At 71.9% G+C, this 44,228-nt stretch carries 38 protein-coding genes (1 of these 38 cut by a window edge); 20 read left to right on the top strand and 18 right to left on the bottom strand.

What is annotated here, in order from left to right:
* Positions 1–348: 348 nt before the first annotated feature.
* Positions 349–819: a DNA starvation/stationary phase protection protein gene (locus ACFWVV_RS01310; RefSeq protein ID WP_384357819.1), complete on the top strand. Its 471-nt coding sequence runs from the start codon at positions 349–351 to the stop codon at positions 817–819.
* Positions 820–1,013: 194 nt separating this feature from the next.
* Here the strand turns inward: ACFWVV_RS01310 and ACFWVV_RS01305 are convergent, their stop codons facing one another.
* From ACFWVV_RS01305 to ACFWVV_RS01290, 4 genes are all read right to left on the bottom strand, one after another.
* Complete coding sequence (locus ACFWVV_RS01305; RefSeq protein WP_384357821.1) at positions 1,014–1,658, bottom strand: hypothetical protein; 645 nt, start codon at positions 1,656–1,658, stop codon at positions 1,014–1,016.
* Positions 1,659–2,571: 913 nt separating this feature from the next.
* A complete protein-coding gene (locus tag ACFWVV_RS01300) occupies positions 2,572–3,471 on the bottom strand; it encodes an SDR family NAD(P)-dependent oxidoreductase (protein ID WP_384357823.1) in 900 nt (299 codons plus the stop codon).
* Between the two features lie 32 nt (positions 3,472–3,503).
* On the bottom strand, positions 3,504–4,343 hold the full coding sequence (locus ACFWVV_RS01295) for an Fpg/Nei family DNA glycosylase (protein ID WP_384357825.1): 840 nt from the start codon (positions 4,341–4,343) through the stop codon (positions 3,504–3,506).
* A gap of 532 nt (positions 4,344–4,875) precedes the next feature.
* Positions 4,876–9,588, bottom strand: a complete 4,713-nt coding sequence (locus ACFWVV_RS01290) for a DEAD/DEAH box helicase (RefSeq protein ID WP_384357827.1) — start codon at positions 9,586–9,588, stop codon at positions 4,876–4,878.
* A gap of 102 nt (positions 9,589–9,690) precedes the next feature.
* On the opposite strand from ACFWVV_RS01290, the gene ACFWVV_RS01285 reads away from it, so the two are divergent.
* The 3 genes from ACFWVV_RS01285 to ACFWVV_RS01275 are packed head-to-tail and all read left to right on the top strand — an operon-like array spanning position 9,691 to position 11,784.
* Entirely contained in the window at positions 9,691–10,566 is an 876-nt protein-coding gene (locus ACFWVV_RS01285) for an AraC family ligand binding domain-containing protein (protein ID WP_384357829.1), read from the top strand.
* A 10-nt stretch (positions 10,567–10,576) separates the two neighbouring features.
* Positions 10,577–11,479, top strand: a complete 903-nt coding sequence (locus ACFWVV_RS01280; RefSeq protein ID WP_384357831.1) for an AzlC family ABC transporter permease — start codon at positions 10,577–10,579, stop codon at positions 11,477–11,479.
* Positions 11,476–11,784, top strand: coding sequence for an AzlD domain-containing protein (locus tag ACFWVV_RS01275; RefSeq protein WP_384357833.1), 309 nt, complete (start codon positions 11,476–11,478; stop codon positions 11,782–11,784). Before ACFWVV_RS01280 ends, ACFWVV_RS01275 begins: the two co-directional genes overlap by 4 nt.
* A gap of 97 nt (positions 11,785–11,881) precedes the next feature.
* Here ACFWVV_RS01275 and ACFWVV_RS01270 read toward each other — a convergent pair whose 3' ends face one another.
* Positions 11,882–12,796, bottom strand: a complete 915-nt coding sequence (locus ACFWVV_RS01270; protein ID WP_384357835.1) for a hypothetical protein — start codon at positions 12,794–12,796, stop codon at positions 11,882–11,884.
* 79 nt (positions 12,797–12,875) lie between these two features.
* Between ACFWVV_RS01270 and ACFWVV_RS01265 the strand changes: the two genes are divergently transcribed.
* The 4 genes from ACFWVV_RS01265 to recX all read left to right on the top strand — a co-directional run bounded on the left by ACFWVV_RS01265 (position 12,876) and on the right by recX (position 16,602).
* Positions 12,876–13,070 carry a DUF3046 domain-containing protein gene (locus ACFWVV_RS01265; RefSeq protein WP_384357837.1) on the top strand — a complete coding sequence of 65 codons (195 nt, stop codon included), beginning with the start codon at positions 12,876–12,878 and terminating at the stop codon, positions 13,068–13,070.
* A 108-nt stretch (positions 13,071–13,178) separates the two neighbouring features.
* Positions 13,179–14,474, top strand: a complete 1,296-nt coding sequence (locus tag ACFWVV_RS01260) for an AI-2E family transporter (protein WP_384357839.1) — start codon at positions 13,179–13,181, stop codon at positions 14,472–14,474.
* A gap of 208 nt (positions 14,475–14,682) precedes the next feature.
* Positions 14,683–15,813 (top strand): recombinase RecA, encoded by a 1,131-nt coding sequence (gene recA, locus ACFWVV_RS01255; protein ID WP_384357841.1) that lies wholly within the window; start codon positions 14,683–14,685, stop codon positions 15,811–15,813.
* Positions 15,814–15,816: 3 nt separating this feature from the next.
* Positions 15,817–16,602, top strand: a complete 786-nt coding sequence (gene recX / locus ACFWVV_RS01250) for a recombination regulator RecX (RefSeq protein ID WP_384357843.1) — start codon at positions 15,817–15,819, stop codon at positions 16,600–16,602.
* Between the two features lie 205 nt (positions 16,603–16,807).
* Here the strand turns inward: recX and ACFWVV_RS01245 are convergent, their stop codons facing one another.
* The 8 genes from ACFWVV_RS01245 to ACFWVV_RS01210 form a co-directional block, all read right to left on the bottom strand.
* A complete protein-coding gene (locus ACFWVV_RS01245; RefSeq protein WP_384357845.1) occupies positions 16,808–17,200 on the bottom strand; it encodes a rhodanese-like domain-containing protein in 393 nt (130 codons plus the stop codon).
* Positions 17,197–17,736: a cysteine dioxygenase gene (locus ACFWVV_RS01240; protein WP_384357847.1), complete on the bottom strand. Its 540-nt coding sequence runs from the start codon at positions 17,734–17,736 to the stop codon at positions 17,197–17,199. Before ACFWVV_RS01240 ends, ACFWVV_RS01245 begins: the two co-directional genes overlap by 4 nt.
* Before the next feature lie 113 nt (positions 17,737–17,849).
* Positions 17,850–17,921 (bottom strand): putative leader peptide, encoded by a 72-nt coding sequence (locus tag ACFWVV_RS01235; RefSeq protein ID WP_384422583.1) that lies wholly within the window; start codon positions 17,919–17,921, stop codon positions 17,850–17,852.
* Positions 17,922–17,968: 47 nt separating this feature from the next.
* On the bottom strand, positions 17,969–19,609 hold the full coding sequence (locus ACFWVV_RS01230; RefSeq protein WP_384357849.1) for an FAD-dependent monooxygenase: 1,641 nt from the start codon (positions 19,607–19,609) through the stop codon (positions 17,969–17,971).
* Between the two features lie 198 nt (positions 19,610–19,807).
* Positions 19,808–20,665 (bottom strand): amino acid ABC transporter permease, encoded by an 858-nt coding sequence (locus ACFWVV_RS01225; RefSeq protein WP_384357851.1) that lies wholly within the window; start codon positions 20,663–20,665, stop codon positions 19,808–19,810.
* On the bottom strand, positions 20,662–21,309 hold the full coding sequence (locus tag ACFWVV_RS01220) for an amino acid ABC transporter permease (protein ID WP_384357853.1): 648 nt from the start codon (positions 21,307–21,309) through the stop codon (positions 20,662–20,664). The genes ACFWVV_RS01225 and ACFWVV_RS01220 overlap by 4 nt, the downstream gene beginning before the upstream one ends.
* Before the next feature lie 151 nt (positions 21,310–21,460).
* The gene (locus ACFWVV_RS01215) at positions 21,461–22,381 is read right to left on the bottom strand and encodes a glutamate ABC transporter substrate-binding protein (RefSeq protein WP_384357855.1); all 921 of its coding nucleotides are present in this window, start codon (positions 22,379–22,381) and stop codon (positions 21,461–21,463) included.
* 78 nt (positions 22,382–22,459) lie between these two features.
* Positions 22,460–23,245 carry an amino acid ABC transporter ATP-binding protein gene (locus ACFWVV_RS01210; protein WP_384357857.1) on the bottom strand — a complete coding sequence of 262 codons (786 nt, stop codon included), beginning with the start codon at positions 23,243–23,245 and terminating at the stop codon, positions 22,460–22,462.
* 280 nt (positions 23,246–23,525) lie between these two features.
* Here ACFWVV_RS01210 and ACFWVV_RS01205 point away from each other — a divergent pair, with 280 nt between their 5' ends.
* A complete protein-coding gene (locus ACFWVV_RS01205; protein WP_384357859.1) occupies positions 23,526–24,263 on the top strand; it encodes a response regulator transcription factor in 738 nt (245 codons plus the stop codon).
* 6 nt (positions 24,264–24,269) lie between these two features.
* Positions 24,270–25,661, top strand: a complete 1,392-nt coding sequence (locus ACFWVV_RS01200) for a sensor histidine kinase (protein WP_384357861.1) — start codon at positions 24,270–24,272, stop codon at positions 25,659–25,661.
* A gap of 117 nt (positions 25,662–25,778) precedes the next feature.
* On the opposite strand, the gene ACFWVV_RS01195 is transcribed toward ACFWVV_RS01200, so the two are convergent.
* Positions 25,779–26,777 carry a TAXI family TRAP transporter solute-binding subunit gene (locus ACFWVV_RS01195; protein WP_384357863.1) on the bottom strand — a complete coding sequence of 333 codons (999 nt, stop codon included), beginning with the start codon at positions 26,775–26,777 and terminating at the stop codon, positions 25,779–25,781.
* Positions 26,778–26,869: 92 nt separating this feature from the next.
* On the opposite strand from ACFWVV_RS01195, the gene miaB reads away from it, so the two are divergent.
* On the top strand, positions 26,870–28,354 hold the full coding sequence (gene miaB, locus ACFWVV_RS01190) for a tRNA (N6-isopentenyl adenosine(37)-C2)-methylthiotransferase MiaB (RefSeq protein ID WP_384357865.1): 1,485 nt from the start codon (positions 26,870–26,872) through the stop codon (positions 28,352–28,354).
* A 184-nt stretch (positions 28,355–28,538) separates the two neighbouring features.
* Positions 28,539–29,255 carry a class III extradiol dioxygenase subunit B-like domain-containing protein gene (locus ACFWVV_RS01185; protein WP_384357867.1) on the top strand — a complete coding sequence of 239 codons (717 nt, stop codon included), beginning with the start codon at positions 28,539–28,541 and terminating at the stop codon, positions 29,253–29,255.
* Positions 29,256–29,354: 99 nt separating this feature from the next.
* Here the strand turns inward: ACFWVV_RS01185 and ACFWVV_RS01180 are convergent, their stop codons facing one another.
* Positions 29,355–29,603, bottom strand: coding sequence for an antitoxin (locus ACFWVV_RS01180; protein WP_384343637.1), 249 nt, complete (start codon positions 29,601–29,603; stop codon positions 29,355–29,357).
* Between the two features lie 54 nt (positions 29,604–29,657).
* Positions 29,658–29,984, bottom strand: coding sequence for a hypothetical protein (locus tag ACFWVV_RS01175; protein WP_384343640.1), 327 nt, complete (start codon positions 29,982–29,984; stop codon positions 29,658–29,660).
* A gap of 182 nt (positions 29,985–30,166) precedes the next feature.
* On the opposite strand from ACFWVV_RS01175, the gene miaA reads away from it, so the two are divergent.
* The 6 genes from miaA to hflX all read left to right on the top strand — a co-directional run bounded on the left by miaA (position 30,167) and on the right by hflX (position 38,382).
* Positions 30,167–31,105 (top strand): tRNA (adenosine(37)-N6)-dimethylallyltransferase MiaA, encoded by a 939-nt coding sequence (miaA, locus tag ACFWVV_RS01170; protein WP_384343643.1) that lies wholly within the window; start codon positions 30,167–30,169, stop codon positions 31,103–31,105.
* Positions 31,106–31,212: 107 nt separating this feature from the next.
* Positions 31,213–31,698 carry a hypothetical protein gene (locus ACFWVV_RS01165; protein WP_384344116.1) on the top strand — a complete coding sequence of 162 codons (486 nt, stop codon included), beginning with the start codon at positions 31,213–31,215 and terminating at the stop codon, positions 31,696–31,698.
* A gap of 155 nt (positions 31,699–31,853) precedes the next feature.
* Positions 31,854–32,750 carry a diaminopimelate epimerase gene (gene dapF / locus ACFWVV_RS01160; RefSeq protein WP_384343645.1) on the top strand — a complete coding sequence of 299 codons (897 nt, stop codon included), beginning with the start codon at positions 31,854–31,856 and terminating at the stop codon, positions 32,748–32,750.
* A 161-nt stretch (positions 32,751–32,911) separates the two neighbouring features.
* Positions 32,912–35,134, top strand: a complete 2,223-nt coding sequence (locus ACFWVV_RS01155; RefSeq protein WP_384343648.1) for a RelA/SpoT family protein — start codon at positions 32,912–32,914, stop codon at positions 35,132–35,134.
* Between the two features lie 80 nt (positions 35,135–35,214).
* On the top strand, positions 35,215–36,696 hold the full coding sequence (locus ACFWVV_RS01150) for a M1 family metallopeptidase (RefSeq protein ID WP_384343651.1): 1,482 nt from the start codon (positions 35,215–35,217) through the stop codon (positions 36,694–36,696).
* A gap of 207 nt (positions 36,697–36,903) precedes the next feature.
* Positions 36,904–38,382 carry a GTPase HflX gene (hflX, locus tag ACFWVV_RS01145; protein WP_384343654.1) on the top strand — a complete coding sequence of 493 codons (1,479 nt, stop codon included), beginning with the start codon at positions 36,904–36,906 and terminating at the stop codon, positions 38,380–38,382.
* Positions 38,383–38,485: 103 nt separating this feature from the next.
* On the opposite strand, the gene ACFWVV_RS01140 is transcribed toward hflX, so the two are convergent.
* Complete coding sequence (locus tag ACFWVV_RS01140) at positions 38,486–39,679, bottom strand: trypsin-like serine peptidase (RefSeq protein ID WP_384343657.1); 1,194 nt, start codon at positions 39,677–39,679, stop codon at positions 38,486–38,488.
* A 177-nt stretch (positions 39,680–39,856) separates the two neighbouring features.
* Entirely contained in the window at positions 39,857–41,080 is a 1,224-nt protein-coding gene (locus tag ACFWVV_RS01135; RefSeq protein ID WP_384343660.1) for a trypsin-like serine peptidase, read from the bottom strand.
* Between the two features lie 288 nt (positions 41,081–41,368).
* Between ACFWVV_RS01135 and ACFWVV_RS01130 the strand changes: the two genes are divergently transcribed.
* Both ACFWVV_RS01130 and ACFWVV_RS01125 read left to right on the top strand, forming a co-directional pair.
* The gene (locus ACFWVV_RS01130) at positions 41,369–42,856 is read left to right on the top strand and encodes a diaminobutyrate--2-oxoglutarate transaminase family protein (RefSeq protein ID WP_384343663.1); all 1,488 of its coding nucleotides are present in this window, start codon (positions 41,369–41,371) and stop codon (positions 42,854–42,856) included.
* Between the two features lie 391 nt (positions 42,857–43,247).
* Positions 43,248–44,228 carry the 5' portion of an IucA/IucC family protein gene (locus ACFWVV_RS01125; RefSeq protein WP_384344119.1) on the top strand. 897 nt of this gene lie beyond the right edge of the window, so only the first 981 of its 1,878 coding nucleotides appear in the window; the start codon lies at positions 43,248–43,250; its stop codon lies beyond the right edge, outside the window.

The raw sequence follows: 44,228 nt of genomic DNA, 5'->3' as shown, positions 1-44,228 counted from the left end.
GCCTCTTGGAGGCCGCCCGGGGCTCGGGCCATTTTCTGTGCTGGTCGGCATGAGGTGTGAGGCATGTGGCGTCAGGTATGGGTCTTGAGACATGCCGCTTGAGGCTCGGGGTTCGGTCGGGGTTCGCTTGAGACGTGCGGTCTAGACCTGTGGTCGAGGCGTGTGGTCGAGACGTCCGTTGAGGGCATGGGCTCCGGATGTGCCCTCGGGACATGCGCTCGGCACGTACGGTTGCGGCTTTCGGTTCGTGGTCTGCGCGAGTGGTGACCCCGGATGACCGAATTGGATCGGTTGTGGCAGGGTTGGGGGTGCTGATTCGGTTTGCTCTGATTTCTGAGGAGGATGCGGATGTCTGCCGTGAAGAGCACGTTGCCCCAGGCCGATCTCAAGGTGGTCGGGGAGGCACTCCAGGGAGCTCTCGTCGATCTGCTGGACCTGTCGCTGGTGGCCAAGCAGGTGCACTGGAATGTGGTGGGGCCGCGGTTCCGGTCCGTACACCTTCAGCTGGACGAGGTCGTGGACACGGCGCGGCAGCACTCCGACACGGTCGCCGAGCGGGCGTCCACCCTCGGGGTCAACCCCGACGGGCGGGCGGCGACGGTGGCGTCGTCGAGCGCCGTCGCTGAGGTGCCGACCGGGTGGATCAAGGACTCCGACGCGGTGCGGATCCTGGTCGACGCTCTCGGTGCGGTGCTGGTGCGCATGCGCGAACGCATCGAGGCGACTGGCGACCCGGACCCGGTCAGCCAGGACCTCATCATCGGGCTGACGGCGGATCTTGAAAAGCACGCGTGGATGTTCCAGGCGGAGACCGCCTGACCCGTACGGCGCGAGCTGTAGGGGGAGCCGTAGAGGGAAGCCCGTTTGCGGAGGCTCACGTCTCCTCCGACCACGGGAACGGCCCCCGGCTTGCCCCCGCTGTCCGTCGCAGAAGGACCTGAGGCCCGGAACGCGTTCGCGCGCGTTCCGGGCCGGTCCGCTGTGCGGGCGGCGTGCGGGTCATCCCGAGTGGGTCAGCAGCTTTCCCCGAACTTCACGGCGCTGAAGGTAACCGGCCGACCGTCGAGAGACGATCCCGCGGAGGGGCTGACCGCGCAGACCTGCCAGTTCGTCTCCACGAGGACCATGCGGTCCTGGCCGGAGCTGTCGCGGACGGTCAGCGAGGTGTGGGAGGGCAGGGCGGCACGGGCAACCTTGACGCTCTTGCCGATGAGGTCCGGCATGGTCTGCCCGGCCTTCGCCGGCTCGCCCGCGTCCGACGCGGGGCAGGACTCCTCGAGCTTCACCGTGCCGAAGTCGATGGTGGTCGAGGCCGCGTGGGTGCCGGGCTTGGGGGCCTGGCTGCACACCTTCCAGCTGCGGTCGAGGATCTGTTGCCGGCCTCGGCCGAGAGCGTCGTGGCTTTTCAGTACGTAGAATCCCGCGGCCTGCGCGCCGTCCTGGGCGGACTGGAGCCCCTGGCCCACGAAGTTCGGCAAAGAGGCAGGGCTCTTGGCGGCGGTCGGCGGCTCCGCCGGCTGCTTGGGTTGCGTGGGCGCCGTGGGGGTGCTGGAGACGGTGCCGGGCCGGGAGGGGTCGGCGGTGGTGACGTCTTGGCAAGCGGTGAGGGCGAGCAGGGCCGTGGAGGTCAGCGCGAGTGCGGTACAGCGGTGGTGCATGGGTCCCCCTGGAGCGGTTGCTGCTGTGAGGGGTCATCATGCGACGCGTGTGCGTGGCGTGAGGTCGTGTGGCCGATCTGTTACAGGCGGGTGCTTTGCGGGACAATTGTTCCTTTGAGGGCGTCGGATCTTCCTTGGGTACGTCGGATCGGCGTTGCTGTGTGGTGCTTCATCGCCGGACTGGTGGCCATGGGTGCCATCTCTGCGGGCCGGACCGTGGGGAGTGTTCTGGATGCGGTGAGGGCCGAGCCGGGTGAGACTGGCGGCTGTCGGGATTCCTCTGCCGCGAGCGGAAGGATTCCGGAATCCAGAACCGGAAACGCGGCGTCCTGCCGCTTTCCTGCTGCTTCCCCGCAGCTTCCCCGCTCGAAGGGGCTCACCGGGTACATCCTCCGGACGTCTGCGGACGTACCCGGTGGCGGTCGCCCGAAGTCTTCGGGTGTGAGGCGTACGGGGCTGGGTTTGCGCCGGTTGTGCCCTGAGCGCTCCGGGTGCATCCGATGCGCCCTCCCGTAGGGGAGGGGCCGCGTCTAGCGTCGGGCGGAGGAGGCAGCCATGGTGCGGTACGACTGCGGGATACGCGGGCGCCGGGTGCTGCTGGGGTCTCTGGCTCTGGTGCTCGGCGTGCTGTGGTGGTGGGCGGCGCTGCGGGTGGTGCTGGTGCCTGAGGGGGCGGGCGTGCTGGAGGGGTCGATCGTCGCCGGGGGGTGGGGGCTGAGCCTGCTGCCGGTGCATGTGTCGGCTCGGGGCCCGGTGAAACGGGGGCGGGCAGCCGTGCGGGGCGTGGCTCGGGGAGCGGGTGGTGCTCCTGCGGGTGGCGGGGGCCGGGGGGTTCCGGTGGGTGGCGGGGGCCGGGAGGTTCCGGTGGGTGGTGGGCCGGGGCGGGCTTCGGCCGGTGGGCGGCGCGGGTTGTTCACCAGGGCATCGAAACGCCGCCGTTCGGGCGGAGGATCTGGCCCGTCGTGAAGGCGGCGGCGTCCGACGCCAGGTAGAGGATCGCGTGGGCGACTTCTTCGGCTTCACCCACGCGGCCCAGCGGAGTGATGCGGCTCATGGTCGCTTCGGCGCGGTGCTGCTGCATGGCGTCGTGCCTGGCGGTCATGGGGGTGCGGATCCAGCCGGGGGCCACGGAGTTGACGCGGATGCCGTGCGGGCCGAGTTCGGTGGCCAGGGTCTTGGTGAGCTGCACGACTGCGGCTTTCGTCGCGCTGTAGCAGAACAGGCCCGCCTGGGAAGCGTCGACTGCGCCGGAGGCGAGTGTGACGATGCTGGCGGGGGTGGGGCGAGTGGCGGGGACGGCTGTGGTGCTTGGGCCGGCTGGGGCGTCAGGGGTGGCTGTGGCGTCTGGGCCGACTGGGGTGCCAGGGGCGGCTGGCGTGCCCGTGCTGTTCGCGGTGGGGAGCATCAGGCGGGCTGCTTCCTGGCAGGCGTACAGGACGCCCTTGAAATTGACTGCCAGGAGGCGGTCGAGGTCGTCGTCCGTGGTCTCCAGGACCGTACTGGAGTGCATGATTCCGGCGGCGGTGACGAGGATGTCGAGGCGGTCGGCCGATTCCATCGCCGTTCTGAGCCGGGTGCGGGACGTCACGTCGAGGGTGTGGGTGACTGCCGTGCCGCCGGCCTTGGCGACCTGAAGGGCCGTCTCGGCCAGGCCCACCGTGTCGCGGTCCGCGCAGTGCACGACGGCGCCCGCTTCGGCGAGGAGCAGTGCGGTGGCGCGGCCGATGCCGCTGGCCGCGCCGGTGACGAAGGCGGTGCGGCCGGTGAGGTCGTATGCCGTGAGCCGTTCGGGGCGTCGTACGGGGAGAGGCATGGGGCGACCGTACGACCGAAACTGACGGGTCGTCAATTAGTGGGACCCTGCTGGCAGTTCGGGCACCAGTAGGTAGGGCGTTCGCGGGTTCCGTCGCCCTGGTCGGCCTTGCGGACGCGGGTGGTGCAGCGGAGGCAGGGGCGGCCTTCGCGGCCGTAGACGTAGAGGCGGTCGGGAGTGCGGTTGCGGCCCTGGGGTCGCGAGGTGCGGGGGATCGTGGTGGTGCGGTCGGTGCGGTCCTTGTTGACCTCGAGGAGGCGGTGTGCGGTGGCGACCAGGCGGGCCGGGACGTCGGGGGCGAGCGCGCCGACCGGCAGCCAGGGAGTGACGCGGGCGAGGAAGCACAGTTCGGACTTGTAGACGTTGCCGATGCCCGCGAGATTGCGCTGGTCGAGGAGGGCCTCGCCGACGGCGCGGTCGGGGGCGGCCAGCAGGTTGTGCACCGCTCGCTCCGCCAGGGAGGGGTCCTCCTGCCAGTCGGGATCGAGGAGGTCGGGGCCGAGGTGACCGATCGCGGTGTGCTCGTCGGCGGTGCGGAGGAGTTCGAGGACCGGGAGGCGGTAGCCGACGGCGGTGGCCTCGGAGTTCTGCAGCACGGCGCGGATCTGATGGGAGGGACCGCCTCGCCAGGACTCGCCCGGTGCGTAGATGCGCCATGCCCCGTCCATCCGGAGGTGGGAGTGCAGGGTGAGTCCGCCCTCGATGCGGGTGAGGAGGTGCTTGCCGTACGAGGTGACGTCGAGGACTTCGCGGCCGGTCAGGTCGGAGGTGGCGAAGCGGGGGACACGGAGGTCGGCGTGGGTGAGGGTGCGGTGGGCCAGGGCGGCATGGAGGCGGTGGGCGGCCAGCCAGATGGTGTCTCCTTCGGGCATGCATCCATGATGCGGGAAGTGGCGGGGGTGGGAGGGGAGGTGCGGTGGGGGTGCGGGGTGAGTGGCTTTGAAGGGCTGGGTGGAGTGGTCCGTGGGGGCACTGTCACGAGAGGCGCGCGGGCGTGGGGGGCATGGGGGTGTTCTTCCGAGGCGCTCGACGACGTGACATCAGAGGGCGCCGCGTGGCTCAGGGGGGCCCTGGGCGTGCTCTCCCGAGTGGCTCAGGGGGCGGGTGGTCCGGAGGCGTGACCCATGAGGGGAGCTCCGAGTGGTGCGGTGGGGGCTCACGGGTGTTTTCTCCCGAGCGACTCGGGGGTATGGCTGGCCCGGAGGCGTGACCCCTGGAGGAGCTCCGAGTGGCTGGGCGGGGGCCCTGGGTGTGTGCTCCCGAGTGGCTCAGGGGGCATGGGTGGCCCAGGGGCGTGACCTTCGGGTCTGCCGAGTGGGCTCGGTGGGGATCGAGGGGTCGGCTGCCGGGGCCCCGAGCGCGACCCAGGGGGCTCAGAGTGGCTCGGTGGGATTCAGGGGCGGTTCAGGGGCGGATGCGGAGGCCCTTCGGGGTGGCGTGGAAGCCTGCTGTCTCCAGGGCGCGGCCCACGGGTGAGGTGAGGGCGGGGTTGTTGTTGATGCGCTCGACGGTGAGGGTGCCGAGAGAGCCTGCGCGGGCTGTGGCGGAGAGGGCTTGGGATGCCGCGTGGAGGCGGGGGTCGGCATCCTCCGTGGAGGCCGAGGCGGTGGGCGGCTCCGGGGCCGTCGGGGCTGATGGGTCGGTGGTGGGCCAGGCGAGGAGGGTTTTGCCGCCGCGCTCCATGTAGAGCGTCAGCTCACCGTCGACCAGGACGACCAGGGAGCCCGCTTTGCGGCCAGGCTTGTGGGTGACCCCGGCGGGCGGTTCGGGCCAGGGCAGGGCGGCGCCGTACGCGTTGGCCGGGTCTGCGGCGGCCAGGACCACGGCGCGGTTCGGGGCGTCGCCCTCGCTGCGGTCGCGGGCCGTTGCCGCCGCGCGGAGCCGGTCGACCGCCCCGTCCATCGCGAACTGCGCGGCCCCCAGGCCCTCGACGACGTACCCCCTGCGCGCCTGCCCGCTGTCCTCGAACGCGGCCAGAATGCGGTAGACGGCGGAGAATCCGCCCTCGGCGCCCTCGGCGGCGACCGCACCCCTGGTCACCACCCCGTGCCGGTCCAGGAACGTACGGGCGAGGGCGTGCGCACGGTGGGTCGGGTCGGGCTCCAGGGCGGGGAGCAGCGACCAGCGGCCCGCGACGGTGGGCGGCCCGGTGCGGGAGACGGGGCGGGCCCCGCCGGTGAGCGAGCCGTAACGGCCGCGCGGCACCGAGCGTTTGGCGCGATGCGCGGTGGCCCCCGCCGTGCGGCCCGAGCCGAGCAGGGCGCGCAGCGGTGCCAGGGTGTCGTTGGTCAGACGGCCGGACCAGGCCAGGTCCCAGAGGGCGTCGGCCAGTTGCGGATCGGTGGCGTCCGGGTGGGTGGTGGCGCGCACCTGATCCGCGATCTGCCGGAAGAACAGGCCGTACCCACCGGTGAGCGCGGTCAGGACGGACTCGTGCAGCGCGGACAGTTCGAGGGGGTGCGGCGGCGGGAGGAGGAGCGGCGCGTTGTCGGCGAGGTAGAGGGCGACCCAGCCGTCCTTGCCGGGAAGGGCGCCCGCCCCGGCCCACAGCACCTCGCCGGTGGTGGTCAGTTCGTCGAGGAGCGCGGGGGTGTATCCGGCGACCCGGGAAGGCAGGACGAGCTTCTCCAGGGCGGAGGCCGGCACCGCGGCACCCTGCAACTGCTCCACCGCGCGGACCAGGCCGTCGATGCCGCGCAGCCCGCCTCCCCCGTAGTGCTGCCACTGCGGCAGGAAGGTGGCCAGCGCGGCGGGGGCGACCGGTTCGAGCTCCTGGCGCAGGGCCGCCAGGGAGCGGCGGCGCAGTCGGCGCAGGACCGTGGCGTCGCACCATTCCTGGCCGATGCCCGCCGGGTGGAACTCGCCCTGCACGACACGGCCTGTCGCGGCGAGCCGGTGCAGGGTGCCTTCCGTGACTGCGGTGCCGAGGCCGAAGCGGGCAGCCGCCGTGGTGGAGGTGAAGGGGCCGTGGGTGCGCGCGAACCGGGCGAGGAGGTCGCCGAGGGGGTCCTTGACCGGTTCGGTGAAGGCCTCGGGGACGCCGACGGGGAGCGCGGTGCCGAGGGCGTCGCGCAGTCGGCCCGCGTCCTCGACCGCCGCCCAGTGGTCCTTGCCCGCGATGCGCACCTGGATGACGCGTCGGGCGTCGGCCAGTTCCGCGGCCCATTCCGGAGCCGCGCCCCGCTCCCGCAACTCCGCCCCGGTGAGCGGGCCGAGCACCCGCAGCAGGTCGGCGACGCCCTCCGCGTCCTTGATGCGCCGCTCCTCGGTGAGCCACTGCAGCTCCTGCTCCAGCTGCGTCAGTACCTCCGCGTCGAGCAGTTCGCGCAGTTCCGCCTGGCCCAGCAGCTCGGCCAGCAGACGGGAGTCCAGGGAGAGCGCAGCCGCCCGCCGCTCCGCGAGCGGCGAGTCGCCCTCGTACAGGAACTGCGCCACGTAGCCGAAGAGCAGCGAGCGGGCGAACGGGGAGGGCTCGGGGGTGGTGACCTCGACGAGGCGGACCCGGCGGGCCTCGATGTCGCCCATCAGCTCGGTCAGCCCGGGGACGTCGAAGACGTCCTGGAGGCACTCGCGGACCGCTTCCAGCACGATCGGGAACGAGCCGAACTCGCTCGCCACCTGCAGGAGCTGGGAGGCCCGCTGGCGCTGCTGCCACAGTGGGGTGCGCTTGCCGGGACTGCGCCGGGGAAGCAGCAGCGCACGCGCCGCGCACTCCCGGAAACGGGCGGCGAACAGGGCCGAACCACCGACCTGGTCCGTGACGATCTGCGCCACCTCACCCTTGTCGAAGAGGGTGTCGGCGGCACCGATCGGAGCCTGCTCGCTGTCGTACTCCGCCCCCAGGGGCCTGTCGGGGAGGGCGGACCCGCCGGGCGGGGGCGCGTCGAGCGGGTCGAGACCCATGAGGTCAAGGCCCATCAGGTCCGCGTCCGGCAGGCGCAGCACGATGCCGTCGTCGGCGTGCATCACCTGTGCGTCCATGCCGTACTTCTCGGACAGCCGGGCCCCCAGGGCCAGGGCCCACGGCGCGTGCACCTGCGCGCCGAACGGGGAGTGGACCACCACCCGCCAGTCGCCGAGCTCGTCGCGGAACCGCTCCACGACGATCGTCCGGTCGTCCGGGATGTGGCCCGCCGCCCTGCGCTGCTCGTCGAGGTACGACAGGACGTTGTCGGCGGCCCAGTCGTCCAGGCCCGCCGCGCCGAGGCGGGCCCGCGCGTCCTGTGCGCCCATCCCGCCGATCTCGCGCAGGAACGCACCGAGCGCACGGCCCAGTTCCAGGGGGCGGCCCAGCTGGTCGCCCTTCCAGAAGGGGAGCCTGCCGGGCACCCCGGGGGCGGGGGAGACCAGGACGCGGTCGCGGGTGATGTCCTCGATGCGCCAGGACGTCGTACCGAGGGTGAAGACGTCGCCCGCACGGGACTCGTAGACCATCTCCTCGTCGAGCTCACCGACCCGGCCGCCGCCCTTCTTCGGGTCGGACCCGGCGAGGAACACTCCGAACAGGCCCCGGTCGGGGATCGTCCCGCCGGAGGTGACCGCGAGCCGTTGCGCTCCCGGGCGGCCGGTGACCGTCCCCGCGACGCGGTCCCAGACGACGCGCGGCCGCAGCTCGGCGAAGGCGTCGGAGGGATAGCGCCCGGCGAGCATGTCGAGGACCGCCGTGAACGCCGACTCCGGCAGCGAAGCGAAGGGAGCCGCCCGCCGGGCCAGCGCGAGCAGGTCGTCGGCCTGCCAGGAATCCAGCGCCACCATCGCGACGAGTTGCTGGGCCAGCACGTCCAGGGGGTTGGCGGGGATGCGCAGGGACTCGATGGAGCCGCTGCGCATCCGCTCGGTGACCACTGCCGCCTGCACCAGGTCACCTCGGTACTTCGGGAAGACGACGCCCGTGGAGACCGCCCCCACCTGGTGCCCGGCCCGGCCCACGCGCTGCAGACCGGAGGCGACCGAGGGCGGCGACTCGACCTGGATGACCAGGTCCACCGCTCCCATGTCGATGCCCAGTTCCAGACTGGAGGTGGCGACCACGGCGGGCAGCCGGCCCGCTTTCAGGTCCTCCTCCACCAGGGTGCGCTGCTCCTTGGAGACCGACCCGTGATGCGCGCGGGCGAGCAGCGGCGGAGCGCCCTGGGCGGCGCCGGCCTGCCCCATCAGCTCGGCGGGGGAGCCCCCCTCGGGAAGGGCCTCGCCGGTGGCCCTCTCGTACGCGATCTCGTTGAGCCGGTTGCACAGGCGCTCGGCCAGTCGGCGGGAGTTGACGAAGACGATCGTCGAGCGGTGGGCCTGGACGAGGTCGGCGATCCGCTCCTCCACCTGCGGCCAGATGGATGGCTTGTCGCCCTGGTCGTCATCCTTGGCGGGGGAGCCGCCCAGCTCGCCCATGTCCTCGACGGGCACCACCACCGACAGGTCGAAGACCTTCGTCGAGGGCGGCTGGACGATCTCCACCTTGCGCTGTGGCGACAGGAAGCGGGCCACCTCGTCGACCGGCCGGACCGTCGCGGAGAGGCCGATCCGGCGGGCGGGCCTGGGCAGCAGCTCGTCGAGCCGCTCCAGCGACACGGCGAGGTGGGCGCCGCGCTTGGTGCCGGCGACGGCGTGCACCTCGTCCAGGATCACCGTCTCGACGCCCTCCAGGGCGCTGCGGGCCGAGGAGGTGAGCATCAGGAACAGCGACTCGGGGGTGGTGATGAGGATGTCCGGCGGCTTGGTCGCCATCGCGCGCCGCTCGCCCGCCGGGGTGTCGCCCGAGCGGATGCCGACCCGGATGTCGGGCTCCGGCAGCCCGAGCCGCACCGACTCCTGGCGGATTCCCGTCAGCGGACTGCGCAGGTTGCGCTCCACGTCCACCGCGAGGGCCTTGAGCGGCGAGATGTAGAGCACCCGGCAGCGCTTCGTGGCGTCGGCCGGCGGGGGCGTCGACGCCAGCCGGTCGAGCGAGGCGAGGAACGCCGCCAGCGTCTTCCCGGACCCGGTCGGGGCCACGACCAGGACGTCCGAGCCCTCGCCGATGGCCCGCCAGGCCCCGTCCTGCGCCGGGGTCGGCGTCACGAAGGCTCCCGTGAACCAGCTCCTGGTCGCGGGGGAGAACGAATCGAGCGCTTTCCTCACCATGGACCCCATCGTGCACCCCACCACTGACAATGCCCCGGCAATCCCGGTCCACCGCGTGGACGCCCAGGTCGGGGCGCGGGTCCGGGAGCGCACAATGGCCGGATGGAGAAGGGCGCGACGGCCACCCGGCGGCACGGGGAGTGGGCCAGACACTGGCAGTGCCCGGGCGTGCCGGGACTCGACCTGCTGCGGGCCCGCTACGTCCGGCACGCCTTCCCGCGGCACAGCCACGAAGGGTTCGTGCTCGGCGCGGTCCGTGGCGGCATCGAGGACGTGCACCTGCCGGAAGGCACGATCAGCGCGGTGCCCGGCAGCGTCGTCATGATCAACCCCGAGGTGCCGCACTCCGCCAGGGCCGGAACCCCGGAAGGCTGGTCGTACGCCACCCTGTACCCCTCGCGGGACCTCGTGGCCGAGGTGGCGGCCGAGGTCACCACCCTGCGCGGCACCCCGGGATTCGCCGAGACCTTCGTCGACGACCCCGACACCGCGCGTCTCGTCACCGAGGTGCACCGGGCCGCAGAGGAGAGCAACGCGCTCGCCGCCGACAGCATGTTCCGCATCGTGATCGCCCGCTTGCTGCGCCGGTACGGCAGTGAACTGCCCGCCCGCAGCCCGGCCGCCGCGGCGTCCCGTACCGCGGCGCTCGCCCAGGACATCCTGCGGGACCGGATGGCCGCCCCGCCCTCCCTGGAAGCCCTCGCGCACGAGGTGGGCACCAGCCCCTTCGCGCTGCTGCGCGCCTTCAAGGCCGCGTACGGGATGCCTCCGCACACCTGGCTCACCGGCGCGCGCGTGAACCGGGCGCGGGTCCTCCTGGACGCGGGCACACCGCCCGCCGACGCCGCCCTCGCCGTGGGCTTCACCGACCAGCCGCACCTCAACCGGCACTTCACCAGGATCGTCGGGGTGCCGCCCGGCGCGTACCGCCGCGAGCGCGCAAGAACGTACAAGACCGGGGGCGGCCGGCCCTCGTAGCGTCCGGGGCGTGGCAGATCAGACAGCACCAGCAGAACATTCCGGCATACGGACGACCCAGCCCCCAGAGGGCGCGGCCGGGACCGGCATGCGCAGGACAGCGCCCGGAGAGAGCGCGGCCGGGACCGGTACACGTACGGCAGGACCCGAGGAGGCCCCGGCCGAGCCGAAGGCCGACTCCGCCGTGGTACGGGACGCGCTCGGTGTGGGCGTCGCCGTCGGCCTCTCCGGCTTCGCCTTCGGGGTGACCTCGGCGGGCGCCGGGCTCACCCTCCTGCAAACCTGCGCGCTCAGCCTCCTGGTGTTCACCGGAGGCTCGCAGTTCGCCCTCGTCGGAGCGCTCGCCGCCGGCGGCAACCCGCTCACCGCGGCCGCCGGAGCCTTCTTCCTGGGCGTACGCAACACCTTCTACGGGCTGCGGCTCTCGCAACTGCTCGCCCTGCCCCGCCTCGTCCGGCCGCTCGCCGCGCAGGCGGTCATCGACGAGACCACCGCCGTCGCGCTCGCCCAGCCCACCCGGCGCAGTGCCCGCATCGGGTTCACCGTCACCGCCCTCACGCTCTTCGTCCTGTGGAACCTCACCACCCTGATCGGCGGGCTGGGCGCCGAAGCAGTCGGGGACACGGACGCCTGGGGGCTGGACGCGGCGGGCCCCGCCGTCTTCCTCGCGCTGCTCGCCCCCATGCTGCGTACGGCCGCGGAGCGCGCGGTCGCCGCGATCGCGGTCCTGCTGGGGCTCGGACTGCTGCCCGTACTGCCCGGCGGAGTGCCCGTCCTGGTGGCAGCCCTGGCCGCGCCCCTGGTGCTCTTCCTCCAGGGACGTGGCGGTTCCTCGGCCGGGAGGACGGCAGCGGGGCCGCCCGCGGACGGCACCAGGACCGCGGCCCACGACACCCGGGGAGACGTCCGTTGAGCGTCTGGATCGCCATCGCCCTGACAGCCGTCGGCTGCTACCTCGCCAAACTCCTCGGACTGCTGGTGCCCGCGAGCACCCTGGAGCGCCCGCTCGTCCAGAAGCTCTCGGCGCTGCTGCCGGTCGCCCTGCTCGCGGCACTCACCGCACAGCAGACCTTCGCCACGGGACAGCAGCTGGTGCTGGACGCCCGGGGTGCGGGACTCGTGGCGGCCGCCGTCGCACTGGTCCTGCGGGCGCCCTTCCTGATCGTCGTCGGGGCGGCGGTGGCCGTCACGGCGGGGGTACGCGCACTGGGCGGCTGACCACCACCGGACCACCGGCCGCTCAGCCACGCGCGCGTGGGGCGCGCGCGCCCGCCCCACGCGCGTACGACTTCCGGCACCCCCACGCGCGCGTGCCTCAGCCGGGCAGCCTGCCGTACGCGCGCAGCGTCAGCAGGGCGTCGATCGTGACCAGCGGCCGCGCCTCCAGTTCGGTCCCCGGTGCCCACACCCGCCACCTGACCGGCCAGCCGCCGTCCTCCTGCTGCTCGGCCGCCAGGAAGTCCAGCGAGCGCTCCATCTCCTCGTCGGTGAACCAGTCACGGGCCAGCGACCCGGGCACGCGCGCGTAGTGGTGGGCGAAGTGGTGCTCACCCGGCGCGTACCCGGGTGCGACCGGGACCTGGTCGCGCCGCTCCGGATCCAGCACCACCAGCCGCTGGGCGCGCACCAGCCGCCCCAGCCGGTCCGCAGCCGCCCGGGCCCGCGCCCGGTCAGGAACGCCGTCCAGGAAGGCGACGGCGGCCTGGACCTCGTACGGGTGGGAGGACTCCAGTGCCTCCACGGCGGCCCAGCAGAAGTCGGTCGCCCGGAACAGCCAGGCGTGCCACACCTCGTTGCGGTGCAGCAGGCCCACCACCGGGCCCGTCGCCAGCAGCTCGCTCGGCGGGTCGTCCACCACGGGCACGAACGGCGCCGCCGGATACCCCCGCTGCGAGGGATGCACGGCGGGCAGCGCGCCGTCCTTGGACGACACCTCCGTCAGATAGCGGCACACCCGCTCCACGCGCGTGCCGCCGCAGCGGCCGATCTCCTCCAGTACCCGCAGCGCGTGCGCCGTGTGCAGCGGCTGGCTCACCGGACCCCGCAGATCGGGCTCCAGCGCGTGAGCGAAGCCGCCGTCCGCACCCCGGTAGGCGTTGAGGGCCGTCTCGACGGGATCCGCCCCACCGCCGAGGAAGTGGTACGCGAACCGCCGCTGCTCCAGAACCCGGGCGGTCAGCCACACGAAGTGCTCGGCACGGGCGAGAGGGGATGCTCCATTTCCAGCCATGTGCCGACGGTAGGGCGCAATGCGTCCGAGGCAAGGGGTGCGGACCGCTGTGCACTCTTGAGGGCGCGATACTGAGGTCATGCGGTTGACGATTTTCTGGGAGCGGATGGCGGCGCACTTCGGCGAGACGTACGCCGATTCCTTCGCGCGCGACCACGTGATGTCCGAACTCGGCGGCCGTACGGTGCACGAGGCGCTGGACGCGGGGTGGGACGCGAAGTCCGTCTGGCACGCCGTGTGCCGCGCGATGGACGTTCCGCAGGACCGGCGCTGACGCACCGTCACCACAAGCGGACCCAGCGGGACCGCACGCCCGGCGCCGCGGCCTCGTCACCACGGCACGGGTACGACCCCGTTGTCCTCATGAGTGACACTTGGCCCCGTGGCCCCGACTGATGAGACCGCCCAGGACCAGGCAGAACCCCAGGACCCCGCAGCCCATGGCCCGGCAGCCCCGGGCACCGGCCGGCCCGGCGCCGCGCCCCCCGGAGCGCCGCCCGTGGGACCGGACCCCGCCGGTCCGGCCGGAATGCCCCGGTGGCTGCCGCGCGCGATGGTGCTCGCCCTGGCCCTCTACGCCTGCTTCCAGCTCGGCGACTGGGCGTTCCACCAGCTCATCACGCTGCTCCTGAACATCCTGATCGCGTTCTTCCTCGCCCTCGCCGTGGAGCCCGCGGTCGGCCGGATGGCGGCCCGCGGCATGCGCCGGGGCCTGGCCACGTTCCTGGTCTTCTTCGGCGTGATGATCACGGGCATCGGCTTCGTCGTGCTGCTGGGCTCGATGCTGGCCGGCCAGATCCTGGAGATGGTCGACGAGTTCCCCAAGTACCTGGACTCGGTGATCCGCTGGATCAACCTCACTTTCCACACCGAGCTGTCCAGGGTCGAGGTGCAGGACAGCCTGCTGCGCTCCGACTGGCTCCAGAAGTACGTGCAGAACAGTGCGAGCGGGGTGCTGGACGTCTCCACGACGGTCCTGGGCGGCCTGTTCAAACTGCTGACGATCTTCCTGTTCTCGTTCTACTTCGCCGCCGACGGGCCGAGGCTGCGGCGGGCGCTGTGCTCCGTACTGCCGCCGTCCCGGCAGACGGAGGTGCTGCGCGCCTGGGAGATCGCCGTCGACAAGACCGGCGGGTATCTCTACTCCCGCGGCCTGATGGCCCTGATCTCGGGCGTCGCGCACTACATCCTGCTGGTGATCCTCGACGTGCCGTACGCCCCCGCGCTCGCCGTGTGGGTCGGCCTGATCTCGCAGTTCATCCCGACCATCGGCACCTACCTCGCGGGCGCGCTGCCGATGCTGATCGCCTTCACGGTCAACCCCTGGTACGCACTGTGGGTGCTCGGCTTCGTGGTGGTCTACCAGCAGTTCGAGAACTACCTCCTGCAGCCCAAGCTGACCGCCAAGACCGTCGACATCCACCCGGCCGTCGCCTTCGGCTCGGTCGTCGCGGGAACGGCACTGATGGGGGCGGTGGGCGCGCTCATCGCGATCCCCGCGGTGGCCACCCTGCAGGCCTTCCTCGGGGCGTACGTGAAGCGGTACGCCGTGACGGACGACCCCCGGGTGCACGGCCACCGCAGCAGGCGGGCCCCGGCCCTGGCCAGAGCGCGGGCCGCCCTGCACCGCAACCGCGACAGGCAGCCGCCGTCCCCTCCGGCGGGGGACGGCGACTGAGCCCGGGCCGGAGGGGACGGCGCCCGGCGGGCGTGGTGCGCTTGACAGTAAAATCGAACATCCATTCTTATGGGGAGTCCTGGCTTGTGATCCCAAGGGTTCGTACGGGGTTATCCACAGGTCAGGGGGACGCCGAGGCCGATTGTCAGTGGCAGGCGTTAGCGTCATTGACGTGAAGCGATCGACTCAAGCAAATCGGGTGGAACCCATGGCAGCAGGCACCGACCGCGAGAAGGCGCTGGACGCCGCTCTCGCACAGATTGAACGACAATTCGGCAAGGGCGCCGTGATGCGCCTCGGCGACCGGCCGAACGACCCCATCGAGGTCATCTCCACGGGCTCGACCGCCCTGGACATCGCGCTCGGTGTCGGCGGACTGCCGCGCGGCCGTGTGGTGGAGGTGTACGGGCCGGAGTCCTCCGGTAAGACGACACTGACACTGCACGCCGTGGCCAACGCGCAGAAGGCCGGCGGCACCGTCGCCTTCGTGGACGCCGAGCACGCGCTCGACCCCGAGTACGCCAAGGCCCTCGGCGTCGACACGGACAACCTGATCCTCTCCCAGCCGGACACCGGTGAGCAGGCGCTGGAAATCGTGGACATGCTGGTCCGCTCCGGTGCCATCGACCTCATCGTCATCGACTCCGTGGCGGCGCTCGTGCCGCGTGCGGAGATCGAGGGCGAGATGGGCGACTCGCACGTCGGTCTGCAGGCCCGGCTGATGAGCCAGGCGCTCCGCAAGATCACTGGTGCGCTGCACCAGTCCGGCACCACCGCGATCTTCATCAACCAGCTCCGCGAGAAGATCGGTGTGATGTTCGGCTCGCCGGAGACCACGACCGGTGGCCGCGCGCTCAAGTTCTACGCCTCGGTGCGGCTCGACATCCGCCGCATCGAGACCCTCAAGGACGGCACGGACGCGGTCGGCAACCGCACCCGCGTCAAGGTCGTCAAGAACAAGGTCGCGCCGCCCTTCAAGCAGGCCGAGTTCGACATCCTCTACGGCCAGGGAATCAGCCGCGAGGGCGGTCTGATCGACATGGGCGTCGAGCACGGCTTCGTCCGCAAGGCCGGTGCTTGGTACACGTACGAGGGCGACCAGCTCGGCCAGGGCAAGGAGAACGCCCGGAACTTCCTGAAGGACAACCCCGATCTCGCCGACGAGATCGAGAAGAAGATCAAGGAGAAGCTGGGCGTCGGTGTGAAGCCCAAGAAGGATGCCCCCGAGGGTGAGCCCGGCGCGGACGCTGCCGGCGCCGCGTCGGCAGCGGACGCAAAGTCCGTACCGGCTCCGGCGGCCAAGGCCAAGACGGCCAAGACCGCGGCAGCCAAGGGCTAGTCCATGACCCGGAGATCGGGCTGGCCGGGCAGCACGGACGACGCGTACGGCGGGACGGGGGACGTGCACGGTGAGCACGCCGGGCACGACGGACCCGCGGGGCGGGGCGGACCTGCCGGGCAAGGTGGGTCCGCGTTCGCCGAGCACGACGGTGGAGCGGGGGCGGCCGGGGGGCCGCCCCGGCTCCCCTGGTCCTCCCGGGAAACGGGGGGCGCCGGAGCGGAGCCCGGGGCCCGCAGGTCCGGGAGGGGACGCAAGAGCGGAGGCGGAGGCGCTCAGGAGCCCCCGCAGGATCCGGAGGAGCGGGCGCGGTCGATCTGTCTGCGCCTGCTCACCGGTACTCCGCGCACGCGCAAGCAGCTCGCCGATGCCCTGCGCAAGCGGGAGATCCCCGAGGAGATCTCCGAGCAGGTGCTGTCGCGCTTCGAGGAGGTCGGGCTGATCAACGACGCGGCGTTCGCGGACGCCTGGGTCGAGTCGCGCCATCACAGCAAGGGACTGGCGCGGCGGGCGCTGGTCCAGGAGCTGCGCACCAAGGGTGTCGACGCCGGGCTGATCGACGAGGCCGTGGGTCAGCTGGACTCGGAGCAGGAGGAGGAGACGGCCCGGGAGCTGGTGGCCCGCAAGCTGAGATCCACCCGGGGGCTGGAGCGGGACAAGAGGGTGCGGCGGCTGGCGGGGATGCTGGCTCGTAAGGGCTATCCGGAGGGGGTTGCCCTACGGGTGGTCAGGCGGGCGTTGGAGGAGGAGGGGGAGGACGCGGAGGGGTTGGACTCCGGGGCGTTCTGAGGGGGTGGGGTGCGGAGCGTGGGTGGGGCCGGAGGGTGCGGCTCCGCCGGGGGCCGCCCCCTTGCCCGCCCGTTCCGCACCCGGGGGCCCCGCCGCCCATGGGGGGGCGGGGGAGGAAGAGGGCGCGGGACCCCCGCCGCCCAAGGGGACTGGGGGAGAGGGTGCGGGGGCTGCCCCCGCCGCCCAAGGGGGCCGGGGGCAGCGGTCAGGGGTGGGTGATGGGGAGGCCGGTGGATTTCCAGGACTGGAAGCCGCCGGCCAGGTCCGTGGCGCGGTGCAGGCCCAGCTGCCGCAAGGAGGCCGCCGCGAGGCTCGACGCGTAGCCCTCGTTGCAGATCACGATGACGCGCAGATCGTGACCGGTGGCCTCGGGGGCGCCGTGACTGCCCAGCGGATCCAGGCGCCACTCCAGTTCGTTGCGCTCCACCACCAGGGCTCCCGGGATCAGTCCGTCCCGCTCGCGCAGGGCCGCGTACCGGATGTCCACCAGGAGCGCCCCCGCCGCGGCCGCCTCGTACGCCTCCTGCGGCCCGACCCGGTCGAGCCGCGCCCGTACCCGCTCCAACAGCTCGTCGATTCCCACCGGTTCGTCCCTCACTGCCACTCCTCCGGTCGTTCCACCTGCTCCAGGCGCAGTACCGTGCCCGTACGGCTGTACCGCCGCATCAGCGGCAGCGGCGGATAGTAGGCGTGCACCGAGATCGCATGGTCCTTGTCCGACTCGTTGCGTACCTGGTGCACATGGTGCTCGCCGAAGGCCCGCCCCCGGCCGGCCGTCAACCGCCGCTCCCTGTCGACCCCGTCGGCCAGCTCCAGGGTCTTCCACCCCTCGGTGGGCAGCCGGGCGGCGAGCGACTGCTCGGTCAGCCCGCCCGCCGCCGCGGCGAACGCGCCGTGCGAACCGCCGTGGTCGTGCCACCCTGTCCCGGTCCCCGGCGGCCAGCCGATCAGCCAGGCCTCGCTCCCGCCGGGGCCTTCGAGCCGTACCCAGGTACGCCCTTCCGGATCGAGCGGGAGAGAGGCCACGAGTGCCGCGTCGGCCGCGGTGCGGGTGACGAAGTCGAGGAGCTGCGCAGGGGTGGGCGCCGTTGCGCGGGCAGGGGCGGAGGCCCGTACGGGTACGGGAAAAGACACGGGAAGTGACACGGGAAGGCCGTCCTGAGAGGTTCGCGGGCACGCACGGGCGCCTCACCGGCTCCGAAGGAGGAGCGGGAGGCGGCACATCGCGCGTGAGGGAAGGGGGCGAATCAGCAGGACGGGTGACAGACGCAGCCCGCGTAGCGGACCAGGTCCATATGGACCCTCCGCCACAGGCACACACGGGTGTCGCTCACGTTCCGGAGTACACCATGTGTGCCTGCGACGGTCAATTGATGTCCGCGGTCCGGTCGGTGCGCACCAGGGCGCCCGAGGTGTCGCTCGGCGCGTCCGCCGCCTCGGGCGCGCCGCCGCGCGCCGCGTCCGCCGCCGCGTACAGCTCCGCCGGACGCACCCCGTCGAAGGCCGCCACCAAGTGCCCGTCCGGTCGTACGAGCAGGACGGTGTGGGCCGTCGCCCCGGGATAGCCCTCGGTGACGAGCAGCTCTGCCGGGACGGGCAGGGCGGTGACCGCCGCCGCAAGACGGGGCATCACCCCCGCGGTCATCCAGTGCCGCCGGTCCCACACCCCGGTGCCCGGCGCGACCAGCACCACCAGCAGGTGCCCCTGCCCCAGCCGGTCCCGCAGCGCCGCCGTGGTGCCGTCCGGCGCGGTCACCCGTACGTCCTCGACGGGCGCACCGGGCGCGGTGGCGACCTCGGCCTCCGCCTCCTGGTCGGCGGCCGGGCCGGCCGCCAGCGGGGAGTGCCGGTACTGGGGGAGCGCACCGAGCGCACCGCCGCCCAGGTGCCCGTCGATGAGCAGACTGTCGTGCCCGCGCGCCGCACCCGGCAGCACCGCGCGCAACCCGCCGCCGCCCCGCAGTATCGGCAGCACCTGGTCGGCGGCGCGCAGCCGTGCGGCGACCGCCGTGCGCCGCTCCGTCTGGTAACTGTCGAGCAGGACCTCGGAGGCGTCGTGATGCAGGGCGTGCGCCAGCTTCCACGCCAGGTTCTCCACGTCCCGCAGCCCCTCGTCGACCCCCTGGGTGCCGAGCGCGCCGAGCAGGTGCGCCGCGTCCCCGGCGAGGAAGGAGCGGCCCTCGCGCCAGCGTTGGGCGAGCCGGTGGTGCAGCGTGTAGACACCCGTGTCGAGCAGTTCGTACGCCGGTGTCGCCCCGCACCATCCGGCCAGGGTGTCCCTGATCCGGGTGACCAGGGCGTCGGGCGTGACCAGGTCACCGCGCGGCGGCAGCAACCAGTCCAGCCGCCACGCGCCGTCGGGGAGGGGGCGGGCCGTCACCTCGGGGCCGCCGCCGCGCCAAGGGGGCTGGCGGTGCATCAGCGCGGTGTCCGGCCAGGGGAGTTCGGTGCGCAGGGCGGCGACGGCGTGCCGTTCGACGGCGGTGCGTCCGGCGAAGCGGATCCCGAGGAGCTTGCGGACGGTGGAACGGGCGCCGTCGCAGCCGACCAGATAGCTGCCCCGCCAGTAGAGGTAACCCGGCTCGCGGGTGTGCACGGTGACGCCCTTGGCGTCGTGCTCGATGGTGTCCACGCGCGCGTGCGTCGCGAGCTCGACCAGCGGGTGGGCGGTGGCGGCGGCGTACAGTCCGCGCGTGAGGGAGTGCTGGGGGAGGTGCAGGGGCGCCGGGAACCCACTGTCGTCACCGAGCGTGAGTTCGGTGACGACCTGCTTGCGTCGCATCGACCGCCACCCGGACCAGCGCATCCCGTCGTCCCGGAGGGTGGTGCAGCCCAGCCGCTCGACCAGGGCCGCGGTGTCCGCCCGCAGCACCACGGTCCTTGCCGTACGCGGCTCCTGCGCGCCGTCGCCCTCGTCCAGGACGACGGAGGGCACGTGCTGGGCGGCGAGGGACAGGGCGAGCGCGAGCCCGACCGGTCCGGCGCCGACCACGATCACCGGGTCCACGGCGCGCGACCCCCGCCCCGTACGGACAAGCGGAAAGCCGCACAGGCGGCAGTGGACACAAGGTGCTCGATCACAGAACGTATGCAACCCACTGCGGGTGCTTGCGTCAAGTGACGGAGGCAGCGGCGCGGGGCCGCTGCCTCATTAATCGTCAGTTTGGCGCGTGCTGAAGCGCTTTGGTGTGCTCCGGCGGGCCGGCTACTGGACTTCGTTACCCGGAATGGGTTCGTCCGCCTTGGCGGTCCGGATACCGGTCTTCGCCCGGCGCCCGCGCTTCTCGATCCAGGTGGCGAGCGCGGACAGGAGCAGACACAGGACGATGTACAGCAGACCGATCACGACGATCGTCGAGACGTACGGGTACATGCCGTTGACCATGGTGTTGCTCGCGATCAGGCGGGCGGTGTTCAGCAGCTCCGGGTACAGGATCATGAAGCCGAGCGAGGTGTCCTTGAGGGTCACCACCAGCTGGCTGATGATCGTCGGGAGCATGGCGCGGACCGCCTGCGGGATCAGCACGCTGACCATGACCTGCGTCTTGCTCATGCCGAGCGCGTACGCGGCTTCGCTCTGACCGCGCGGCACCGAGTTGATGCCGGCGCGCAGCACCTCGGCCTGTACGCAGCCGTTGTAGATGGACAGGCCGATGGCCAGTGCCCACAGCGACGCGTCGGCCAGGAAGCCGGCCCACACCGCGTAGATGGTGATCAGCAGCGGGATCGAGCGGAAGACCTCGATGAACCCGGTGGCCAGCCAGCTGATCGGCTTGTGGTCGGAGAGCCGGGCGACGGCCAGCAGCACACCGAGCACCAGGGAGCCGACCGCGGCGAGGCCGAAGGCCTCGAGGGTGGCGAGCAGGCTCTCGGCGATGTTCTGCCGGATGCCCGCGTAGTTGAAGATGTCCCACATCTCCGGGGCCAGGTGTCCCTTGGCCTCCAGGCGCAGGACCGCGGCGACGAGCAGCGCCAGGATGGCGGCCGAACCGACCACGGTGTAGATCCGGTTGCGGACCTTGGCCTTGGGGCCGGGGGCGTCGTAGAGAACGCTGGCACTCATCGTGCGACCTCCATACGGCGCTCAAAGAGTCGGAAGAGGGCGCTGATGGCAAAGGTGACGATCAGGTACCCGAGGGCGACGAAGATGAAGATCGGCAGGATCGCGTAGCCGTCCTCGCTCAAGGTCTTCTGCACACCGAAGAGTTCGACGACGCTGAACGCGCCCGCGATCGCCGAGTTCTTGGTCAGTGCGATGAAGATGCTGCTCAGCGGTGGCAGCACGGTCCGGGTGGCCTGCGGCAGGACGATCATGCGCAGCGTCTGGCCGAAGGTCATGCCCAGGGAACGGGCCGCTTCCGCCTGGCCGACGGGCACCGTGTTGATGCCGGAGCGGATCGCCTCGCAGACGAAGGAGGAGGTGTAGAAGCCGAGCGCCAGCGCACCCAGCAGGAAGGGGCTCATCCCGGGGAAGAAGATCTCCGGCACCACGAAGGTGGTGACCAGGAACAGCAGGGTGAGCGGGGTGTTGCGCAGGATGGTGACCCACGCGGTTCCGAAGAAGCGCAGCGGGGGCACCGGCGAGACCCGGAAGCCCGCGATGATCAGGCCCAGGACCATGGCGATCAAGCCGCTGACCGCGGTGATGAACACGGTGCCTATGAAGCCCTCGCGGAACAACGGCAGATGGTCGGTCAGTACGTTCATGAGGTCTCCGCGTCGGAGGGCAGCGGCTTGGGGTGGACGGGCAGGAGGAACTGCGCCCCGTACAGGCCCAACAGGGGTACGGGGCGCGTCAGCCGGCGGCCGTCAGGGACGGGCCGGAGCGCCGGCCAGTGATTCCGGCCGGCGGTTCCGGTCAGTAGTTCTCGATGGCCGGCGGCTCGGTGTACGAGGAGCCCGAGAGGCCGAGCGTCGAGTCGTAGATCTTCTTGTACGTGCCGTCCTTGACGTGCTTGGTGAGCGCGTCGTTGATCGCGGTGCGCAGCGCCTTGTCGTCCTTGTTCACGCCGATGCCGTAGAGCTCCGTGGTGAACGGCTTGCCGACGACCTTGAGGTTGGTCGGGTTCTGCGCGGCGTAGCCCTTGAGGATCGAGTCGTCGGTGGTGACCGCGTCGATCTGCTTGGTCAGGAGCTGCTGGACGCAGTCCGAGTACTTGCCGAGCTCCACGACCTCGGCGCCGTACTCCGGCTTCTTGATCTCCTGGAGCGGGGTCGAGCCCTTGATGGAGCAGACCTTCTTGCCCTTGACGGTGTCCTTGCCGGTGATGGCGGACTCGTCCTTGCGGACCAGGAGGTCGGCGCCGGCCTTGTAGTACGGACCCGCGAAGCCGACCTGCTTCTTGCGCTTCTCGTTGATCGAGTACGTACCGACGTAGTAGTCGACCTGGCCCTGCGCGATGGTCGTCTCGCGGAGGTCGGAGTTGACCGTCTTCCACTCGATCTGGTCCGCGGAGAAGCCGAGGTCGGCGGCGATCATCGTGGCGATCTCGATGTCGAAGCCGGAGCGCTTCTTGGTCGACTGGTCCTCGTAGCCGAGGTACGGCTGGTCGGCCTTGGCACCGATGATCAGCTTGCCGCGGGTCTTGGCGGCCTTGAAGGTCGGCGAACCGTCGACCTTCGCGTCCTTGGCGACGGCGTAGGTCGGCGCCTTGGGCGCCTCCTTGCCGCCCGGGGCCTTCGCGGCGTCGCCGGCCGAGCCCTCCTTGCCGCCACAGGCGGTCGCGGTCAGTGCGAGAGCGGCGATGGCCGCGGCAACGGCTGTCTTACGGAGAATCACGGTGAACATCCCTTACGTCGGTAGGTCGTTGGCCGGCCGTGCCGGCGAACGGTGAATCGGCGCGGGCGCCGAGGACCGTCAGTGGTGCAGGATCTTCGACAGGAAGTCCTTGGCCCGGTCGCTACGAGGGTTACTGAAGAACTGGTCCGGCGTGGCCTCTTCGACGATCTTCCCGTCCGCCATGAAGACGACCCGGTTCGCCGCCGAGCGCGCGAAGCCCATTTCGTGAGTGACGACCACCATGGTCATTCCGTCGCGGGCCAGCTGCTGCATGACCTCCAGGACCTCGTTGATCATCTCCGGGTCGAGCGCCGATGTGGGCTCGTCGAAGAGCATGACCTTCGGTTCCATGGCCAACGCCCGTGCGATGGCGACGCGTTGCTGCTGACCGCCCGAGAGCTGTGCCGGGTACTTGTCCGCCTGTGCGCCCACGCCCACCCGGTCCAGCAGGGTACGGGCCTTCTGCTCCGCGGCCTTCTTGTCGGTTCCGCGGACCTTGATCTGGCCCAGCGTGACGTTCTCCAGGATCGTCTTGTGGGCGAAGAGGTTGAACGACTGGAACACCATGCCCACATCGGAGCGCAGTCGCGCCAGCTCCTTGCCCTCCTGGGGCAACGGCTTCCCGTCGATGCGGATGGCGCCCGAGTCGATCGTCTCCAGGCGGTTGATCGTGCGGCACAGCGTGGACTTCCCGGACCCGGAGGGTCCGATGACGACGACGACCTCGCCACGGGCGATGGTCAGGTCGATGTCCTGGAGCACATGCAGCGCGCCGAAGTGCTTGTTGACGTTGCTCAGGACCACCAGGTCCGTCGACGCGGGTACCGCGTCCTCGGCGCCCTTGGTCACTGAAACTCCGCTCATCGGCTTTTGCTCCGTCCTCCTCGGTTGGGAGGACCCTAGTCACCCAGTGCGACCAGCGTCATTACATCTGAGCGGAAATTGAGCATAACGATCCGGCCTCAACCGGACACTCTGCGTGAAGGGGACGCCGGATGGGGATACCGGCTCCATAACGGAACAACCCCGTGATGAGAAGGGCCTTGACGGGGGCTGCCCGGATCGGCGTGGATGCCATGAGGGTAAGAACCCGACCCGGGTGAAGAACCCGCACACATCAACAGCGCGGACCGGAGGAGGTGCCATGAGACTGCTGCTCGTCGAGGACGACAACCACGTCGCCGCCGCCCTGTCCGCCGTCCTCACCCGGCACGGCTTCCAGGTCGTGCACGCCCGCAACGGCGAAGAGGCCCTCCAGGCCTTCCTGCCCGACGACCGGGCCCCCGAAGGACAGGAGCCCTTCGGGGTCGTCCTGCTCGACCTGGGGCTGCCCGACCAGGACGGGTACGAGGTCTGCGGCAAGATCCGCAAACGCACCAGCACCCCGGTGATCATGGTGACCGCGCGCGCCGACGTCCGCTCCCGCATCCACGGCCTCAACCTCGGAGCCGACGACTACGTCACCAAGCCGTACGACACCGGCGAGCTCCTCGCCCGTATCCACGCGGTGAGCCGGCGCACCGCGACCGGGGAGACACCGCCCGCCTCCGGCGACACCACGCTCCAGCTCGGCCCCGTGCACCTCGAACTGCCCACCCGCCGCGTCAGCGTCGGCGGCACGGACGTCCAGCTGACCCGCAAGGAGTTCGACCTGCTCGCGCTTCTCGCCCAGCGGCCCGGCGTCGTCTTCCGGCGGGAGCAGATCATCAGCGAGGTGTGGCGCACCAGCTGGGAAGGGACCGGGCGCACGCTGGAGGTCCATGTGGCGTCGCTGCGCTCGAAGCTGAGGATGCCCGCCCTGATCGAGACCGTGCGCGGAGTCGGCTACCGGCTGGTCGCCCCGAACGCCACGGGCGTACCCGGCGCCCCCCGGGCCACGTAACACCCCGTGCGCACCCGTCTTCTTCCGCTCCTCATCATCCTGCTCGCGGGCATGCTGATCGCCTTCGGCTTCCCGCTCGCCGTGCGCGTGGCCGCCGCCCAGCAGCAGCAGGTGGTGATCGACCGGATCGACGACACGGCCCGCTTCGCCTCGCTCGCCCAGTTCGTCACCGAGCGTTCCCTCGCGCGCGACGAACGCCGCGACACCCTGGAGGCCGAACTCGGCCGCTACCACTCGGTGTACGGGATCCGGGCCGGCGTCTTCTACCGGGACGGCGGCGTCATGGCGGCGGCTCCCGGGGACTGGACCGTGCGGGCCGCGGGCGACCTGGGCAGGGAGGCGTTCCAGGAGGCCCTCGCCGGGCGCCGCAGTCACGACCCGCCGCAGGTCTGGCCCTGGCGGGAGCACACGCTGGTGGTGGCCTCGCCGGTGGTACGGGACGGGGACGTGGTCGCGGTCGTCGTCACCGACTCGCCCACCGGACACCTGCGTTCGCGCATCCTGCACGACTGGCTGCTGATCGCGGCGGGGGAGTTCGCCGCCCTGTTCCTGGCGATCGGCGCGGCCTTCCGGCTGACCGGGTGGGTGCTCAGGCCGGTCCGGGTGCTGGACGCCGCCACCCACGACATAGCGACCGGCCGGATGAACTCCCGGGTGGCACCCTCCGGCGGGCCCCCCGAACTGCGTCGTCTTGCCAAGTCGTTCAACGAGATGGCGGACAACGTCGAGGACGTCCTGGAGCAGCAGCGCGCCTTCGTCGCCGATGCCTCGCACCAGCTGCGCAACCCGCTGTCCGCCCTGCTCCTGCGCATCGAGCTGCTCGCCCTGGAACTGCCCGAGGGAAACGAGGAGATCGCCTCCGTCCGCACCGAGGGAAAGCGCCTCGCCCGGGTCCTCGACGACCTCCTCGACCTCGCCCAGGCCGAACACGCACCGGCGGACCTGCGGCTGATCGACCTCGGCGAACTGGCCACCGAACGGGTCGCTGCCTGGTCCCCGCTCGCCGACGACAAGGGCGTACGCCTGCTGCGCGAAGGCCCCAAGGCGGTCACTGCCTGGGCCGACCCCATCGCGCTCTCCAGCGCGCTCGACGCGGTGATCGACAACGCCCTCAAGTTCACCCCCGCCGACGAGACGGTCACGGTCCAGGTCGCTTCGGACGGCGACCTGTGCACGGTGGTCGTCGCCGACGGAGGCCCCGGTCTCACCGAGGACGAACTGGTCCGCGTCGGCGACCGGTTCTGGCGCAGCAACCGCCACCAGAACATCAAAGGCTCCGGACTCGGGCTGTCCATCTCCCGCGCACTGCTCCTGGCCGGCCGCGGCACCATCGGCTACGCGGCCAACGCACCCCACGGGCTGCGCGTGACGGTCACGGTCCCGCGCACCGGGCGATGAGCCGGCTTCGGGCTGCAGGCCCGAGGCTGCCCGCTCCCCGCTGGTCTTCCCGTTGACCGCCGGGGCTCCCCGCCGCGCGCCGGCCTTCCCGTTGACCGCCGGAGCCCATGTTCCCCGTTACGGCTTCACCGACTGGTAGTAGAGCGCCGCCCCCTCGTGCAGCGCGAGCGGGTCCGTGTAGATCGCGGTGCGCAGGTCCACCAGCTGCGCCGCGTGCACCTGGCGTCCGATCCGGTCCCGGCTGGCGATCACCGTCTCGGTGAAGCGCCTGGTGAGTTCCGGGTCCGTACGGTCCGTGGTGACCAGCAGATTGGCCACCGCGATCGTCGGTACGGCCTCCTGGTTGCTCACCTTGGCGTAGGCGTCGGCCGGCATCACGGCGGAGCGGTAGTAGCCGGTGATGTCGCCCGGCTTCTGCAGTGCCTCCACCAGGTCGGGGCCGAGCGGAACCAGCCGTACGTCCATCCGCTCGGACAGGTCCCGCACCGCGCTGGTGGGCAGGCCGCCCGACCAGAAGAAGGCGTCGACGGTGCCTGCCTCCAACCGCCCCGGCATGGTGTCGATCCCTATCGAGACCGGTTCCACGTCCCTTTCGGGGTCGAGCCCGGCAGCGGCCAGCAGCCGGTTCGAGATCAGCCGCACCCCCGACCCGTCCTGCCCGACCGCCACCCGCAGACCCCTCAGGTCCGCGACGGAGCGGACCTTCGAATCCCTGGGCACCACCAGCTGCACGTAGTCGTCGTAGAGCCGTGCACAGCCCCGCAGCCGGTCCGCGCCCTTCAGCCGGTCCCGCTGGTACGTCGCCACCGCGTCTGCGGTCGCGATCGTGAAGTCCGCCGTCCCCGCCGCCACCCGGGCCAGGTTCTCCTGCGACCCCTGACTGGTGAGGAGCGTGATGTCCACTCCCGGCAGGTCCCGGCGCAGCGTTTCCTCCAGCAGCACCCCGTACCGCTGGTAGACCCCGGTCCGCACTCCCGTGCTGAAGGTGACCTCCCCCTTGGGCGAGGGGGCGCCGGACGGCAGCAGCCACCACAGCAGCAGCCCGCAGACGGCGAGCGCGGCCACCACACCCTGCAGGGCACGACGGCGACCGATACGGCGGAGGACGGGGAACATGACGCGATCCTGCCAGCTCACCGGCCCCCCGGGCCAGAGGGAGGACCGCACGGCGCCCCGCACACGGCGCGCCCCGTACCCTGGTGGGCGAGATGAGCGAGAAGACATACGAGGTGCGCACTTACGGGTGCCAGATGAACGTCCACGACTCCGAGCGCCTGTCGGGCCTCCTGGAGGGCGCGGGATACGTCCGCGCGCCCGAAGGGTCCGACGGTGACGCCGACGTCGTGGTCTTCAACACCTGCGCGGTCCGTGAGAACGCCGACAACAAGCTGTACGGCAACCTCGGACGGCTCGCGCCGATGAAGACCAAGCGGCCCGGCATGCAGATCGCCGTCGGCGGCTGCCTGGCCCAGAAGGACCGCGACACCATCACCACGCGCGCCCCCTGGGTCGACGTGGTCTTCGGCACCCACAACATCGGCAAGCTGCCGGTGCTGCTGGAGCGCGCCCGCATCCAGGAAGAGGCGCAGGTCGAGATCGCCGAGTCGCTGGAGGCGTTCCCCTCGACGCTGCCCACGCGCCGCGAGAGCGCCTACGCCGCCTGGGTCTCCATCTCGGTCGGCTGCAACAACACCTGCACCTTCTGCATCGTGCCCGCGCTGCGCGGCAAGGAGAAGGACCGCAGGACCGGCGACATCCTCGCCGAGATCGAGGCCCTGGTCGCCGAGGGCGTCTCCGAGATCACCCTGCTCGGCCAGAACGTCAACGCCTACGGGTCCGACATCGGCGACCGTGAGGCCTTCAGCAAGCTGCTGCGCGCCTGCGGCAGGATCGAAGGCCTGGAGCGGGTCCGCTTCACCTCGCCGCACCCCCGCGACTTCACGGACGACGTGATCGCGGCCATGGCCGAGACGCCGAACGTGATGCCGCAGCTGCACATGCCGCTGCAGTCCGGCTCGGACACGATCCTCAAGGCGATGCGCCGCTCGTACCGGCAGGAGCGTTTCCTCGGGATCATCGACAGGGTGCGTGCCGCGATGCCGGACGCCGCCATCTCCACCGACATCATCGTGGGCTTCCCCGGCGAAACCGAGGAGGACTTCGAGCAGACGATGCACACGGTCCGCCAAGCCCGCTTCACCAACGCCTTCACCTTCCAGTACTCGATCCGGCCCGGCACGCCCGCCGCCACGATGGAGAACCAGATCCCCAAGGAGGTCGTCCAGGAGCGCTACATGCGTCTGGTCGCCCTGCAGGAGGAGATCTCCTGGGAGGAGAACAAGAAGCAGGTCGGCCGCACCCTGGAGGTCATGGTCGCCGAGGGCGAGGGCCGCAAGGACGGCGCCACCCTCCGCCTCTCCGGCCGTGCCCCCGACAACCGTCTTGTGCACTTCACCAAGCCCGCCGAGGACGTGCGTCCCGGTGACGTGGTGACGGTCACGATCACCTACGCGGCACCGCACCACCTGCTCGCCGAGGGCGAGAGCGGGGCCGTGCGCCGCACTCGGGCCGGCGACGCCTGGGAGAAGCGCAACGCGCAGCCGCAGAAGGGCCCCGGCGTCATGCTCGGTCTGCCGAAGATCGGCGTGCCGGAGCCGCTGCCGGCCGCCACGGGCGGTTGCAGCATCAACTGACCGGGGGACGGTCGCGGGCGCACGTCCCCACGTGGGGGGCGGCTCCCACCCGGGTGCCAGCCCTGACGGGCCGCCCGGGGCGTGGGTCCCCGCCTCCCGTCCGGGCGTGGGTCCCCGCCTCTTGCCCGGGGCGCCGGACCGGCCCTGAGCTGGTTGTTCCTGTACCCGCGCTAGGCTGCCGGGCATGCTCGTAGCCGCCGCCGTATGCCCCTGCCCGCCGCTGCTCGTTCCCCAGGTCGCCGCCGGCGCGGCGGCCGAACTCGACGCCGCGCGGGACGCCTGTGCGGACGCGCTGGGCGTACTGGCCGCCTCCCGGCCCGATCTGCTGGTCGTCATCGGGCCCGCGGGCCCGGGATCCCAGGGCCCCCACCCGCGGGGGACGAAGGGCAGTTTCGCGGGCTTCGGCGTAGACCTGGAGGTCTCCCTCGGAACCGCCGCCGAAGGAGCCGGCGGCGGCAGCGGGCTGCCGCCGTCCCTCTCGGTGGCGGCCTGGCTGCTCGACCGTACGGACTGGGCGCACGTACCCGTCGAGGGGCTCGGTGTCGGTGAGGAACTGTCCACCGCGCGCTGCGCCGAGGAGGGCCGGCGGATCGCGGGCCTGGCGGGCCGGGTGGCACTCCTGGTGATGGGCGACGGCAGCGCCTGCCGCACCCTGAAGGCCCCCGGCTACCTCGACGAGCGTGCCGAGGGCTTCGACGCCGAAGCGGCCCGGGCCTTGGGCAGTGCCGACACCGCCGCCCTGCTCGCGACGGACGGCGATCTCGCGCACGCCCTCAAGGCATCAGGACGAGCCCCCTGGCAGGTGCTCGCGGGCGCCGCGGACGGAGCGGGCCTGGGCGGTCAGCTGCTGTACGAGGACGCGCCGTACGGCGTGGGGTACTTCGTCGCGGCGTGGTCCTAGCGGGCGCGCCCGGCAGGGACGGGCCCGATACGGGAACGGCCGCGGAACCCTTTGGGTTCCGCGGCCGTTCCCGTTGCTCGTCACTCGTGCCGACAGGCCTCAGGGGGCCGGCGGCGGAGGAGGCGGAGTGCCGCCGTTGTCCTTGGTGGAGAGACGGTCCAGGGCGTCCTTTGCCTTGCCCGTTCCCGAGTGGATCTGATTGCTGTACTTGCCCTTGGTCTTGGAGTCGACAGCCTGAGCGGCCTTGTCGAGGCCCTGCTCGATTTTGCCCCCGTGCTGCTGCGCGAGGTCCGCGGCCTTTTCCTTCGCCGGGGCCAGCTTGGCCTTCAAGTTGTCCAGGAAGCCCATGGGTCACCTTCCCTCAAGGGAGTGTCCGGTTCTGACCGGAGGGGCCAGAACTCGCTATTTGCGGGCAGTTTCGCCGACCTGATTGTCCGCTGCCGCCTCGGCCGACTGCTGCTTGGGGATCTCCAGAGCCTCCGCGGCGGCCTCCTCGGCCTCCTCGGAAGGCTTTGCGGCGGGGGCCTCCGGGGTGTCCGCAGCAGCCGCGGCCGCGACCTCCACCAACGGTTCGGAGCCACTCTCCGTGATCTCCGACTCCTTCTCCGACTCCTTGGCCGTCACGGCCTCCTCGGTGGCCTGCGCCTGCGGAGCGGTGGTCTGCTCCTCCTCGGGTGACACGTCGACGGCATCCTTGGACTTCCGACGAAACATAGAAAAAACGCCCATATCTACTCCATAGCGTACTCGTGTGGGCGAAATGCCGCGTCGTCCGGTGCGTCCCATTGCGCCGCCCGGAGAGGCCGGTCCGTGAACCGGCGTGCGGAACCTCGCAACAGGCAACGACCCCGCACGCGCGTCGTCACGTCGCTCGTTCGGGGAGAGGTGCGGGGGTTTGCGAGACTGGGGCGGTGAGAACTGCAGCTCCCGCACCGCGGGTCATCGCCGTCGTCGGTCCCACCGCGGCCGGAAAATCCGATCTGGGCGTCGCCCTCGCCCAGCATTTCGACGGCGAGGTCGTCAACGCCGACTCCATGCAGCTCTACCGGGGGATGGACATCGGCACCGCCAAGCTGACGCCCGAGGAGCGCGGCGGCGTCCCCCACCACCTCCTCGACATCTGGGACGTCACCGTCACGGCCAACGTCGCCGAGTACCAGCGGCTCGCCCGCAAGGAGATCGACCGGCTGCTCGCCGAGGGCCGCACCCCCGTCCTCGTGGGCGGCTCCGGCCTCTACGTCAAGGGAGCCATCGACGCGATGGAGTTCCCCGGTACGGACCCCGTGGTGCGCGCCCGCCTGGAGGCCGAGCTGACCGAGCAGGGCCCCGGTGCCCTCCACGTCAGGCTCGCCGCAGCCGACCCCGCCGCGGGCCGCGCGATCCTCCCCAGCAACGGACGGCGCATCGTCCGGGCCCTCGAAGTGATCGAGATCACCGGGCGCCCCTTCACCGCACAGCTGCCGGGCCACGAGTCGGTCTACGACACCGTGCAGATCGGGGTCGACGTGGCCCGCCCGGAGCTCGACGCGCGCATCTCCGCGCGCGTGGACCGCATGTGGGACGCGGGGCTGGTGGCGGAGGTGCGCGCACTGGAGGCCCAGGGGCTGCGCGAGGGCCTCACGGCGTCCAGGGCCCTGGGATACCAGCAGGTACTGGCCGCACTCGCCGGTGACTGCACCGACGAGGAGGCGCGCGCCGAGACGGTGCGCGCCACCAAGCGCTTCGCCCGCCGCCAGGACTCCTGGTTCCGCCGTGATCCCCGCGTCCACTGGCTGAGCGGTGCCGCCGAGGACCGTGCGGAACTCCCGCACCGGGCGCTGGCGTTGCTCGAACGGGCGGTCACAGCCTGATCACGTGATGGCATCGGGACGCTCCGCCCGTCATTCCGGCGTCCGCGCGCGTGCCATCATCGAGCTTCGATCGACTGTTGGAGTCCGAGTGGGGAGGGCGCGTGGCGATGGAGGCCGGCCCTCGTGACACAGCACAGGGAGATCCGGAGCGGTTGAGTCCTGACGGGCCCGGAGCACAGCCCCTGACGCCCCGGGACATCCCCTCCGCGGAGCTCCCCGACAGCCCCGACGTCCCCGGACTTCCGGAGCCGGAGGCCGAGGTCGAGGTGGAGCTGCGCCCGCAGCGCCGGCTGCGGATCTGGCAGCTCGCCCCGATCGTGTCGCTCGCCGCCGTCGGCTCGCTGATGTTCGCCTTCCCGCTGGCCTTCGAGATCGGCGACGGCGGAGCGGTCGTGGCCATGCTCGGGCTGCTGATCAGCGGATGCGCCGCGGGCTGGGGAATGATGGCCGCCCGCCGCGTCGGCTACACCTGGCCGGGGCTGCCCGCACGGGGTTCCGGCGGGCGCGCGGACTGGCGGGTCGCCGCCCTCTACGCAGGCGTGTGCGTGACGCTCGTGGCGCTGGCCGTCTGGCGCGTCGCCCGACTGCGCTGAGGCCCGTGCGGCCACGCTGAGGCCCGCGAGGCTGGCATGGGGCGGGGCAGTCGCACCGGGAGCACGCCCGGATGGGCCGAACGGGCCCAGCGAGCGGGCCAGAGCGCACCGGGGCCCGGGACCCACTGTCGGACCGGCCCTTTACGATGGATCGTGTGACCACCGCACCCGCTGCCTCCGCACCGCTAGCCTTCCTCAAGGGCCACGGCACCGAGAACGACTTCGTGATCGTTCCCGACCCGGACAACGCCCTGGAGCTGCCCGCATCCGCCGTCGCGGGGCTCTGCGACCGCCGGGCCGGGATCGGCGGCGACGGACTGCTGCACGTGGTGCGGTCCGCGGCGCACCCGGACGCACAGGCGATGGCGGACCGCGCCGAGTGGTTCATGGACTACCGCAACGCCGACGGCTCCGTGGCCGAGATGTGCGGCAACGGCGTACGCGTCTTTGCCCGCTACCTCCAGCACGCGGGCCTGACCGACGGCGGCGACCTCGACATCGCCACCCGGGGCGGCGTCAAGCGCGTCCACCTCGACAAGGACGGCGGCATCACCGTCGCGATGGGCCGTGCCCTCCTCCCCGGCGGAGAGGTCACCGTCTCCGTCGACGAGCGCTCCTGGCCCGCTGTTCACGTGAACATGGGCAACCCGCACGCCGTGGCCTTCGTCGAGGACCTGGCCCACGCCGGAAACCTGTTCGCCCCGCCGCCCTTCAGCCCCGCCACCGCCTACCCGGACGGGGTCAACGTCGAATTCGTCGTCGACCGGGGCCCGCAGCACGTCGCGATGCGCGTGCACGAGCGCGGCGCGGCAGAGACCCGCTCCTGCGGGACGGGCGCCTGCGCCGTCGCCGTGGCCGCGGCCCGCAGGGACGGGCGGGACCCCGCCGTCACCGGCACCCCCGTCACGTACACCGTCGACGTCCTCGGGGGGCGCCTGCTGATCACCGAACTGACCGACGGCACGATCGAGATGACCGGGCCCGCGGTCATCGTCGCCGAGGGGCGGATCGACGCGGCCTGGCTGGAATCCCTCACCTCCGCCGACGCCTGATGTTCGCTCGAATGGGTGATCCGGTTCACGCCGGGCGGGACCCGGTCGGCACCGCATGGTGGGCTCGGTAGCATCAAGCACCGGCCCGGACGGGACACTCCCGACGAAGGCAGGGGGAGACATCACCCGCCCACCGCCGGTCGAGGCTTCCGGAGGTGCCCATGAGTGCAGAGGCCACCAACCCCAAAGGTGCGTCCCCGGAGGTCCGCCCGCCGGCCCAGCCGGCGGCGCTCCAGAGGACCACAGAGAGCCGCAGGCGCGGCAGGCCCAGGATCGACCTGCGCAGGCTCGGCAGGGCCGCCCTGCTCGGTTCCGCCGCCCGCAGCCGGACCCCCGACGCGATCGCCCATGTGGCCGAGGCCCATCGCGCGCACCATCCGGATGCCGACCTGACGATCCTCAGCAGGGCGTACGTCCTCGCCGAGTCGTCGCACCGCGGCCAGATGCGCAAGAGCGGCGAGCCGTACATCACCCACCCGCTGGCGGTGACGCTGATCCTCGCCGAGCTGGGCGCCGAGACCACCACCCTGACGGCGTCCCTGCTCCACGACACCGTCGAGGACACCGACGTGACCCTCGATCAGGTGCGGGAGCAGTTCGGCGAGGAGGTGTGCTTCCTCGTCGACGGCGTCACCAAGCTGGAGAAGGTCGACTACGGCGCCGCCGCCGAGCCCGAGACCTTCCGCAAGATGCTCGTCGCCACCGGCAACGACGTACGCGTCATGTCGATCAAGCTGGCCGACCGGTTGCACAACATGCGCACCCTGGGCGTGATGCGGCCCGAGAAACAGGTCCGCATCGCCAAGGTCACCCACGACGTGCTCATCCCGCTCGCCGAACGCCTCGGCGTACAGGCGCTCAAGACCGAGCTGGAGGACCTGGTCTTCGCGATCCTCCAGCCCGAGGAGAACGCGGCCACGCGCGCGCTGATCGACGCCAACGCGGCCCAGGGCGACCCGCTCGCCCCGATCGCCGAGAGCGTCCGCGGCGTCCTCAAGGAGGCGGGCATCACCGCCGAGGTCGTCATCCGCCCCCGGCACTCCGTCTCCGTGCACCGGGTCTCCCGCAAGCGGGGTGAGCTGCGCGGAACCGACTTCGGGCGGCTGCTCGTCCTGGTGGCGGAGGACGCCGACTGCTACGCGGTCCTCGGTGAGCTGCACACCTGCTTCACCCCGGTGATCTCCGAGTTCAAGGACTTCATCGCCTCGCCCAAGTTCAACCTGTACCAGTCGCTGCACACCGCCGTGGCGGGCGCCGACGGGGCGGTGGCCGAGATCCTCATCCGCACGCACCAGATGCACAAGGTCGCCGAAGCGGGCGTCGTCGCCCTGGGCAACCCCTACGCCCAGCCGGAGACGGCCCTGCCCGACGCGACCGCGGACGGCGAACGCGTCGACCCCACCCGGCCCGGCTGGCTCTCGCGGCTCCTCGCCTGGCAGGAGGCCACCCCCGACCCGGACGCCTTCTGGAGCTCCCTGCGGGCCGACCTCGCGCAGGACAGGGAGATCACCGTCTTCCGCTCCGACGGCGGCACCCTCGGGCTGCCGGCCGGCGCCAGCTGTGTCGACGCCGCCTACGCGCAGTACGGCGAGGCCGCCCACGCCTGCCTCGGCGCGCGCGTCAACGGGCGCCTGGCGACTCTCAGCACAGTGCTGCACGACGGCGACAGCGTGCAGTTGCTGCTGGCCCAGGACGCCGCCTCCGGTCCCTCGCCGGAGTGGCTCGACCACGCCCGCACCCCGGCGGCCCGCATTGCCATCGCCGGCTGGCTCGCCGACCCGGACACCTCGCACGACCCGGCGCCGCAGAAGGGCGGCAGTGGGCCCGGGGGGAGTGCCGGGGCCTCCGCGGCCGCGCCCGGGCTCTCCGGCGCCCACGCGGCGGCCGAGGGTGCTCCACGGCCGCCCGCGGAGAACGCGGCGTTCCCGGCGACCGTGGAGAACGCGGTCACCGACCTGCCGGACGTCAGCGTGCGCATGGCCGGATGCTGTACGCCCGTGCCGCCCGACCGGGTACTCGGCTTCGCCGTCCGCGGCGGAGTCGTCACCGTCCACCGCGAAAGCTGCGCGGCCGTCGCCCGGATGCGGGCCCTCGGTCGCGAGCCGGTGGAAGTGCGCTGGCAGGACACGGCGGACTGCCGGGTGACCCTGGTTGCCGAATCGTTCGGCCGCCCGCATCTGCTCGCCGATCTCACCGAAGCCATCGCCACCGCCGGGGCCGAAGTGGTCTCCGCCACCGTCGAACCGCCCACGGAACAGCGTGTGCGGCACACGTACACCCTGCAGCTCCCGGACGCCACCGGCCTGCCTGCGCTGATGCGGGCGATGCGGGAAGTGGCCGGGGTGTACGACGTGAGCCGCGCGCAGCACACGGCCACCGCCTGAGCACGCCGGCCGCCGCTCGTTCGGGTGGTGCCCGCGTGCCCGTCCCCCCGTGCGGCCGCCCGCGCTGATAGCGGTGGTCCATGCTGCTCACCTCACCACGACTGCGCGCCGCCCTGCTGGCCGCCGCTTCCGCCTGCCTGGTCGCAGCCGTGCTGCCCGCACCCGGGCCCCTCGGCATCGGCGACCCGCTCTTCCCCCACCTGGGAAACCCCGGGTACGACGTCCTCTCGTACGACATCGCCCTCGACTACGGCGGCGACAACAGCAAGCCGCTGAACGCCGTCACCACGATCGAGGCCCGTGCCACGGCGCCGCTCGACCGGCTCAACCTCGACTTCGCGCACGGCACCGTCCACTCGGTCGAGGTGAACGGCACGCGCGCGGAGTTCACCACCACCGGCGAGGACCTGGTCGTCACTCCGGCCCGGCCGGTCGGAGAGGGCCGCCGTACGGTCGTCACCGTCAAGCACACCAGCAACCCGGCCGGCCGCATCTCCGACGGCGGCTGGGTACGCACCGCCGACGGGCTCGCCATGGCCAACCAGGCGGACGCCGCGCACCGCGTCTTCCCCTGCAACGACCACCCCTCCGACAAGGCGTACTTCACCTTCCGGGTGACCGCGCCCAAGGCACTGACGGTCGTCGCCAACGGGCTGCCGGCCGCCGCACCGCGTGCCGCCGGAGGCCCCCGGGGCGCGCAGGGCGCGCGCACCTGGACGTACCGCACCCGCCACCCCATGGCGACCGAGCTCGCCCAGGTCTCCGTCGGCACCTCCGCGGTGCTGCGCCGGAACGGGCCGCACGGACTGCCCGTGCGTGACGTGGTGCCGGCCGCCGACGCCCGGCGGATGGAGCCGTGGCTGAAGAAGACCCCGGGGCACCTCAGGTGGATGGAGGAGCGGGTCGGGCGCTACCCGTTCGAGACGTACGGGGTGCTCGTGGCCGCGGCCAGCACCGGGTTCGCGCTGGAGACCCAGACGCTGTCGCTCTTCGAACGGTCCATGTTCACGAGCAGCAACTACCCCGAGTGGTACGTCGACTCGATCATGGTGCACGAACTGGCGCACCACTGGTTCGGCAACAGCGTCTCGCCCCGCGCCTGGTCGGACCTGTGGCTCAACGAGGGACACGCCACCTGGTACGAGGCGCTGTACGCACAGAAGCAGTACCCCCTGGAGGAGCGGATGAAGGCGGCGTACGGCCGGTCCGACGAATGGCGCCGCGCGGGCGGCCCGCCCGCCGCGCCCAGGCCCCCCGAGCCCGGACAGAAGATCAGCATCTTCCGTCCCGTGGTGTACGAGGGCGGCGCCCTGGTGCTCTACGCGCTGCGCCAGGAGATCGGAGCGCCGGCGTTCGAGCGGATCGAGCGGCGCTGGGTGACGGAGCACCGGGACGCGGTGGCCTCCACCCGGGACTTCGTCACCCTCGCGTCGGACGTCGCCGGACGCGACCTGTCCGCATTCTTCGAGCGCTGGCTGTACGGGCAGAAGACGCCGCCGATGCCGGGGCACCGGGACTGGCGGAGCCTGGCAGTGGCTGCCGAAGGCCCGGGGAGCCGCTGAGAGTGTGTACCCCGGCGGAGGCGGAGGGCCGGTAAACCCGTGTGACCACTGGGCCGTGCCGTGCGACCATCAACGGGTCGGCGGCGCGGCCGGGCGGAGAAAATTCACCGGGATCCTTCGGGAATCATCCGGGACCGTCACGCGTTGTGACTGTCGACGGGAGCTTTTGCGGGCTTCCTCACACCACCACGACGACCTAAGGATCCAATGACCCCCTCCACTTCTTCCCCTTCCACGAACGACAACATCACAGACAGCCTGCGGGCCGATGCCCTGATGGAAGAGGACGTCGCCTGGAGCCACGAGATCGACGGAGAGCGGGACGGCGACCAGTTCGACCGGTCCGAGCGTGCCGCGCTGCGCCGGGTGGCAGGCCTCTCCACCGAGCTCGAGGACGTCACCGAAGTCGAGTACCGGCAGCTGCGCCTGGAGCGCGTCGTGCTGGTCGGTGTGTGGACCTCGGGGACCGCGCAGGACGCGGACAACTCCCTCGCGGAGCTGGCGGCGCTCGCCGAGACGGCCGGAGCCCTGGTGCTCGACGGGGTCGTCCAGCGGCGCGACAAGCCGGACCCGGCGACGTACATCGGCTCGGGCAAGGCGATGGAGCTGCGGGACATCGTCCTGGAGACCGGCGCCGACACCGTCGTCTGCGACGGTGAGCTCAGCCCCGGTCAGCTCATCCACCTGGAAGACGTCGTCAAGGTGAAGGTGGTCGACCGGACCGCCCTGATCCTCGACATCTTCGCCCAGCACGCCAAGTCCCGTGAGGGCAAGGCGCAGGTCGCGCTCGCGCAGATGCAGTACATGCTGCCGCGTCTGCGCGGCTGGGGTCAGTCGCTGTCCCGGCAGATGGGTGGCGGCGGCGGTGGCGGCATGGCCACGCGTGGCCCCGGTGAGACCAAGATCGAGACGGACCGCCGTCGGATCCGCGAGAAGATGGCGAAGATGCGCCGGGAGATCGCGGAGATGAAGACCGGCCGTGATCTCAAGCGGCAGGAGCGCAGGCGCCACAAAGTGCCCTCGGTCGCCATCGCCGGGTACACCAACGCGGGCAAGTCCTCGCTGCTCAACCGCCTCACGGGCGCGGGCGTGCTGGTGGAGAACGCACTGTTCGCCACCCTGGATCCGACCGTGCGACGCGCCGAGACGCCCAGCGGGCGGCTCTACACGCTGGCCGACACCGTCGGATTCGTCCGGCACCTGCCCCACCACATCGTCGAGGCGTTCCGCTCCACCATGGAGGAGGTCGGCGACTCCGATCTCATCCTGCACGTGGTGGACGGCTCGCACCCGGCACCGGAGGAGCAGCTGGCCGCCGTGCGCGAGGTGATCCGTGACGTCGGTGCCACCGGCGTGCCGGAGATCGTCGTGATCAACAAGGCGGACGCGGCCGACCCGGTCGTCCTCCAGCGGCTGCTGCGCATCGAGCAGCGCGCCATCGCGGTCTCGGCCCGTTCGGGCCAGGGCATCGAGGAGCTCAAGGAGCTCATCGACCGCGAGCTGCCGCGCCCTTCGGTAGAGATCGTGGCGCTCGTGCCCTACATCCAGGGCGCGCTGGTGTCGCGGGCGCACGCCGAGGGCGAGGTGCTCTCCGAGGAGCACACGGGTGAGGGCACGCTGCTCAAGGCGCTGGTGCACCCGGAGCTGGCCGCCGAGTTCGAGGTGTTCGTTCCGGTCACGCACTGACGGTGCCGTGCGGGGGGCGAGCAGCCCCCTCGTACGACTACCGCAGGACCATGGCCGAAGGCCCGTACCCCATGGGTACGGGCCTTCGGCCATGCCGTGGCGGCTACCTGTTGCCGTACTTCCTGCTCATCGCCGTGTAGAGCTGCTGCGCCCCCGCGCCGAGCCGGGGTCCGGCCAGCCAGGTGTGGGTCGCCGGGCCGATCGACGTGTTGGAGACCAGCGCCAGCCGCCCGTTCGGCTTCGACACGAACCAGCCGCCGCCGGACGAGCCGCCGGTCATGGTGCAGCCGATGCGGTGCATCGTGGGCGTGTTGGGGCTGATCGACAGGCGGTTCGGCCGGTCGATGCACTTGTGCATGATCACACCGTTGTACGGCGGGCCCTGCGGGTAGCCCCAGGCGCCCATCGAGCCGATCCGCCGGGTGTCGGGAGCCTGGAAGTCGACGTCGATGGCGGTGCCGACGGTCTCCTCCAGGGACTTGCCGCCACCCTTCTCGGGCTTCACGTGCAGCACGGCGTAGTCGTACGGAGCGCCGGTGCCACCGGTCGGGCCGCCGTAGCGGATCCATTCGCCGGAGGTCGCGGCCCAGTCGGCCCAGAACGCGCCGTAGGGGGCGTGCTCCTGGTAGGGGGCCTTCTGGAGTGCGGCGGGGGACCTGCCGTTGTTGTTGTACGCGGGGACGAAGGTGAGGTTGCGGTACCAGCCGCCCGCCGCACCGGCGTGCACACAGTGCCCCGCGGTCCACACCAGATTGGACCTGCCGGGGTTGTTGACGTCCTTGATGACGGTGCCTGAGCAGACCATGTGCCCCTTGGGGCTGTCGAAGAAGAGCTTCCCGACGGGCGCGCCGTGCTTCGTGTACGGAGTTTTCTCGCGCGCGGCCCGCACCGGGCGAGGCTCCGGATCGGAGACGCCCCGGCCGGCGGAGAGGTCACCGGCCGCCATGGTCTTCGCCGGGTCCGAGGCGGTGCGCATCCGCTCCGGCTGCCACAGACCCGCAATGACTGGGTTGACGAAGTCCTTTGCCTCCCGCAGCCACTTGTCCTTGTCCCAGTTCCGCCATTCACCGTCCTTCCACTTCTCGGGGTCCACGCCGTGCTCCTTGAGCTTGTCGGCGAGGTCCTTGGGAAGGGCGATGTCCCCGCTGTCGGGGGCGCCCGCGGCGGAGGAGCCGGCGGGCGCGGGGGCCGAAGGCTTGTCGGCCGCCTTGTCCTCGGTGGGGCCGCAGGCCGTGGCCGTCAGCGCGAGGGCCGCGGCGAGACCGGTGGCGGCCAGCAGCGGACGTATGGATCGCATGGAAGGTGTCCCCCTGGATGCTTCATTCAGATGTGTCATGAGCGTGTCATGCAAAAAGGTGGCGTACGGCGGAAGGAACCGCCCTGCGGGCGTCGCGCCGGAAAACCGCCGTGCGGAAGGCAGCAGAGGGGGCCTGCGGGACTCGTGCCGAAGACCCCCTCTGCCGGGCAGACCCCGTTACTTCGTGCCGGCCTTCTCGTAGAGGGCCTTGGCCTCGGCTCCGAGCCGGGGGCCTGCCAGCCAGCCCGCCGTGACCGGGCCGATCGAGGTGTTGGAGACCAGGGCGGGCTTGCCGTCCTGGCCCTGCGCCACCCAGCCACCGCCGGACGAACCGGCGGTCATGGTGCAGCCGATGCGGTACATGGTCGGCTGCGCGGCGCGCACCGAGAACCGTCCCGGCTTGTCCGCGCACTGGAACATCCGCTCGCCGTCGAACGGCGGAGCCGCCGGGTAGCCGGTCGCCTGCATGCTCGCGATCTTCGGCACGGCCGGCGCGTTGAACTCGACCGGGAGAGCGGAACCGACCGTCTCCTCCAGCGACTTCCCGGTGTTGGTCTCCGGCGTGACGCTCAGCACCGCGAAGTCGTAGGGCGCGCCCTCGCCGCCGGTCGGGCCGCCCTGGGCGATCCACTGGTCCGAGGTGTGCGCGCTCTTGGCCCACCAGAGGCCGTACGGGGCGAGTTCCTCGCGCGTGGGCTTCGAAGCGGGCGACTTCGCCTGGTTGTTGTAGGAGGGGACGAAGGTGATGTTGCGGAACCAGCCGCCCTTCTTGCCCGCGTGCACGCAGTGGCCCGCGGTCCACACCAGGTTGGACTTGCCCGGGTGCGCCGGGTCCTTGACCACGGTCGCCGAGCAGGCCATCGAGCCCTCGGGGGAGTCGAAGAGAAGCCGCCCCGACTCGGGTGCGCTGGAGTGGTAGGGAGCCTTGGCGGCCCGCGCGGGGAGCCGTGCGGGCGTCGGGTCGGTGACGCCCTCGTCACCCGAGATGTCGTTGGCGACGGGCTGCTTGGGCGGCTTCTCCGCGTCCTTCATGCGGTCCGGGTCCCACAGGCCCGCGATGATCGGGTTGACGAAGTCCTCGGCCTCGCGCAGCCAGTCGTCCCTGTTCCAGTTCTTCCACTCGCCGTTCTTCCACTTGTCCAGGTCGATCCCGTGCTCCTTGAGCCGGTCCTTGAGATCGTCCGGAATCGTGACCTTGCCGTCGGCGCTGCCGCCGGAGGCACCGGCCGCGCCGGCCGCCGGAGCGGACGGCGTGCTCGCCGCCCCGTCCTCGGTGGGCCCGCAGGCGGACACGGTCAGGGCGAGCGCGGCGGTGAGGCCCACGACGGACATCAGGGGCGCGCTTCTGCGACGTGCGCTCCTCCTACGAGTGGCGGTGCAGGCCGGGCGTATGGGTCGCATGTCTTGATCCCCCTGGGACTTCGAACGTGACGGGTCGGACGGTCGCGCAGTGACGGCCGCCGGGGTACGCGAACCCCGCTGCCGACGGAGCGCGGCCCCCCACTATGCCGGTGCCCAGGGGGACGGCCAACGGCAGGGCCGCGGTTCCGCCGCCGGAAGGATCTTCCGATTGCCCGTGATCCGCCGCAGACCCCGTCGTTGGTACGTACGGGGGATGCCGGTACGCCGTGCAGCCCGCCGGGGGCAATGCGCACAGAGGTACCCGCACCAGGGGGAGGACCAGCAGTCGTGGCCGTGACCGAACCTGCTCCGGCAGCTCAGCCGACCGTCGCGCACGAAGGCATTCTGCGCCGGCAGTCGCTGCGCGAGTCCGCGGCGAGAACGTATGCGCGGTCGCTGCCGATCGTGCCCGTACGCGCGCGCGGCCTGACGATCGAGGGCGCGGACGGGCGGCGCTACCTGGACTGCCTGTCCGGGGCCGGGACCCTCGCGCTCGGCCACAACCACCCCGTGGTCCTCGAAGCGATCAAGAAGGTCATCGACTCCGGCGCGCCCCTGCACGTCCTGGACCTGGCGACGCCGGCCAAGGACGCCTTCACCACCGAGCTGTTCGAAACGCTGCCGCGCGCACTCGCCGACCACGCGCGGATCCAGTTCTGCGGCCCGGCCGGGACCGATGCCGTCGAGGCCGCGCTCAAGCTGGTGCGCACCGCCACCGGCCGCAGCGGGATGCTCGCCTTCACCGGGGCGTACCACGGGATGACCGCCGGCGCGCTCGACGTGTCGGGCGGCGCACCCGACGTGCGGGTGACGCGGCTGCCTTACCCGTACGACTACCGCTGCCCGTTCGGGACCGGCGGGGAGCAGGGGGCCGAGCTCTCCGCCCGGTGGACCGCGAATCTGCTCGACGACCCCAAGGGCGGAGTGCCGCAGCCCGCCGGGATGATCCTGGAACCGGTGCAGGGGGAGGGCGGGGTGATCCCCGCTCCTGACGGCTGGCTGCGGCGGATGCGGGAGATCACCGCCGCCCGGTCCATCCCCTTGATCGTCGACGAGGTACAGACCGGCGTCGGCCGGACCGGGGCCTTCTGGGCGGTCGAGCACAGCGGGACCGTCCCCGACGTGATGGTGATGTCCAAGGCCATCGGCGGCAGCCTGCCACTGGCAGTGATCGTCTACCGGCAGGACCTGGACGTCTGGCGGCCGGGAGCCCACGCGGGAACCTTCCGCGGCAACCAGCTCGCCATGGCGGCGGGCGCGGCGACGATGGCGTACGTACGGGAGAACGGGCTCGCGGAGCGGGCCGGCGCGCTCGGCTCCCGGATGCTCGGGAAGCTGCGGCAGCTGGCTCTCGACCACCCGGTCATCGGGGACGTCCGGGGCCGCGGACTCATGATCGGCATCGAACTCGTGGACCCGGAGGGGCGCGCGAGCGGACCGGGCGCCGGCGCGACCGGCGGTCCCGCGCCCGCGTCGCCCCCTTCCCCGGGGCTCGGGCTCGCTTCCCCAGCACCCGCTTCCCCGGCGCTCGCCGCCGCCGTCCAGCAGGAATGCCTGCGGCGGGGGCTCATCGTCGAGGTCGGCGGACGGCATTCCGCCGTCGTCCGCCTGCTGCCGCCCCTCACCCTCACCGACGAACAGGCGGACGCGGTACTGGACCGGCTCGCCGACGCACTGGCCGCCGCCGAACGAGCGCCCTGCCGCGACGCCCGGCGCCACCCGGGACCGCCCCGTCAGGGCCAGTACCGCAAGGAACCGACCGGGACACCGTGCTGACCCAGGCCCGCACCGGAACACCCTCACAAGGAAGCCTCCAGTGAACCCCACACCCGTACCCGACACGTACAAGGACGGCGCAGCCGGGACGCCCGTCGAGGCAGCCGCCTCCCGGGGCGGGGCCGCCGTCGGACCGGCCGGCGCGCCTGCCGACGGGACGAGCGGTGCACAGGCCACCGGGACGAGCAGTGCGCCGGCCACCGGAACGAGCGGTGCACAGTCCACCGGGACGAGCAGTGCGCCGGCCACCGGAACGAGCGGTGCACAGTCCACCGGGACGAGCGGTACACGGGCCACCGGGACGAGCGGTGGTGCGTCAGCCACCGGAACGAGCGGCCCGCCCTCCACCGCGACGAGTGGCGCACCGGCCGACGGGCGGACGCCGACGGACCTGCGGACCGGCACCGTGCCCGATGCGGCCGAGCCGGTGACGGTGCCGCGCCAGAAGTCCACGGACCACGGAGGGCAGCCGGCCCCGGGACCGGACGCGGCCCACGGACTGCCCGGCCGCCCGGACCACTCCGATGGCCTGCTGGACCACCTCGAAGAACCCGACCCGCTGGACCACCCCGACCCGCGGACCGCCGCCGATGCGGCCGGGGTCGAGAACCTGCTGCGCTGCTGGGTGCGCGAGAACGACATGCCCCGTCCCGAAGGACCCACCCTGCGCATTCCGCTCGACCGCAGCGGCACCGCCCTCCTCGTACCGGTGCGTTACTGGTCCGCCTGCGGTTGGCACCGCTTCGGGATGCCGGTGCTGGAGGGCGCCCCCCGGCAGGCCCCGACCGTCGACGCGGTGACCGTCGCGTCCCTTCTCGGCAGGGAAACCGGCCGGGGGGAGGGCACCGACCTGGTCGGCAGGGTGGCCGACTCCGTGCGCCGCACCGCCGACTTCATCGAAGAACGCCGCCGCCGGCCCGAACCCGCCGCCTGGGCCGACCTCTTCCTCACCGCGGAACAGTCACTCCTGCTCGGCCACCCCACGCACCCCACCCCCAAGAGCCGCGAAGGGCTCTCCGAGGAAGAGGCGCGCCGCTACTCGCCCGAGCTGCGGGGCAGCTTCCCGCTGCACTGGATGGCCGTCGACCGGTCCGTGCTCGCCCAGGAATCCGCCTGGACCGAGCGGGGCCGCACCCTCAAGGCCGAACAGGTCCTCTCGCGGCTCGCCGGGGACCTCCGCCTCCCCGAAGGCGCGGCCGCCCTGCCCGTGCACCCCTGGCAGGCACGCGAGCTGGCCCTGCGGCCCGGCGTGGCCGCACTCCTCGACGACGGGCTCCTGCACGACCTCGGTCCGTCGGGCGACTCCTGGTTCCCCACCTCCTCCGTCCGCACCGTCCACCGGCCCGGCGCCGCGGCGATGCTCAAACTCTCC

The organism is Streptomyces sp. NPDC058663 (assembly GCF_042716745.1).
GTDB lineage: Bacteria > Actinomycetota > Actinomycetes > Streptomycetales > Streptomycetaceae > Streptomyces.
Note: the sequence above shows the minus strand (reverse complement) of the source record. Positions and strands in the feature narration are given on the sequence as shown.

Bases quoted from the DNA above. Each gene is read 5' to 3' on its own strand.
- ACFWVV_RS01155 (WP_384343648.1), top strand. From the start codon at position 32,912: ATGAGTGCAGAGGCCACCAACCCCAAAGGTGCGTCCCCGGAGGTCCGC.
- ACFWVV_RS01310 (WP_384357819.1), top strand. From the start codon at position 349: ATGTCTGCCGTGAAGAGCACGTTGCCCCAGGCCGATCTCAAGGTGGTC.
- ACFWVV_RS01210 (WP_384357857.1), bottom strand. From the start codon at position 23,245: ATGAGCGGAGTTTCAGTGACCAAGGGCGCCGAGGACGCGGTACCCGCG.
- ACFWVV_RS01265 (WP_384357837.1), top strand. From the start codon at position 12,876: ATGCGGTTGACGATTTTCTGGGAGCGGATGGCGGCGCACTTCGGCGAG.
- ACFWVV_RS01295 (WP_384357825.1), bottom strand. From the start codon at position 4,343: ATGCCCGAAGGAGACACCATCTGGCTGGCCGCCCACCGCCTCCATGCC.
- ACFWVV_RS01195 (WP_384357863.1), bottom strand. From the start codon at position 26,777: ATGTTCCCCGTCCTCCGCCGTATCGGTCGCCGTCGTGCCCTGCAGGGT.
- ACFWVV_RS01300 (WP_384357823.1), bottom strand. From the start codon at position 3,471: ATGCCTCTCCCCGTACGACGCCCCGAACGGCTCACGGCATACGACCTC.
- ACFWVV_RS01220 (WP_384357853.1), bottom strand. From the start codon at position 21,309: ATGAACGTACTGACCGACCATCTGCCGTTGTTCCGCGAGGGCTTCATA.
- ACFWVV_RS01185 (WP_384357867.1), top strand. From the start codon at position 28,539: ATGCTCGTAGCCGCCGCCGTATGCCCCTGCCCGCCGCTGCTCGTTCCC.
- ACFWVV_RS01140 (WP_384343657.1), bottom strand. From the start codon at position 39,679: ATGCGATCCATACGTCCGCTGCTGGCCGCCACCGGTCTCGCCGCGGCC.
- hflX (WP_384343654.1), top strand. From the start codon at position 36,904: ATGACCCCCTCCACTTCTTCCCCTTCCACGAACGACAACATCACAGAC.
- ACFWVV_RS01305 (WP_384357821.1), bottom strand. From the start codon at position 1,658: ATGCACCACCGCTGTACCGCACTCGCGCTGACCTCCACGGCCCTGCTC.
- ACFWVV_RS01290 (WP_384357827.1), bottom strand. From the start codon at position 9,588: ATGGTGAGGAAAGCGCTCGATTCGTTCTCCCCCGCGACCAGGAGCTGG.
- ACFWVV_RS01165 (WP_384344116.1), top strand. From the start codon at position 31,213: ATGGAGGCCGGCCCTCGTGACACAGCACAGGGAGATCCGGAGCGGTTG.
- ACFWVV_RS01225 (WP_384357851.1), bottom strand. From the start codon at position 20,665: ATGAGTGCCAGCGTTCTCTACGACGCCCCCGGCCCCAAGGCCAAGGTC.
- ACFWVV_RS01285 (WP_384357829.1), top strand. From the start codon at position 9,691: ATGGAGAAGGGCGCGACGGCCACCCGGCGGCACGGGGAGTGGGCCAGA.
- ACFWVV_RS01135 (WP_384343660.1), bottom strand. From the start codon at position 41,080: ATGCGACCCATACGCCCGGCCTGCACCGCCACTCGTAGGAGGAGCGCA.
- recX (WP_384357843.1), top strand. From the start codon at position 15,817: ATGACCCGGAGATCGGGCTGGCCGGGCAGCACGGACGACGCGTACGGC.
- recA (WP_384357841.1), top strand. From the start codon at position 14,683: ATGGCAGCAGGCACCGACCGCGAGAAGGCGCTGGACGCCGCTCTCGCA.
- miaB (WP_384357865.1), top strand. From the start codon at position 26,870: ATGAGCGAGAAGACATACGAGGTGCGCACTTACGGGTGCCAGATGAAC.
- ACFWVV_RS01150 (WP_384343651.1), top strand. From the start codon at position 35,215: ATGCTGCTCACCTCACCACGACTGCGCGCCGCCCTGCTGGCCGCCGCT.
- ACFWVV_RS01270 (WP_384357835.1), bottom strand. From the start codon at position 12,796: ATGGCTGGAAATGGAGCATCCCCTCTCGCCCGTGCCGAGCACTTCGTG.
- ACFWVV_RS01180 (WP_384343637.1), bottom strand. From the start codon at position 29,603: ATGGGCTTCCTGGACAACTTGAAGGCCAAGCTGGCCCCGGCGAAGGAA.
- ACFWVV_RS01205 (WP_384357859.1), top strand. From the start codon at position 23,526: ATGAGACTGCTGCTCGTCGAGGACGACAACCACGTCGCCGCCGCCCTG.
- ACFWVV_RS01175 (WP_384343640.1), bottom strand. From the start codon at position 29,984: ATGGGCGTTTTTTCTATGTTTCGTCGGAAGTCCAAGGATGCCGTCGAC.